This window comes from Microcoleus sp. ARI1-B5, assembly GCF_036705795.1.
Taxonomy (GTDB): Bacteria; Cyanobacteriota; Cyanobacteriia; order Cyanobacteriales; family Microcoleaceae; genus Microcoleus.
In genome coordinates this window covers 57672-107227 of sequence record NZ_JAUBVK010000024.1, presented here as the reverse complement: position 1 = coordinate 107227, position 49556 = coordinate 57672, and the positions used below count along the sequence as shown (strand labels likewise).

Annotated in this window: 34 protein-coding genes and 2 pseudogenes (1 of these 36 only partly in view); 14 read left to right on the top strand and 22 right to left on the bottom strand. The window is 46.6% G+C overall.

Annotated features, from left to right (window positions below; genetic code table 11):
- Nucleotides 1-68: 68 nt before the first annotated feature.
- From QUB63_RS26515 to QUB63_RS26505, 3 genes and pseudogenes are all read right to left on the bottom strand, one after another.
- Nucleotides 69-630, bottom strand: a pseudogene (locus QUB63_RS26515) (reverse transcriptase N-terminal domain-containing protein); the annotation flags it as partial.
- A 603-nt stretch (nt 631-1233) separates the two neighbouring features.
- Complete coding sequence (locus QUB63_RS26510) at nt 1234-1572, bottom strand: transposase (protein WP_332948348.1); 339 nt, start codon at nt 1570-1572, stop codon at nt 1234-1236.
- Nucleotides 1569-2675 (bottom strand): RNA-guided endonuclease InsQ/TnpB family protein, encoded by a 1107-nt coding sequence (locus QUB63_RS26505; RefSeq protein WP_332948347.1) that lies wholly within the window; start codon nt 2673-2675, stop codon nt 1569-1571. Before QUB63_RS26505 ends, QUB63_RS26510 begins: the two co-directional genes overlap by 4 nt.
- Before the next feature lie 75 nt (nt 2676-2750).
- Between QUB63_RS26505 and tnpA the strand changes: the two genes are divergently transcribed.
- Nucleotides 2751-3164: an IS200/IS605 family transposase gene (tnpA, locus tag QUB63_RS26500; RefSeq protein WP_332948346.1), complete on the top strand. Its 414-nt coding sequence runs from the start codon at nt 2751-2753 to the stop codon at nt 3162-3164.
- A gap of 808 nt (nt 3165-3972) precedes the next feature.
- Here the strand turns inward: tnpA and prfC are convergent.
- Nucleotides 3973-5601, bottom strand: a complete 1629-nt coding sequence (gene prfC / locus QUB63_RS26495; protein ID WP_332948345.1) for a peptide chain release factor 3 — start codon at nt 5599-5601, stop codon at nt 3973-3975.
- Nucleotides 5602-5703: 102 nt separating this feature from the next.
- Here prfC and QUB63_RS26490 point away from each other — a divergent pair, with 102 nt between their 5' ends.
- Complete coding sequence (locus QUB63_RS26490; RefSeq protein ID WP_332948344.1) at nt 5704-6048, top strand: DUF4870 domain-containing protein; 345 nt, start codon at nt 5704-5706, stop codon at nt 6046-6048.
- Nucleotides 6049-6202: 154 nt separating this feature from the next.
- Here QUB63_RS26490 and QUB63_RS26485 read toward each other — a convergent pair whose 3' ends face one another.
- From QUB63_RS26485 to infC, 5 genes are all read right to left on the bottom strand, one after another.
- A complete protein-coding gene (locus tag QUB63_RS26485) occupies nt 6203-6328 on the bottom strand; it encodes a hypothetical protein (protein WP_332948343.1) in 126 nt (41 codons plus the stop codon).
- The gene (locus QUB63_RS26480; RefSeq protein WP_332948342.1) at nt 6329-6805 is read right to left on the bottom strand and encodes a Crp/Fnr family transcriptional regulator; all 477 of its coding nucleotides are present in this window, start codon (nt 6803-6805) and stop codon (nt 6329-6331) included.
- 27 nt (nt 6806-6832) lie between these two features.
- Nucleotides 6833-7165, bottom strand: coding sequence for a hypothetical protein (locus QUB63_RS26475; RefSeq protein ID WP_332948341.1), 333 nt, complete (start codon nt 7163-7165; stop codon nt 6833-6835).
- Complete coding sequence (locus QUB63_RS26470) at nt 7146-10199, bottom strand: HEAT repeat domain-containing protein (RefSeq protein ID WP_332948340.1); 3054 nt, start codon at nt 10197-10199, stop codon at nt 7146-7148. Before QUB63_RS26470 ends, QUB63_RS26475 begins: the two co-directional genes overlap by 20 nt.
- A 225-nt stretch (nt 10200-10424) precedes the next feature.
- Nucleotides 10425-10958, bottom strand: coding sequence for a translation initiation factor IF-3 (gene infC, locus QUB63_RS26465; RefSeq protein ID WP_332948339.1), 534 nt, complete (start codon nt 10956-10958; stop codon nt 10425-10427).
- 419 nt (nt 10959-11377) lie between these two features.
- On the opposite strand from infC, the gene QUB63_RS26460 reads away from it, so the two are divergent.
- The 4 genes from QUB63_RS26460 to QUB63_RS26445 all read left to right on the top strand — a co-directional run bounded on the left by QUB63_RS26460 (nt 11378) and on the right by QUB63_RS26445 (nt 17355).
- Nucleotides 11378-12403 carry an alpha/beta fold hydrolase gene (locus QUB63_RS26460; protein WP_332948338.1) on the top strand — a complete coding sequence of 342 codons (1026 nt, stop codon included), beginning with the start codon at nt 11378-11380 and terminating at the stop codon, nt 12401-12403.
- A gap of 1301 nt (nt 12404-13704) precedes the next feature.
- Entirely contained in the window at nt 13705-15495 is a 1791-nt protein-coding gene (locus QUB63_RS26455; RefSeq protein ID WP_332948337.1) for an N-acetylmuramoyl-L-alanine amidase, read from the top strand.
- A gap of 73 nt (nt 15496-15568) precedes the next feature.
- Nucleotides 15569-16492, top strand: coding sequence for a glutamate racemase (gene murI / locus QUB63_RS26450; RefSeq protein ID WP_332948336.1), 924 nt, complete (start codon nt 15569-15571; stop codon nt 16490-16492).
- Nucleotides 16493-16800: 308 nt separating this feature from the next.
- A complete protein-coding gene (locus QUB63_RS26445; RefSeq protein WP_332948335.1) occupies nt 16801-17355 on the top strand; it encodes an NYN domain-containing protein in 555 nt (184 codons plus the stop codon).
- Nucleotides 17356-17933: 578 nt separating this feature from the next.
- Here QUB63_RS26445 and QUB63_RS26440 read toward each other — a convergent pair.
- From QUB63_RS26440 to QUB63_RS26430, 3 genes are all read right to left on the bottom strand, one after another.
- Complete coding sequence (locus tag QUB63_RS26440) at nt 17934-19640, bottom strand: NAD(P)/FAD-dependent oxidoreductase (RefSeq protein ID WP_332948334.1); 1707 nt, start codon at nt 19638-19640, stop codon at nt 17934-17936.
- Nucleotides 19641-19908: 268 nt separating this feature from the next.
- A complete protein-coding gene (locus QUB63_RS26435; protein ID WP_332948333.1) occupies nt 19909-20163 on the bottom strand; it encodes a hypothetical protein in 255 nt (84 codons plus the stop codon).
- A gap of 84 nt (nt 20164-20247) precedes the next feature.
- Nucleotides 20248-20991, bottom strand: a complete 744-nt coding sequence (locus QUB63_RS26430) for a hypothetical protein (protein WP_332948332.1) — start codon at nt 20989-20991, stop codon at nt 20248-20250.
- Nucleotides 20992-21734: 743 nt separating this feature from the next.
- Between QUB63_RS26430 and QUB63_RS26425 the strand changes: the two genes are divergently transcribed.
- Nucleotides 21735-27626, top strand: coding sequence for a trifunctional serine/threonine-protein kinase/ATP-binding protein/sensor histidine kinase (locus QUB63_RS26425; protein ID WP_332948331.1), 5892 nt, complete (start codon nt 21735-21737; stop codon nt 27624-27626).
- A 127-nt stretch (nt 27627-27753) separates the two neighbouring features.
- Here the strand turns inward: QUB63_RS26425 and QUB63_RS26420 are convergent, their stop codons facing one another.
- The 3 genes from QUB63_RS26420 to QUB63_RS26410 form a co-directional block, all read right to left on the bottom strand.
- Nucleotides 27754-28959, bottom strand: a complete 1206-nt coding sequence (locus QUB63_RS26420) for a glycosyltransferase family 2 protein (RefSeq protein ID WP_332948330.1) — start codon at nt 28957-28959, stop codon at nt 27754-27756.
- Between the two features lie 478 nt (nt 28960-29437).
- Nucleotides 29438-31069 (bottom strand): polysaccharide biosynthesis protein, encoded by a 1632-nt coding sequence (locus QUB63_RS26415; RefSeq protein ID WP_332948329.1) that lies wholly within the window; start codon nt 31067-31069, stop codon nt 29438-29440.
- Between the two features lie 933 nt (nt 31070-32002).
- Nucleotides 32003-33298, bottom strand: a complete 1296-nt coding sequence (locus QUB63_RS26410) for a type IV pilus twitching motility protein PilT (protein ID WP_332948328.1) — start codon at nt 33296-33298, stop codon at nt 32003-32005.
- A 284-nt stretch (nt 33299-33582) separates the two neighbouring features.
- Between QUB63_RS26410 and QUB63_RS26405 the strand changes: the two genes are divergently transcribed.
- The gene (locus tag QUB63_RS26405) at nt 33583-34752 is read left to right on the top strand and encodes a DUF58 domain-containing protein (protein ID WP_332948327.1); all 1170 of its coding nucleotides are present in this window, start codon (nt 33583-33585) and stop codon (nt 34750-34752) included.
- Nucleotides 34753-35160: 408 nt separating this feature from the next.
- Here the strand turns inward: QUB63_RS26405 and minE are convergent.
- The 3 genes and pseudogenes from minE to minC all read right to left on the bottom strand — a co-directional run.
- A pseudogene (gene minE, locus QUB63_RS26400) lies at nt 35161-35439 on the bottom strand (cell division topological specificity factor MinE); the annotation flags it as partial.
- A 213-nt stretch (nt 35440-35652) separates the two neighbouring features.
- Nucleotides 35653-36459, bottom strand: a complete 807-nt coding sequence (minD, locus tag QUB63_RS26395; RefSeq protein ID WP_332948326.1) for a septum site-determining protein MinD — start codon at nt 36457-36459, stop codon at nt 35653-35655.
- 451 nt (nt 36460-36910) lie between these two features.
- Nucleotides 36911-37714 carry a septum site-determining protein MinC gene (gene minC, locus QUB63_RS26390; protein ID WP_332948325.1) on the bottom strand — a complete coding sequence of 268 codons (804 nt, stop codon included), beginning with the start codon at nt 37712-37714 and terminating at the stop codon, nt 36911-36913.
- A gap of 283 nt (nt 37715-37997) precedes the next feature.
- On the opposite strand from minC, the gene QUB63_RS26385 reads away from it, so the two are divergent.
- Nucleotides 37998-38930 carry an ADP-ribosylglycohydrolase family protein gene (locus QUB63_RS26385; protein WP_332948324.1) on the top strand — a complete coding sequence of 311 codons (933 nt, stop codon included), beginning with the start codon at nt 37998-38000 and terminating at the stop codon, nt 38928-38930.
- Nucleotides 38931-39267: 337 nt separating this feature from the next.
- On the opposite strand, the gene QUB63_RS26380 is transcribed toward QUB63_RS26385, so the two are convergent.
- The 3 genes from QUB63_RS26380 to QUB63_RS26370 all read right to left on the bottom strand — a co-directional run bounded on the left by QUB63_RS26380 (nt 39268) and on the right by QUB63_RS26370 (nt 42225).
- Nucleotides 39268-39957, bottom strand: coding sequence for a response regulator transcription factor (locus QUB63_RS26380; RefSeq protein WP_332948323.1), 690 nt, complete (start codon nt 39955-39957; stop codon nt 39268-39270).
- On the bottom strand, nt 39954-41408 hold the full coding sequence (locus tag QUB63_RS26375; RefSeq protein WP_332948322.1) for a HAMP domain-containing sensor histidine kinase: 1455 nt from the start codon (nt 41406-41408) through the stop codon (nt 39954-39956). The genes QUB63_RS26380 and QUB63_RS26375 overlap by 4 nt, the downstream gene beginning before the upstream one ends.
- A 205-nt stretch (nt 41409-41613) precedes the next feature.
- Nucleotides 41614-42225: a cupin gene (locus QUB63_RS26370; RefSeq protein WP_332948321.1), complete on the bottom strand. Its 612-nt coding sequence runs from the start codon at nt 42223-42225 to the stop codon at nt 41614-41616.
- A 321-nt stretch (nt 42226-42546) separates the two neighbouring features.
- On the opposite strand from QUB63_RS26370, the gene QUB63_RS26365 reads away from it, so the two are divergent.
- From QUB63_RS26365 to QUB63_RS26350, 4 genes are all read left to right on the top strand, one after another.
- Nucleotides 42547-43215 carry a YHS domain-containing (seleno)protein gene (locus tag QUB63_RS26365; RefSeq protein WP_332948320.1) on the top strand — a complete coding sequence of 223 codons (669 nt, stop codon included), beginning with the start codon at nt 42547-42549 and terminating at the stop codon, nt 43213-43215.
- Nucleotides 43216-43509: 294 nt separating this feature from the next.
- Nucleotides 43510-43719 (top strand): hypothetical protein, encoded by a 210-nt coding sequence (locus QUB63_RS26360; RefSeq protein WP_332948319.1) that lies wholly within the window; start codon nt 43510-43512, stop codon nt 43717-43719.
- A gap of 32 nt (nt 43720-43751) precedes the next feature.
- Nucleotides 43752-44453 carry a DUF4079 domain-containing protein gene (locus tag QUB63_RS26355; RefSeq protein WP_332948318.1) on the top strand — a complete coding sequence of 234 codons (702 nt, stop codon included), beginning with the start codon at nt 43752-43754 and terminating at the stop codon, nt 44451-44453.
- A gap of 396 nt (nt 44454-44849) precedes the next feature.
- On the top strand, nt 44850-46580 hold the full coding sequence (locus QUB63_RS26350) for an NAD(P)H-quinone oxidoreductase subunit 4 (protein WP_332948317.1): 1731 nt from the start codon (nt 44850-44852) through the stop codon (nt 46578-46580).
- A 326-nt stretch (nt 46581-46906) separates the two neighbouring features.
- On the opposite strand, the gene QUB63_RS26345 is transcribed toward QUB63_RS26350, so the two are convergent.
- Complete coding sequence (locus QUB63_RS26345) at nt 46907-48592, bottom strand: NACHT domain-containing protein (RefSeq protein ID WP_332948316.1); 1686 nt, start codon at nt 48590-48592, stop codon at nt 46907-46909.
- Nucleotides 48593-48811: 219 nt separating this feature from the next.
- Between QUB63_RS26345 and tnpB the strand changes: the two genes are divergently transcribed.
- Nucleotides 48812-49556: the 5' portion of an IS200/IS605 family element RNA-guided endonuclease TnpB gene (gene tnpB, locus QUB63_RS26340; protein WP_332948315.1), read on the top strand. 521 nt of this gene lie beyond the right edge of the window; only the first 745 of its 1266 coding nucleotides appear in the window; the start codon lies at nt 48812-48814; its stop codon lies beyond the right edge, outside the window.

The window sequence follows — 49556 nt, the reverse complement described above, 5'->3', positions numbered from 1 at the left end:
AGTTGGTTGACTTAGAGACATTCTTCTTAGTCTCTCCCAATTAGATTGGGGATACCGTGTTGACTGCCACGGCGCACACACTTGGAGATGTCAGCATCCAGCACATATTTGGCTTTTTGATTGACGCTGACAAATATTGCCTGTATCGCATCGTGACAGGAACGCCCCGGTCTAAAACCGTATGAGTTAGGCTCGAATTTAGCCTCCCACTCCGGTTCTAACGCTAGTTTTACTAACGCTTGCAAGGCACGGTCGTTTATTGTGGGTATTCCTAATGGACGTTTTTCATTCGTACCATGCTTGGGAATCATCACCCTTCGAGTGGGTTTTGATTTTCCGGTAAGTTTCAAACGATTTACCAATTTTATACGATGCTTTGGGGTCAACGATTTAATCCCGTCAACTCCAGCCGTATTTTTTCCTTGGTTATCCTGTGTTACCCTACGAACCGCGATACACTTGGCAGACCAAGACCTAATCAGGGTCTTTTGTAGTTTGCTCCAGGGCTTTAACATCACCACGCTCACTCGCTTGATAGATTCGTTTTTGCAACTTGAAAGTTACCCGTTCTAGCTTGCGCCAATTCAGGTTTTTCCATTCCACCGTCAGATTGTTCTGCGTATTAGACATATATATTGCTACTAGGACTCCATCTTTGGAATTACCCTGTATCTGTCAGCATATCTTTGTCATTACAACATAGCATTCGCTTTTGATACAATCCCTCTCTCTTAAATCATTCGTTAGCTACTTACTGGTTATCGACCTTACCAGAGACTTAAGAGAGTTACTTCGTTCCGATTACACATTGTTAAAGTCTTTAGCGTGATGCTCTCCACCGGGTTTATTGGGCGGTGCTTATAAGTCGGCTGTAAAACCGCTTATGCCCCTATCCTTGCCTTTTGGCTTGGTGTTAATCGGTCTTTACCGTGTTTTTCAACGGGTTTATCCTGATTTCAGCCATTACACCATTGGTCTTCACGATGGTTCAAACACATCTTTGCTTTCGCTACACATGGACTTTTTACTCGACAGTTACCGGGTTGGCTTAAGCGTAGTTCTGCCTTTTACCCCCGCTTTAGCCTGCTAGTTGCTACCCAACAAACTAGGGGATATGTTTTCACCTCAGCACTTGAGGGGTAGGATTTGGGCTAAACCCGCACCTACAAATGTAATCAGCTATCACCAGTCTTATCAACTGGGTTAACCGTCCCGTAAGCCTTTCAACTTACTTTAGGTTAAACGAATCGCACGTACAGTTAGACCGCAGGCTTCTTTTTCCTTTTTTTCAAAGGCTTTTTTGAGTGACGGAGTTCCCCCGCCACTTTCGTAACTCAATCCAATCTTCTTTATAAGTTTGGCTGAATTTTCATCTCGATCCAAGGATTCTCCACACTGACAAGAATGCCACCGATCTGATAATTCTTTCGGAACTTTGTTGAGGCAATCCCAGCAATGTTGAGAAGTGCCTTTGGGGTCAACAAATAGAACAGTTTTACCTAACTTCCCAGCAACATATTTGAGAACGCTGGCGAATTGTCCGTGAGCAGCATCAAGCATGGATTTGTTCAAGCCACTTTTTGCTGACTGGCCGTTCGGCAAATAAACCAAATTGCCATTCTCAATGTCAGTTTTAGGCTGCGTCTAGTTAGATTTTTAACACTCAAGTCTTCAACAACTAAAACTTCACACTTGCTAAGTAACTCATGTGCAGTTTTGAATTGAAAATCTAATCGGGATCTAGCTACGAACTGATGGAGTTTGGAAATCTTGTCCTTGATAACTTTCCAAGGCTTAGAACCCTTAACTCTATTAGCTAACTTCGCTTGAAGTCTTGCTAATTTCTCAGCCGACTTCCTTAAAAACCTAGGATTCTCAACCCTTTCGCCATTGGATAGGTAAACGTAATTGGTTATTCCCAAATCAATACCAACAGTATTTTCGACCGTCGCTTGAATTTCTGCAACCGTTACGGGAACCGTTTTATCTTCTAGCGTCATGGAAATATACCACCCATCCGCTTCTCTGATAACTGTACCCGTCTTAACTTTGAACTTTGTTGGTATTGGACGGTGGAAAACCATAGGCACTTGACCTATTTTGGCGAGACTAATACAAATCCTATCTTGCTCGTCCTTGACAATATCTAAGTTATCTAGTTGAGGATAAGTGAAGGATTTGTAGTAGTGAAGCCCTTTGAATCTGGGCTGACCTCTACGATTGCCGTTTTTATCGGGCGTGGTGAAATTTGAAAAGGAAGTTTCAACTCTGTTGACGACATCTTGCAAAACCTGAGAATCCAACGCTTTGTAGTCAGGAAATAGTTTTTTGGTGTTTTTTAGCTCGGCAATTTGTATCGTTTGCCACTGTACATATCCGCCTTCAATGTTCGAGAAAACATCACCTTTCTTGGTCAAAGAATTGCCTGACTCATCCTTTTTTCTGCCGTCCCTAGTTTGCACCCTAGTTAAGGGAATATTTTGATAAATTTCCTCAATCGGGACTATCGAAACAATCAATGGGCAAGCATTTATGGGTGTTCTCGTTGCTTCCCACCACCTAAATCTTTCTCCAAGTCGGTAGTTGTACTGCCTGCGACAAAGTTCTAAGTGAGCCACAATCGTTGTTAGTTGGGCTTTTGTGGGTTTGAGGCGGTATTTGTAAGTGAGTTGCATTTTTAGCTTCTTTTTTTCGACCTTTGCACAGTATAGTCTGTGTATGTCCAAAATGCAACACCGAAAACAAAAAACATGAAGAACGACTTCGTGGCAAACGCCCGCTCGGTTTCAGACCTCAAGGCTCATTTAGTCCTGTGTACCAAATATAGGCGCAAGGTGTTCAATGCTCAAATGCTGGCTCGACTTAATGAAGTGTTTGCCGACCTCACTGAAAAATGGTCGTGTAAGCTCATAGAATTTAATGGTGAAGAGGATCATATCCACTTCTTATTTCAGTATTACCCGCAAATGGACTTGTCAAAATTCGTAAACAATATCAAGTCTGTAGCAAGCCGCCGACTTAGGAGTGAATTTCCTGAAAGGGTGAATGAGTTTTATCACAAAGATGTTCTATGGAGTAGTTCTTACTTTATTGCATCTTGTGGAGGTGTTACCGTTTCAACACTTAGGAAGTACATTGAGAATCAAGACACTCCCGAAGATTGATTCGTAGTAGGTAAGTCTAATTGTCGGCTTCCGTCCCTCCATCCGACGAGCCTTTCATCCCTGCGGTAATTCATTCGGGGTACGGGGCGCAGCGCTCAGATTCATCCCCTCTGAATATACGCCCGGGACTTCCCGGCTGGCAGTTAAAAGTCGCATATCTGGGTAGGGAGACGGCAATGCCCACAGGTGTCAACAACCAGTTCAAACCTACTATCAGTATACTGTCTGACGATTAATGCCCGATCGCGTGAGTGGCCCCCCTTGTGAAGCCTGCGGTGTACGCACAACTTCTAAAAACCTTACCTAGTAATAGTTAACCCAAAATCAAGGATTTAAAAAATAAATTTCCATGACTTTGGGTTTATTTGATTTCCAACTCGACTTGTGTGTACACCGTAGCTGAAGAAGGGGGGCAAGAAAGAGCATTCTTTCAGTTGAAGCTATTAGCCGACAGAGCATTTATGGAGACAGAAGTTAAATGCGATTCCTCCTAGATACAAACATTTGGTAGGGACACAACACTGTTCATTAGTGTCAACAAACACGTTAAATGTACTCAGAGACTGCTGTTTACCGCCGAGATCCGATCCCCCCTACTCGACCCCTACTCCCCTTCAAAAGGGGAGTAGGGGGTGGGACAAGATTCCGATCGACAGTCAACCCCTACTCCCCTACAACCAGGGGAGTAGGGGTCGAGTAGGGGGTATGCGAGGGGGATCTGGCAAGAGGCTACAAACGAGAGATAAAAAGTTTTCAGGCGATTGTTGACACATATGCGGCATCCCGCGTCGCTACAAACCAATCATCATCACTCCGCGCTAAGAGCCAAACCTGAAACCACAGGGGCGATCGCATTTAACCTCAAAACAGGATGATCCCCTTCCACCTGTCGGCAATTCCAGTCATTTCTAAACAGCAAAACAGGCCGGCCCCAACTATCTTTCACCGTCACCGTATTAAACAGCCGTCCAACTTTTGCCAGCGCATCCCAACCGCCGTCAACCCAGCGAGCTACACTGTAAGGCAACATATCGATCGTCGTTTCCACATTATATTCCGACTGCATTCTGAACTGTACCACCTCAAATTGCAACTGTCCCACAGCAGCCAAAATTGGCTCGCGTTTCGACTCATCAACCGAGTACATAATTTGCACAGCGCCTTCTTCCTGCAACTCCGAAACGCCCTTGCGGAACTGCTTAAACTTAGAAGGATTGGGATTTCTCAAAAAAGCAAAAAGTTCGGGAGAAAAACAGGGAATCCCTTCATATTCCAGTTTTTGCCCAGTATAAATAGTATCGCCGATCGCAAAAACCCCCGGATTGTTCAAACCGATCACGTCGCCCGGATACGCAACTTCGATCGACTCCCGATCCTGAGCAAATAACTTTTGAGGTCTTGACAAACGCACCGTTTTACCAGTTCGAGCGTGAGTCACGTTCATGTCCTTTTCAAACTTGCCCGTACAAACCCGAATAAACGCCACCCGATCGCGGTGTCTCGGGTCCATATTCGCTTGCAATTTAAACACAAACCCGGTAAAATCTTCATAAGTTGGCGGAAGTTCCCCGGCGCTGCTGTTGCGGGCGATCGGTTTCATAGCGTAATCTAAAAACGCATCTAAAAACAGTTCGACCCCAAAATTGCTCATCGCGCTGCCAAAGAAAACAGGCGTCATTTTCCCAGCCCGAACCGAGTCTAAATCGAGTTCAGTTCCCAACTCATCCAGCAGTTCCAACTCTTCTTTGAGCTGATAGTAAAGGTCTTGTTCCAACAAATCCTCAATGCGCGGATCGCCCAATTCAATTACAGTATCAACCGCCGCGCGAGAACCGTGTTTAGTCCGCTCGAACAAGTGAATTTTGCGCTTTCTGCGATCGAAAACACCTTTAAAGCGATCGCCCGTACCTATCGGCCAATTTACCGGATAAGTCTGCAACCCCAATTCCTTCTCAATTTCGTCCAACAAATCCAAAGGATCTCTGCTGGGGCGATCGAGCTTATTAAAGAAAGTAAAAATAGGCAAACGTCGCAATTTACAAACTTCAAATAACTTGCGAGTTTGCGGTTCCAAACCCTTAGCAGCATCCTCAAGCATCACCGCATTATCAGCAGCAGCCAGAGTACGATAAGTATCTTCACTAAAATCTTGGTGTCCCGGAGTATCGAGCAGATTAATGTGATAATTTTGATATTCAAACTGCAAAACAGTAGAAGTAATCGAAATTCCCCGCTGCTGTTCCATCGCCATCCAGTCAGAGGTAGCGTGTCGCTGAGCCCGCCGCGCTTTCACAGAACCTGCTTCGTGAATTGCACCTCCGTAAAGCAGCAGCTTTTCTGTCAAAGTAGTTTTACCCGCGTCGGGGTGCGAGATAATCGCAAAGTTGCGCCGGTGCTCAACAGCAGTTTGCAGTTCAGTTTCGAGTTCTGTTGTCATCACAAATTAGGTAGGGGAATCATCACCCGATCGCCATTATAGCCTGTGCTACAGTTGCTATTAAAGGTAAAATTATCACTAAAGTCAAGGAATCAAAGTAATATGTACGACTCCGACAAGCGGAAGCTGCTATCACTGGTGTGTCACGGGGCGATTTTTTTCAGCACGTTACTGTTCTCGATCGGAGCGCCGATCGCCGTATTGTTAGTATCAGATGACCCCGTTGTCAAAGAAAACGCCACAGAAGCCATCAATTTTCATCTGAATGTATGGGTGTACAGCGCTGTGATTGTGGCGCTAACTGTGGTGACTTTCGGGCTGGCCGGCTTTTTCCTAGTGCCCCTAGGTTATTTGCTGCACTGGGGACTGACAATCATGGCTATCCTCCACGTTTTGCAAGATCCCAATCAACCTTACCGCTACCCTTTTATTTTCCGAATTGTTTAGACAGCAAATCGCGCTTCACCATCGATAAAAATAACCCGGTTTCTTCTTGAAGAAACCGGGTTTTTAATTGTTTGATAGCAGAAGAAGGAAGAAGTCCGATGGAAGTCGGAAGAAAAGAAAGGGTTTTAGCAATTCGTAAGGCGCAGTAAGCACTTTACGGAAGAGAAATTGTGCCTAATTGCCAATCGAATAAAACACAATTACCAATTACCAATTCCCAATTACCAATGCCCAATTCCCAATTCCCAATTCCCAATTCCCAATTCCCAATTCCCAACATTCATCGCATTTCAGCAACTCTCACAGGATCTGTCGGCGGCATAACCGCCTCTTTAGCATTCAACTTTAGATTCAACTCGCGAATCCGGCGCGACAGCAAGCGAATAATATTCACAGCAATTCCCGGCGTTTCATCGATCGCATCATAGAGCTGCATTTGAGTCAGCATCAAACACTCCGATTGTTCCAGAGTGCTAATAGAAGCCGATCGAGGTTCCGCATCAAACAGCGACATTTCCCCGAAACAAGCCCCCGCCTTCAACTGTGCCAAATCCCGATCGCCTATATGCACCCGCACCGTACCCGATACCAAGATATAGAGCGATCGGCCTTCTTGTCCTTCCGTAAAAATCCTGTGCTTGGAAGGAAACGAAAGTTCATCCATTACCGATGCTAGACGCACAAGAAAATCATCCCGCAGTTCCTTAAAAATCGGAACTTCCCTGACAAACAATAGGCGTTCGACGCTGGTTAACATAATGCGATGCAGTGATTAATTTAGACTTTAACAGGGAATTGGGAATTGGGAATTGGGCAAACAGGGCATTGGGAATTGGGCAAACAGGGCATTGGGCATTGGGCAAACAGGGCATTGGGCATTAGGTATTGGCCAAACAGGGAATTGGGAATTGGGCATTAGGTATTGGGAATTGGGCATTAGGTATTGGAGATAGTTTCTGTTTGTTCCTTCTTGCTTCTTCCTTCTTGCTTCTTGCTTCTTCCTTCTTCCTTTTTCCTTCTTGCTTCTTCCTTCTTGCTTCTTCCTTCTTGCTTCTTCCTTCTTGCTTCTTCCTTCTTGCTTCTTCCTTCTTCCTTCTTTACCTTTTTCCCCCAGCACCCAACTCTGCCATCATCTCTTCAACTTGAGCTGATACCAAATTATCGGGGTCATTTTGCAGCCTCGGCAACAATTCGAGCAAAGCCCGCGGCGAAGCTATTTTCAAATAGGCTAACACTGCTTCGCGGACAAAACCCGTCGGGTGCTGCAGACAAACGAGAGTTTGTTGGGCGGTAAGGCTCCAGCGCGCTTCCCTCGCCAAGTGAAAACAGCAAGCTAAAGTCCAATCCGAAAGGAAGTGGCGCAATTCTAGCAAGCGGCGCAAACGATCGCTAGGAGCTAGAGGTTTGTAAACCATCAATTCAGAGAGATTGCTCAATTTTTCTCTTTCCGAGTGCTGATCCAACAAATTGATGAGCGATCGCTTCTTAGCGATATCCACAGTATTGTCGAGAATTTCCAATCCCCTAGCCACCAAAGAAGGTTGGCCGGAAGCAATGTTGAAAGCAGCGGCTTGTACGGTGTCGAGCGGATAAAGAAACTTCATCAGCAAAAAACACCGATCCTTAGCATCAGCTTCCAGCCCCGCCAGAGCCCGCTGCAACAATTGAGCCGTATCGTTCCCAGGTGCTCCGGCGCTGTTGGCATCTCGATCGGAAAAATTGCCGTAGGTTGTTACCCCAGACAAATCTACCAGAGCTGCATAAATTTGACCGATAAACATCAACTCCTGTTCGATGAGAGTTTCCAAGCCGCTGCGGCCGATGCGGTCTAGAACCCCTTCTATCCCCGCCTCCGAAGGCATTTTCAACAGGATGCGGAGGATGTTGCGCCTGGTAGTTCCCCAAGCCGTCATCAAATTGCTGACCAAAATGTCGATCGCCTCCACAGTCCCAATTTGACCCAGAGCCGTCCAAGCTTGCAACCTGACCAAATCCGACTTGTGGATATCCTCAGCCAAATAGACGAGCAAAGGAATGGCATCGTTGTGAAGTTTGACTATCGCCTGCAAAGCCGCTTCCCTAGTGGATTTGTAACCGAGTCCCCGCAGCAGCGAAGGATAATATTCTTCCGAATGAGTAGACGAAATCACGTCTAACAGAGCGCAGCGCACTCGCAGAGATTCATCTTGCAACAGATTGGGGATGTACAGCCGCAGTCCTTGCAAATAATCAGCCTCTCCCAGAGCCCGCGTCCCCATCACCCGTTCCCGCTCCAGCTTGTGGGTCAGCATTTGGCGCAGCGTGTTAGTAGCCTCTGCCTTTTGCTGGCGATCGCCCCTTCTCATAATTAAAGCAGCCGCCGTACCCCGCACCACCGGATCGACGCTCGGCTGCAAGTAAGGCCGCAAGCTGTCAATATTCGGTTCAGCCTCCGTCAGCCAGATGTAGCGCAAAGCCAAGGCCAGCACCTCCGGCGGCAAGGATTGCTGCGAGAGTGCGCGGACAGCTTCTAAATATTCCGGGTTCGGGTGTTGCAGCATAGTTTCCAAGCTCTGGCGCTGCAGGGGTGGAGACAGCGAATCCAGGATGGGAGCGAGAACTTCTCCAACATTTTTGGGGTCTATTTGCGTCAGCAGTTCTATGCAAGAGCGCTTTTCATCTTCGCCCCCCGGCTTTTCCAGAGTTTCCACCACTGCGCGCTTGAGAGCTTTAAGGTCAACGTCCGTGACGCCCAAGCGCCCCCGTTCCGCACTTTTGACCAACAAACCCACGTATTGAGAGCGGATCAGCCAGACTACAAACAGCCACAGCAAAGCCAAAAGTACGATCGCGCCAATAAATATCAAGCTTTGGTTGTCGTGAAATGTCTTTTCCTCTTGGTTGGGGAGTATCTTCTCTGTCACCCACAGCATAATCAGGATGCCGACTCCTGTAGCTCCGCAGGACAAAGGTTCGCCCACACCGTTGACCAGAGTTTGAATTCCCGATCGAATATTGTCGGGAATCGGTTGGAATAAAACCGGGCTAACGGTTTCCAACAGCGTGTAGTGCAGCAGTTCGTCTAAAAATCTCAGCAATATCAGTCCGATGAACACAGACACTAGCTGGCCGAGCGATGCTCCTACGGTCAGCACCCCGAGGATCGCGATACCCGCCGGCAAAATCATCGCCGTCACGAATACACCGATTCTTTCTACCAAGCGGCTGGAGGCGAACCACTGAGTCGCCACTTGAAACAAGCCTTGTATGCCTTCGTAAATGCCCAGGAAGCTAGCGATCCAGCTAGCTCCGCTAGCACCGTCTGCTGGGTTTTGGTATTCTAGCTGGCTGTAGAATTGGAAATCTACCAGGACGTAGAGGACTTCTGCGAGGACGAAGAAACTGACTAGAGGTACGGCGTATTTTTGCAGCGGGCCTGTAACTTTGCGGGCGGTAAATTCTTGTTGGTCGTCGTCTTCCTCGTCATCTGTCCAGTGAGCCGTTTCCGGGAATGCTTGGCGGTATTTTTCCGTCAGGTAGTACAGCAACACCGAGCCTGTCGCCACCATCAACCCCGATATCAGGGTAACGTTTTTGAGTCCGACTACGTACAGCAACACCGGCAGAGAAAACCCGCTGACTACTCCAGCCACTAGATAGCCGCTGCTGACTAGCGGATAGGTGCGCTTGATTTCTCTAATGTTAAAAAGTTGGTTGGAAGTGATGGAAGTATTCAGGTCGTTGAGGACATAGCAAGCTTCCACCCACAGCCACATCAAAAAAATAGTAATAAAAGCGATGCTGATGCCAGCTATCTGAGTATTTTCGTAGCCGATGCCGAATCTAAACAAAAATAGCGGTACCGACATCATTGCCAGAACAACTACGACGGTGCGCCTCAGCGGCAGGATTTTTTGCAGCCACGAGTAGACAAATCCCAAACCCGAACCGATAAAGGCGCTGGCTATGTAGATAAAGGGCATTTTGTCGGCACCGAATTCGTCTAGGAACAGACCTACCGTGCTCAGTTCCAGCCAGATCAGCCCGACGGATGTTAGAGTGTAGACCAGGAACATCAGTACGGTTCGCTCTACTTCTTCCGATCGCAGGTTGAGCGATCGCAGCACTCCTTTTCCTGCTCCCGCGATCGCGCCCATTTGAAAATTTTCCATGCTTCTGGTGCGTAGATATCCCGATTTTAGATTTTAGATTTTAGATTTTAGATTTGCTCCACAGATGCAATCTAGGAGCCCGAACTTGGGTCTAAAGTTTTTGTTTTGACCCTCCGCGACTATAGTCGGAAACCTATATCCGTTTTGGGGCGTGGCAATTAGTCTACCGTCACCAGTCTATTACTATTGACTGATGACTGATGACTGATGACTAATCACTCATAACTATTTTTTCGGCGACAGCAGCATCATCATACTGCGTCCTTCTTTTTTCGGGGCTTGCTGCACTTCTGCGATTTCCTGCAAATCTGTGGCCATGCGCTTGAGCAAGTCCTCTGCTAGATTGCTGTGTTGGATTTCCCGACCTCTGAACATGATCGTGGCTTTTACTTTGTCCCCAGATTTAATAAAGCGGTCTGCTAGCTTCAGGCGCACTTGGTAGTCGTGTTCTTCAATTTTGTAGCGCATCTTCACTTCCTTCACGTCAGCAGTGTGCTGCTTCCGCTTCGCTTCTCGCGCTTTCTTTTCCTGCTCGAATTTGTACTTCCCGTAGTCCATTACCCGGCATACGGGCGGGTCAGCTTTGTCGCTGACAAGTACGAGGTCGAGTTCTTTTTCTTCTGCCAGACGCAGCGCTTCACTAGGCGTCAATATCCCTAGTTGCGCGCCGTCGGTATCGATCACCCGGATTTTGGGGTATCGAATGTTTTCGTTGATCTGGGGTAGGTTGCGATTTTGTCTTCTTTCAATCACAGGCATGAATGGTTTTACAAGCAGTAGTTTAATATTGAAGCTTCTTGATAGTTACAGGTTCTCGCGGCCAATATTTCACTTGGGCGATGGAACTGTCTGTTTTGTCAGGTGTTACCCTTACCGGACGTACTACCGCGCCCTGTCTCCCCTCAGCTTCATCGTTGGGGAATATTTGGACGATCGTAAATGAATTCTTACAATACTTGCTATTCTACTCAGTCTGGCTGAGTTTCTGCGTAGTTTTATTTTAACTTCACACACGATCGCCCGAAACAGAGCCTGATTGATGACAAAACCGTCAGAACTTCCGGGTCAAGCCTTAAAAATGAGGTAAAACAGCTTTTCATACCCCGCCCTACCCAGTGCAGCCAGTCCCCAAGTCGCCTGAGTTGCCTTGTAGAATAGGTATAACCAAGTGTAAATTTATGTTGCGAGCTGAGGCAAAATTGACAAATTCTCTGCAATGGCACCAACGGGTGGGAACTCAACGAGACTGGGTGTGGCGGGGCTGGCAAACTCGGTACAGTTTTTTGCGGCCAGCTTTGGGGCAAGATCGAGGCGCGATCGCATTTCCAGATTCCCAGGCCGAACCAATCGCCTCCGCCACATCGAGAACACCGATTATTTTACTGCACGGGTTTGGAGCTTCGATCGGTCACTGGCGCCAAAATCTCGCCCCCCTCGCCGAAAATCACACGGTTTACGCCTTGGATTTGTTGGGTTTTGGCGCTTCCCAAAAAGCTCCGATCGACTACGGCGTGTCGGTGTGGGTCGCTCAAGTTTATGATTTTTGGCTGACTTTTATCCGAGAGCCGGTAGTATTGGCAGGAAATTCGATCGGCTCGTTGATTTGTCTGGCCGCCGCGGCAGCTCACCCGGACATGGTGGCCGGCACGGTGATGATTAGCCTCCCAGACCCCTCTGTGCGAGCCGAGGCGGTGCCCGGATGGCTGTTACCTGCGATCGAAGCGGTTGAAAGTTTGTTTGTTTCCCCGCTCATACTCAGGCCTCTGTTTTCTTTAGCCCGCAAGCCTTCATTTGTCCGCCGCTGGGTCAGCTTTGCCTACGCCAACCCGGAAGCTGTTACCGACGAATTAGTGGAAATTCTAGCAGGGCCTGCGGGCGATCGGGGAGCCGCCCGCGCCTTCTGCGCTTTATTTAAAGCTGTAGGCAGCTCACAATTCGGCCCCGGTGTCAAGACTGTACTGCGAAATTCAACAATCCCGATGCTGTTAATTTGGGGCAAACAAGACCGGATGATTCCCCCTCGCCTCGCCCGGCCCCACCAATTTGTCGAATGCAATCCCAAGTATGTAGAGCTAGTTGAATTAGACAATGCCGGTCACTGTCCCCAGGATGAATGCCCGGAACAAGTAAATCAAGCAATTTTGAACTGGATGAGCCGGAATTTTGCCGCTACGGGCGATCGCCGCCAATTGCAGCGCTGTTGATTAGACACGTGGCGTTGCTAATTGACCAAAATAACTTGCCGGTATCGCTCCGGCTCAAAAATAAAGTTGTTAGAAGTCGATCGCACCCGGTGGCATGGTATTACAAAGTTTCCCTCACTTGAGAGTCAGTCGATTTTCCGATTGAAGATTTGAGATTGACTGTAGGGTCACTCATGGGGGCCAGAACTAATCTCTAAACTTTTTTGCTCTCGGCGACTCTGGACAGAAAGCGAGTCTCCGTCTTTCTGTCAGGCCATTTATCTACTTTTATTTATCGTCGCTTTTTTCACAAACTCAGAGATTGACACAATCGCCAAGATAGTGTATCTTCTCTAACTGGTAGTATTATATACAAGTTATGGAGTTAGTCGAAAGGCAGGTCATCAAACCAAATCACAGGTTTTATCCAGAAGCCGATCGATTATTTTTGCTGTGCAAAAATCTTGACAACTGCGAGAGCTATATCTACCGTCAAAACTTTTTCCGTCAACCAATCCATGCTCTGGCTGTCGATCGTGCACGATCGACAGAGTGTTAATCACAAAGCATTGCCGGCCAAGGAAACACAAAACACTAAGAGGGTTAATGCAAAAAGCATGGACTAGCGATCGTAGTGTCACCGGGCGCGCTCATGCTCGCCTGGAGCCCAACTAAATTTCAAGCAGCACCGAAAATCCCTTCATCATAAAAATTAAAGAAAAAAAGATAGAAGGGGCGCTAGTAGTTGTATTTAGCTGTCAAGCGGTCAGCAAAAAGGCTTGGACAAAAGGATATGCCAGTTGGTTGGGGACTAACATTTAGTGGCCTTCAAAAGTTACCTCAATATAGGAAATCCGGATTGTTACCGAGGTAGGTTGTTAAGTTGTCAAAGTGGTGTAGGAAAAGTGAGAACAAAATGCAACTGTCAAGCCGATTATTACCCGGGCAGTAACGAGCTTAGCCAATATTAAAGAGCTATGCAACCCCTCCCTTGAAGAGCAGTAAAATTCTAGCTTCTAATTTGTACCTTCTACCTTCTAGCTTCAAGAAACACCTTGTTTCTTGCTCGTAAAAATAAATACCTTCCCTTGTACCAGCAATCTTTCAGTCAGCTTATAACCGATCGCCCCCAAATATACGGGAAAGTTCAAAAATGCCATAATCTGGGATTTTGGATGATTTTAACGCATAAAAAAGTCAATTGAGCCAACAACTGACGGCCCCCGTGCCCCCGGTCTGCTGGCGGCTAACTGCTGAAAGCCGATCGGGCAAGCAGCACCCTTCCAGCTTTGAGCAGTAACGCAAACAAGGAAAAAACTGTCGTGAAATTCCACTGGCTACTACCGAGTTTCTTAAGTGTATTTTTGCTCGCCGGAGCCGCCGAAGCCGCCCGACTGCAATCTTGGCGGTTTGAGGCTTCAGAGAACCGGCTTTACATTACAACAGACGGGGGAGTGCAACCCAAGGCTCAACTGATTTTTAACCCGACGCGGTTGGTAATCGACTTACCGGGGACAAGTCTGGGCCGTCCCTCGGTCAGCAAACCGCTCTCAGGGGCGATCGAATCTGTGCGAGTAGGGCAGTTTGACGACGATACAACCAGAATTGTAGTCGAGCTCAGAGACGGGTTTACACTAGACCCCCAGCAAGTAAAATTCCGGGGGATTTCTCCCAGCGAGTGGACAGTAGATTTGCCAACTCCGGTGCGCGCCGCAACTCAAAATCCGATTTCAGAACCCGGGGGAGAAAGGTTATCGGTTGAACCTTCAGCACAGGAAGCCCAGTCTGCCGAGGCGACTGTAGTTCAGAACGTTGAGGTGACGGCGGACGGTTTTTTAGTCCGCACAGCGGGCGGCAGCCCCCAAATTAATTTTCAACAAAGTCGGGCCGGGGACATCGCCACCCTCGATATTGAAGGAGCTACTTTAGCTCCCGGTGCGGGCGGCCAACAGCCTCAAACCAACGGCAAGCACGGGGTTGAGAAAATAGAAGTCCGGCAACTGCCAACAGAACCGCCCGTTACCCGCGTGACTTTGCGGATGAAGAGTTCTAATACTCAGTGGCGCGCGTCTGTGAGCAATTCCGGCTCCGTTGTGCTATCGCCCGGAGGCGCGAGTCCGCCAATTCTCACGCGCGAGCGGCCTATACCTGTTGGGAGACCAGCTCAGGGAAATTTAGCGAGAGTTCAGTCAATTGATTTAGCCAGTAACGGCACGCAACTGGTGGTGAGAACTGACCGCCAAGTCTCCTATACCAGCGGGTGGGACCAGGCGTCGAGAGCTTACTGGATCAGAATCGCTTCTAGTTCCCTGGCGGGGCAAATTCCTCAGCTCGATGGCAACAGTCCTGTATCGTTTACTGCTAGCCAGGAAGACGCGGAGACAGTGGTGATTTGGGTGCAGCCGCGATCGGGGGTACAGGTAGGCAGGGTGACGAGGCCGAACCCGCAGTTGCTGTCTTTGCAGTTGCGATCGTCCAATGCTAGCGCGCAGGCTCCTTTGATCCGTGCTGCCAATCCCCAGCCGTTGCCGACAAGGACTCTCGGCTCGGGCGATTTGCCCCAAGCTTCTAACCGCCGCGTCGTGATAGCGATCGATCCGGGCCACGGCGGCCGCGATCCGGGTGCAGTCGGGATTGGGGGCATTCAGGAGAAGGAGATTGTTTTAGATATCTCGTATCAGGTGGCGAGGCTGCTGGAACAGCAAGGCGTACAGGCCGTGATGACTCGGACTGACGACAGCGAAATTGACCTGGAACCGAGAGTTTCTTTGGCGGAACGGGTGAATGCTACTTTGTTTGTCAGCATTCACGCTAATGCGATTAATATGAGTCGGCCTGATATTAGCGGGATTGAGACTTATTATTTCGATAACGGGGAAGGTTTGGCCCGGGTGATTCACGCCAGTATTTTGGACGGGACGGGGGCGACTGACCGCCGGGTGCGGCAGGCGAGATTTTATGTTTTGAGGAAGAGTTCTATGCCTTCTGTTTTGGTGGAGGTGGGTTTTGTCACGGGTGCTGAGGATGCTGCTAAACTTTCTGACCCAGCTTACCGCAGTCAAATGGCCGCTTCGATCGCTCGCGGCATCTTAGTTTATCTTCAACAAAGATAATGGCCAAACAGGCCAAACAGGCCAAACAGACCAAACAGGGCATTGGTAATTGGTAATTGGGAATTGGTAACTAATGACAACAGACAACAGACAACAGAGAACAGACAACAGACAACAGTCAACAGTCAACAGTCAACAGACAACAGACAACAGTCAACAAAGAATCGGTATTTTTGACAGCGGTGTGGGCGGTTTGACTGTTTTGACACAGTTATACAAACAATTGCCCAACGAATCCATACTTTATTTTGGAGATACGGCAAGACTGCCTTACGGCACTCGGGCGGCGTCGGAAATTGTGCATTTTGTCCGCGAAATTATGGCCTGGCTCGTGGAACAGGATGTGAAAATGGTGATTATGGCCTGCAACACCAGCTCTGCTTTGGCGATGGAGATGGTGCAGGCTGAGTTTGATATTCCAGTGCTGGGAGTAATTCTGCCGGGGGCGCAGGCTGCGGTGCAGCAAGGCAAGCGGATCGGAGTCATTGCAACTCCTGCTACGGCTGCTAGCAATGCTTATCGAAATGCGATTTTGGAAATGGACGATTCTTGCCGGGTATGGCAGGTTAGCTGTCCGGCTTTTGTGCCGCTGGTGGAGCAAAACCGGATTCACGATCCTTATACTTCTGAGGTGGCGCGAGAATATTTGGCTCCTTTGATTCAGCAGCGGATTGATACCCTGATTTACGGCTGCACTCATTATCCGCTGTTGGCTCCCGTGCTGCGATCGCTTTTGCCTGCTGGGGTGAATTTAATCGATCCGGCAGTGCGGGTGGTGGCTGCTGCGGCGAGAGAATTGGAGGTTTTGGGGCTGCGGAATGCTGCGGAAGCGCTGCCGACTCGTTTTTGCGTGAGCGGGCTTCCGCAGCAGTTTGCGGACTTGTCGGTGCAGTGGCTGGGCTGTACTCCTGCGGTTGAGAAAATATCTCTGCCGACTGTTGTACGTAGCGAAGCGGGGCGTAAGCCATCGCCCGTATCCGTGGAATCTGTCGAATAAGCCGGAAAATTTATCGCTCGCGCGATCGCACAAATCTTCTTGCACCAGTTTCCCAAAGGAATGCAACTGTAGGCACACTCGAAACCCTTATGTGACAAGTCATTCCCCATTCTTTAATCCCCAATCGAAAATCCCCAATCGAAAATCGTATCACCCCCCACATCCCAGACGCGAGCGGGATTTGGGGGGTTTAATTATTGCGATCGAAGGTAGCAATGAGACATCATTTTGTAATAAGATTTAACAAAAGCTTTGATGAACAATGCAAATAACGTCCTATATGTGCTGGAGCTATTCAGCCTTGAACCATGTCAACCTATATATCGCAAGCAGTTTTACTTGTAGACGGCTATAACATAATTGGACTTTGGCCTCAACTCCGAGAGAAGCGCGATCGCGACGAACTCGAAACAGCTCGCCGCGAGTTGATTGAGGTTTTAGTTAACTACAGCGCTCTTCAAGATTTTGAGGCCAGACTGGTATTTGACGCTCACTATCGAGATACTCCCAGCGTCAAAGAGATTATTACTAAAAATTTATCAGTGCACTACACTGACTTCGGTCAGACGGCAGATACTTATATTGAAAAGTCTTGTGCTAGTTTGCGCTACGAGTTGCGATCGGTCAAAGGCAAAGGCCGCATGATTGTCGCCACCTCAGACCGAGCGCAGCAATTGACCGTAGTCGGCTACGGTGCCGAATGGATGTCCGCCGAACAACTAGCCGCTGATGTAGAATCCACCGCCCGCCGCAGCGAGCGCCAGCACAAATCCCGCAAACACAATTCCAGTCGCTTTCTGGCCAGTTCCCTCGATCCTGAATCGCAGCAGCGCCTCGCCAGAATGAGAATGGGGCTGCATTAGCGGCCCAAACCCGCTTGCTGTATGACAAAAAAAAACTTTGTCAAAGGCCTTGCCAAATCCTCTAAGTTCAGGTACTGTTAGTAAATGTGGGTTGCAAAAACCCCCAATCCTCGGTAGCTCAGTGGCAGAGCGGTCGGCTGTAATGAATGCAAGCCTTTGGCACCAACCAAAAGCCCTAGTGACATAGCAGCTTTATCCGGTAACGGGTACTGAAAAATCGGGTGAATTCAAGGAAACCGCATCACTTCGGGTGGCGGCAATCTTGAGCCAAGTCTGGCAAAAGGCAGCGGTTGCGATCGCAAGTAGCCGGAAAGGTGCAGAGACTAGAGATGAGGAGCCTAACCGATAAATCTCACAGCGCCCGACATCCCGCGACAGATGATAAGTCTGCGTTCTAGGGATGATGAAATAGTCCGCGCCCTTCGGAAACGTTGGGATAAGTGTAACCGATTGGTCGTAGGTTCAAATCCTACCCGGGGAGTTAGTAAAAGTCTGAAGTTGGAATTTTCCAGCTTCAGACTTTTTGTTTTTAAGATTTGAGATGCTTTGGGGTCAAGCTTTCTTGTAGCGCCTTAATTCTAATCCCTGTGAGTGTGAATTAATTCACCTTCAATAGGTATGGAAATATTCAACTTTGACAACTCCGGGTTCAACATCGCCTTGACAATACCAGAACTCACCATCACCTCCAAACAGCCAAGGGCTTGATGAAGTGCTACCTGAGCGTGTTGCACAGAGAAACGCTCCCTAAACATCAGCACCAACTGCCGATAAATTTGTTCAATGTAATCAGTGCGGCTCAAAATGTCAATCAGCAAACCATAGAAACCTGTAACAGGCAACCGCTGACCGTTCTTAACATAACACTTGATCCTGTTAATTTCACCAGCATTATAAACAGCTACAAACTCAACATCAGCCTCCACTAGGTCTAACTGAAACACATTGTACGCCGAAAGTAGCCAAGGAACCTCCTCCTTTGAAAAGCGCTGCATCACCTGTTTCATACAACCCAAATCAAATCCAGCAATCACCGCTTGACCCAAAATATCATTGGTAAATCCACCTTGAGCTAACCACCGGAAAGCTTGTTCCGGGCTTAAATTCAACCCAGCATCCCGCGCAATTTCCCTTGAATGTTCTTGTAAATCAGTGAATTGACCGTTAGCAGCGTACCAATAATCAGCGAAGCGAATATGCTGTTCAACTCGGCTCCGTTGATTGTGGTCGTATTGAGATTTCAGCCAGTTGCCGTCGTATTTCTGCTGCTCTTGCTCTAATGCCAAAATCGTGTAAGCCAATTCACGGGCACCGGTATGAGCTAAAGTCATGCCCGCCGATAAAATCGGGTCAGCAAAACCAGCAGTTTCACCTACCAAAAACCAATTTTCTCCTACTGTTTTATCAGCCAAAAAAGACCAATCTTTTGTAGTTTCAATCTTTCCCGTACTGGTAGCATTAGCGATTAACTTGTTGATGCGAGGTTCGCTATTGAGGGCTTCGGTATAGATATCCTCTGGTCGCTTTTTCAGTGACTTATAATGTTCCGCAGGGCAAACGAAGCCGATACTGGTGCGAGTTGGGCCCAAGGGAATGAACCAAAGCCACCCGTGACTCAAACTCATTACCTGTATCCGGGTGCCGCCAACGCCAATTTTATCGCCCCATTCAGCGTTTGTCCAGTAGTCCCAGATAGCTATATTTTGCAGCCGCGTCGGGCTGTGTGTCTCGATGCCCAAAGCTCGCCGCAGCACGCCAATGTGGCCGGAGGCGTCGATGTAGTAGCGGGCGGTTATTTGTTCTTGCGATCGCACGTGCAAAGCCGTAATCCGATCGCCCGCTACATCTACCTTAACAACCGGCGTTTCTTCTCTGACTAAACATCCCATCTCTTCCGCGTGGCGCAGCAAAATTTCATCATATTTTGAGCGATCGACTTGGAAAGCAGTTTGCCGTCTCTGTCCCTCAAATTTAGCAGGCCGCTGTTCATCTTTAAACAATTCCGGCTTAATGAAATTAAAATCCCAAGGCTGTGGATCGGTTCCCCAGCGATAGATTCCACCAATTTTAATCGGGAAGTTGGCAGCTTCTACTTTGTCCCAACATCCCATTTCCTGAAGCACATCACTAATTTGAGGCAATTGACTTTCCCCAACGTGATCGCGAGGGAATTTTTCTTTCTCTAAAATTAGCACGCTTAGATGGGGATTGTACTTCTTGAGCAGAGTACCAGCAGTGCTCCCAGCGGGGCCGCCGCCGACAATAACAACGTCGTAATGGCTCATATCAAATAAAGGTAGTAGATGCTGAATTTGGACACTGACGAAACATCGCGCGATCGCGGCAAACCATATTTCCCGAAAGTTGCGATCGCAACTCGAACCGTAGAAAGACTTGGAATGTACCTAACCTAAATTAAAGATGCACAGTCAAAGCTTAATCCCGAAAGCCCGATCGCAACATGAAGCGAGGTCCGATGAAAGGAACTCTCCCACGATCGACTAATTATTCAGCCTCGTAATGAGCGAGGCTGAATTTCGACTGTCAAACGTTTTATCCGACTGTTAGTTTATCCTCTTCCGGTATGTGAGAACTTTGGGAAATCTCCAAATTCTCAGTCCAAGTATGAGCAATATCCAAATTCTCAGTCCAAGTATGAGCAATATCCAGATTCTCAGTCCAAGTATGAGCAATATCCAGATTCTCAGTCCAAGTATGAGCAATATCCAGATTCTCAGTCCAAGTGTGAATAAGAGTCGGTTCTAGCTCATTGATTGCAGTTGAAGAATTGCTGTTAACTGCTGACATGATGCCTCTCCTTCTAAGTAATAAATTTTGTCTGATTCTAAGATTGATTGGGTTCTAAAAGTTGAAAAGTTTACATCTCGTAAGCTACGCAGCTTTTACAGGTTGCAAAATCTCGCAGGGTTTGGCAAAAGGTTGCTCAAAGCTATGGGTTTTTGCATAAACCAGAAGCTCAGCCGTCAGTTCCGTGAAAACTTCAAACAAGTTCTCAACTACCTCACAAGTCTCTTGATAAGTCTCCTCTGTCAGTTGTATGTTTTGAATCAATTGCTGCACTTCTGGCGTCCATATAGTATGAGCTATGTCCACTTCCCAATGAAACCTGCCAAAATAAAGAAACTCCTTTTGGGTAATTGTTCGTAACTCTTGAGCAATAGGTGCCGCCGTTGAGAAGAACACATTACCCGTTGCTTCTATCACTTCCAGGATGACCAACTTAGCGAGCGGACTAGCTCCAAAAGCGGAGCGAAAAATTTGATGTGATACCCAACGCGATGCCTTTGTGTCTTCATTCCAGAGAAAATTCAAAGCCTCACTGAACTTGAGCAATCTATCAATACCCAGTGTTTCCAAATCTTCCAGAAACCACAACCAGTGATGATCGTCTTCATAAGTATGATTGTTAACTATTACCTGAAGAGGATCGTTGGTTGGTTCTTCTCGGAAGACATACTTGTTAAATTCACCAAAACTCATTGCGAAAGGAGCAATGCAGGGAGCGAAAGCTAGGCGTTGTCTTGGGTCTATACTTTTGTCTCGCATAAACTCGAATAGCCCAGATTTAGCAAATTCTTGCTTCTTCTTTTCAATCAATGCTAGGACTTTTTCCATTGTGATGCACCTGATTCTGTCAATAGGCTAGTAACTGTATCACCCTGCGTGTGTGCTGCGAATCACAAAGTTTTGTGTTCTAGATCACGTTTAATTGTGTCTCGATCGTGGAGGCCTGTGCTTTAGAGCGTGCGGTTTGCGGAGCTGAATTATTATAGACAGCTTTTTTCTCCCCAGGGCAAACGCATTTAGCTACGAGAGAATATTCCAGGGCTGGAAGCCTAGATTTGTCGTTATAAGATCGGAGAACATCTGCCTGAATAATTCTCAAGAAATATTACGTATTGAGAAATTACTGGGAGATAAAACGCATTCTTAACCGCAATCTGTCATTCCAAATATTCTCGCTCGGACAGTCATACGTTTGCCCTTTCTTTCCCCTCATTGCCTGGGAAGGTAAAAATACTCAAAGCTAGAGCAAAACCTTGAAGTTATGTGGATGCGTCAGTCATTTGTGCGATCGACCTCACAGAGTTTGTTACAATATGGCAATCTACTCGGTGAGGTGTCAGACCGTACATGATTAAGCCGGAGTTCAAACCAGATGTTCTGTTGTCCGCCCCTCCAGAGGCTCTAAACCTTTAGGCATCCCGCATCTAAAAAATATCCGAGTAATTAATTATACCTATATGTATAAAAAAATTATAATTATTACCTAAAGGTACTTACGTACAGCCCGATCGCGCCCTTGTCAACATCAAGCGCGATTTTAGCCACCTAACACTTAGTCAGAAAATAAAGCAATGAATGTACTTCCCGGTTACAAAATCACAGAAGTTCTTCAACTTGGTGTGAAGTCCATTATTTATCGTGGTGTCAGAGAGTCAGATCGAGCCTCCGTCATCATTAAAACACTCCATACCGAGTATCCCACAATAGAAGAAATTACCCGCTTGAGACATGAATACAAAATTAGCTCTAATCTCAAACTCGAAGGGATTGTCAAACCCTCTAGTATAGAAAAATATAAAAACAGTTTCGCTCTCATATTAGAAGATTGCGGGGGTCAATCTCTCAGACACCATCTCGCAGGTAAAGCAATTAAAATTACGGAGTTTTTGAGCCTTGCCATTCAAATCGTTCAAACTCTCGGAGAAGTGCATCAAAACCTGATTATTCACAAAGATATTAAACCCTCAAATATTATCATAACCCCGGATTTTAAACAAGTAAAAATCACAGACTTTAGCATGGCGACGCGCCTATCCAGAGAGGTTCACCAAAATAGCAATACTACTGTGCTAGAAGGCACTCTAGCCTACATATCCCCAGAGCAAACTGGCCGGATGAACCGCGACCTTGACTACCGAACAGACTTGTACTCTCTCGGCATCACGTTTTATGAAATGCTAATAGGAGAGTTGCCCTTCAATTCAACCGATCCCCTAGAATTAATTCACAGCCACATTGCGGTGACACCAGTTTCTCCCCATCAGCTAAACAATCAAGTCCCGCAGATGGTTTCAACCATTGTCATGAAACTACTAGCTAAAAACGCAGAAGACCGATATCAAAGTGCCTTTGGAGTAAAAGCCGACCTAGAAAATTGTCTGACTCAGCTTCAAACTACGGGCACAATAGAAAAATTTATTCCGGGGACGCTTGACAAATCAGGTCAATTTTTGATTCCCCAAAAACTCTACGGCCGCACACAAGAAGTCGCTGATTTGATGGCATCATTCGAGCGAGTCAGCTTTGGTAAAACAGAGATGGTGTTGGTAAGCGGTTACTCAGGCATCGGTAAAACATCAGTTGTCAGCGAAATTCACAAACCAATTGTCAGGCAGCGGGGTTATTTTATTGCTGGCAAGTTTGACCAATTTAAACGAGATATTCCTTATGCTGCAATGACTCAAGCGTTTGAGTCATTAATGCAGCAGTTATTAACAAAAAGTTCAGAAGAGTTGGCAATTTGGAAAGAAAAGCTCTTGTCGCGGCTAGGTCAAAACGGTGAAATTATTATTGATGTCGTTCCTTCTGTCGAACTAATAATTGGTTCTCAGCCTGCTGTTCCACAATTGGGGCCGACAGAATCTCAAAATCGACTTTTTCGGGTGTTTAAAGAATTCCTGAAGGTGTTTGCCCAAGCCGAACACCCCTTAGTTTTATTTCTGGATGATTTGCAGTGGGCAGATTTAGCTTCCTTAAAATTGATTCAGGAACTCGTTACTGACCCGGATAGCCGATATTTGTTACTGATAGGAGCCTATCGAGATAACGAAGTCAATTCAACTCATCCGTTGGTGCAAACTGTAGAAAAAATTCAACAGACGGGTGCAGCGGTGCATCACATTATCCTCCCATGTTTAGAGTTTACCAATGTCATGCAGCTAGTGCGCGATACCTTGGGCAATGAAACCGAAAATTTCAAGTCTCTGGCAGAGTTGATTTTTAGTAAGACGGGCGGAAATCCATTTTTTATAACTCAACTGCTCTCAACCATGCACTCTGAAAAGCTGCTAGCATTTGATTTCAATATTGGTGCGTGGCAGTGGGACATCAGGGAAATTGAAACCGCTGGCATTGCAGATTACAGTGTCGTTGAATTAGTTGCTCGGAATCTTCAACAACTGCCGGAGGAGACGCAGCAAGTATTAAAATTAGCTGCTTGTACGGGCAACCGTTTTCGCTTAGAAAATTTGGCAATTGTCAGGGGAAAATCGGCATCAGAAACGGCTGCTGATTTATGGGATGCGCTTCAAGCTGGTTTAATTCTGCCAATGAGCGATGCTTACAAAATCCCGTTGGTTGAGGAAAGCGACTCCGGGCGGCAATCCGATGGGGGTGGAGTTGCCAGTCGCGCTCAATCCTCAATATCTTACAGGTTTTTGCACGATCGCGTACAGCAAGCGGCCTACTCTCTCATCCCCGAGTCCCAGAAAAAACAAACCCACTTAAAAATCGGCTCCCTGCTGCTGAATTCAACCCCGAAGAAGGAGATAACAGAAAACATCTTTGATATTGTCAATCAACTCAATATCGGGGTGGAATTCATCACCACTCAGTCAAAGCGAGATGAATTAGCTAACTTTAATCTCATAGCTGGCAAGAAAGCTAAGAGTTCTGCCGCCTATGAAGCGGCACTCAAGTATTTTAATGCAGGTCTAGGACTTTTACCTGAAGAAGCTTGGCAGAGTCACTACGATTTAATCATGGAACTCCATATCGAAGCGCTGGAATTGTCCTACATAAATACCGATTTTGAGCGAGCGTTCCAGCTATCAGAGCTGATTATATTCCGCGCCCAAAACTTGCTAGAAAAAATCAAGGTTTATGAGCTAAAAATAGTTTTTTATTTTAATCAAAATCAAGCTCAAGCTTCGATAGATATAGCTCTCGAAGCTTTGAAAATGCTGGGAATTTCCATCCCTAAAACCCCACACAAACTGAATATTCTCATGGAGCTATTTCAGACCAAACTAGCTTTAAAAAACAAGCAAATTGAGGATTTATTGGAGCTGCCGCCAATGACTGACCCTAATAAAATTGCGGCTATACGGATTTTAACGAATATGTGTCCCGCTGCTTCTGTAACAGCACCCGATATCTTCCCACTCATCTCCTTTAAAATAGTTATTCTTTCTCTTAAGTACGGGAATGCGCCGCTGTCTAGTCACGGGTATGGAAGTTACGGGCTGATTCACTGTGCAGTATTAGGTGATATGGATTCTGGATACCGATACGGTCAACTAGCTCAGGCACTTTTAGAACGATTCCACACCAACTTGCACAACTCTCAAATCTCGCTAAGTTTTAATGGTTTTATCCGTCACTGGTCTGAGCAGGTCAGGGAAAGTCTTATCGGCTTACTTGAGGGTATTCAGAGTGGACTAGAAACGGGAGATGTCAACAATGCTTGTTATTGTGCTAGTTTTTACAGCAATTATATATTTTTGAGTGGCGAACCTCTGGATTCTGTGGAGACTAAGCAGAATCAATATATTCAAATGTTGGTGAATTATCAGAATGAAATTATGATTTATAAAGCCAGAGTTGGGGCGCAAGTTGTCTTAAATTTGCAAGGTAAAACAACCAATCCTCGTCTGTTAGTTGGCGAAAAGTTTAATGAACAAACTATGCTGCCAGCTTTAAGGGAGAGTCAAAATAATCTGGTAGTATTTGTAGTATATTTGTATAAATCATGGCTAAATTATCTATTTAAAGATTATGCTCACTCTGCTGAAAATGCCGTGACAGCATCAAATTATTCTGAGGGTGCGATGTCCACGATGTATGTTCCTATCCACAATTTTTACTATTCCCTAGCACTCTTAGCTTTATACCCCACAGCTTCAAAAAGCGAACAGAAACAATATCTCAAAAAAGTTGCTTCGCTTCAGAAAAAAATGAAGCATTGGGCTTTTCACTGTGCGGAAAATTATCAACACAAATATGACTTAGTAGAGGCCGAGAAAGCGCGAGTATTGGGAGAATATGAAAAAGCAGCTCAGTATTATGACCGAGCGGTGAAAGGAGCATCGAAGAATGAATACATCCACGAAGAAGCGCTAGCAAATGAACTAGCGGCAGAATTTTATCTAGCTAACGGTAGAAAAAAAGTGGCTCAGACTTATCTGATAGATGCTTACTACGGCTATATTCACTGGGGAGCAACCGCCAAGGTTAAACATTTGGAGTCAGAGTATCCCCTGTTTTTACCGGCTGCATCGGCTGCGAAATCGAGAGGGGATGAGATAATTGTTAGCACTCATTCTAGCACGACAAGCAGCAGTCACAGCAGTTTATTAGACTTGACAACTGTTGTGAAAGCGTCTCAAACGCTAGCTAGCGAAATTGTGCTGGACAAGTTGTTAGAAAAGTTAATGAAAATGGTGATTGAGAATGCTGGGGCGCAAAAAGGTTTTCTCCTGATGCCCGAGGCAGGAAAATTGCTGATTCAAGCAGCGGCATCGGTGGAGTCTTCGGACGTTGCAGTTGAGCAATGCCCAAGAGTAGATCCGGCAGAGGTTTTGCCAATAACGGTGATTAATTATGTTGAAAGGACGCGCTCTGATGTGGTTTTAAGCGATGCCGCTAAGGAAGGTCTATTTACACTTGACTATTATATTAAAAAGCATCAAGTGAAATCGGCGCTTTGTACTCCTATTCTGAATCAAAGCAAACTCGTAGGCATCCTTTATCTGGAAAATAATTTAACTGCTGAAGCGTTTTCTCCTACTAGATTGGAGGTTTTGAAAATCCTTTCTTCCCAAGCGGCTATCTCTCTAGAAAATGCGGTACTTGTTGCTAATTTGTCGGCGGCTAAGGAACAGTTGGAGGATTATTCGCGGACGCTGGAGGTGAGAGTTGAAGAGCGGACGCAGGAATTAAAGACTAAAGAAGCTAAGCTGCAAGAAGCTCAAAAACTGGCGCACCTCGGCAACTGGGAATTTGATTTGAAGACGGATCGACTCACTTGGTCTGAGGAAGTATTCCGAATTTTTGGTCTTGACCCTGAACTACCAGAACCGACTATTTTAGAACACCGGAACCAAATTCATCCAGATGACCTAGAGTTGTGGTTAGAGCAAGTAGAAGAAATTATTCAGTTCGGAAAACCTTGTGAGTTTGAATTGAGAATTTTGCGTTCTGATGGAGCGATAAGATATATTTTTGTTAAGGCGCAAGCTATTTATAATGCTGGTACTGTTATTAAGTTATTTGGGACTTTCCAGGAGATTACGGAGCGCAAGTTAGCGGAGGATGCTTTGCGACAGTCGGAGGGGCAATTGAGAGAGAAAGCGGCGCAGTTGGAGGTTACTTTGGGCGAGCTGCGTTCTACGCAGACTCAACTGATTCAAACAGAAAAAATGTCTTCTTTGGGGCAGTTGGTGGCGGGGGTTGCACACGAAATTAATAATCCGATTAATTTCATCTACGGCAATGTCCTCCACGCTAGCGAATATAGCTCGGCTCTGCTGCGGTTGATCGAGCTTTACCAGCAGTCTTACCCGAATCCCACTCCTGAGATTGTGGCTGAAACTGAAGATATTGACCTCGGTTTTCTTCAAGAAGATTTGCCGAAAACCCTGCAATCTATGCAGGTTGGGGTCGATCGCGTTCGCAATATTGTGCTGTCGCTGCGGAATTTCTCAAGGCTTGATGAAGCCGAGATGAAACCAGTGGATATTCACTCCGGGATTGATTCGACTCTGCTAATTTTGCAGCACAGGTTGAAAAAGGATGCACTCGGACATGGCATTGAGGTGGTTAAAGAGTACGGTCAACTGCCGAAGGTAAGTTGTTATGCTTCTGGGTTAAATCAGGTGTTTATGAATGTTTTGAGCAATGCGATCGATGCAGTGGAGTTAGGGGTTGGGCTGCAGGAGGCAACTGCTAGACTCGAAAATCCTTTATCTCAAAGATTTGAGCGAAAGATTAAAATTCGGACTGAGGTATGCGATCGCAATTTTGTGAGAATTTCTATTGCTAACAACGGCGCCGGTATGACTGAGGAAGTGCGATCGAGAGTATTTGACCCTTTCTTTACTACAAAAGCTGTGGGTAAAGGCACGGGTTTGGGGTTGAGTATCAGTTATCAGATTGTAGTCGAGAAACACGGCGGGAAGCTCATGTGCATTTCGGCACCGAATCAAGGGGCGGAGTTTGTGATTGAAATTCCGGTGCAGCGGTGATCCGAACAAAGAAACCGGGTTTTTAACCGGGATTGAGGGTTTTAAGCAAATATTTTGGCTAAAAAACCCGGTTTCTGGCTACCCATAAAAACCCGGTTGTTTGGGTTTTTGTGCGTCTAGGAATCTTCTAAACATCCCGTTCTGTGCGCACCCATTTGGTTTGCCGCTTCAGTATAAAACCCAGATACAAAGGGATTTTCCAAAGGATGTAAAAAGGTACGGATAAAAGGGTTGAACCGGAAATATCGGCACGCCCGAATTTTGCCCAAGCGCTGACAATTGAAACTAAAATTAGCAGTCCTTGTACAGCTAACAAGATCGCAGGAATCGGGGATGCTCCGATAATTGTTGCTAGTATGGAGGTGGCAAAAGCGGCTAGCCAAATAGCGACTAAAAGCGATAGGGGAGGGACGGATAAGTCAAGGGCGATCGCCATTAAGTCAAAACGCTGTTGCTCCACAGAAGCTGTAGCCAGCCTGGGAGTTTGAGTTAGCAACGTCTGCAAGTGTCCGTGTTCCCATCTGGTTCTTTGACTTTTTGCGGCTTGCTGCTGCTGCGGCAAACACCCGGTGACTCTGGCTTCGGGGCAGAATACGGTTGGATGTCCGGCGATCGCCAAATCCAAACTCATTTGCATATCTTCGACGATATTGCTGCTGGCTAAGGGAACATCTCGAACGATTAACCAGGGAAAAGCCATGCCCGTACCTGTTAGCAACGATGGGAATCCTAACTGTTTTAATCCGCTGGGCCGGACTAAGTTTTTAACTAGAAATGCTAAGGCAGAAATGGAATCTTTGGGGGTAGGATTGGGCGGCTGTTCCATTAAATAAGTTGCTTGCACCGGTCTTTGTTCGGCCATTGCAACGCGCGCTAATTTTTCTATGGAGTCTGGCCCGCAGATGCAGTCTGCGTCAACCATGATGATTACTTCTGGGGGGTCTGATGCGATCGACTGCAAGCCGAAATCCAGCGCGTAGCCTTTGCCTTTGCGTTCTGTGTCTTGGCGCTCGATCGCCGTTGCACCGCAGTTGCGGGCGATTTCTGCTGTGGCGTCGGTGCAGTTGTCAGCAATCACTAACAGGCGGTCTTGAGGTGTTAGCTGCGGCAATATGGTGGAGATGGTGGCGGCAATTCCTGCGGCTTCGTTGTAGGCGGGAATTAAGACTGCTACTTTGGGGCGGGGTTCTTGAGTTTTTGCTGTGTCGCCGAAGCTGGACAGGAAAGCTGCACTGCATTCTAGAAATAGAACTGCAACGGGAATTAGAACGATCAGGGCGATCGCCAATACTACAACATCAACAAATAGGAACGGTAGCTGATTTATTTGCACAATTCTAGTACCTTAATTTAATTTAATTTGCTGCGACCCTTGAGTTAATTCAATACAATTGCACCTTGGTCAACTCAGCGAGCAATGCTATCTAAGCTATCCGATCGTGTCTGTTCAAATAACCGTTATCCGGTTCGCAGCATCGGAATGCAAGTCCTCTGATATGAGGACTTTAGTCCTCACTATCTAAACTATCCGATCGTGTCGGTTCAAATAACCGTTATCAGGTTCCCAGCATCGGAATGCAAGTCCTCTGATATGAGGACTTTAGTCCTCACTACAAACCTATTTGATTGCAGTCGTTCGCTCGAACATGATATCATATCATGTCGATTCTTACAATCTTAAGTAAATCACTTAATTAAACCTCAAATACGCTCAGACTTGAGAAACCCGGTATCTCAAAGAAACCGGGTTTCGGGGTGTTCTGTTTTTAATCCACTAAAAACAACGAAGCAATCTCTCAACTATTTTTCAATTACGCTGCATCGCGGACAGGAACAGGTTCAGATTTTTTTTGAGTGTACTGTGCGGGGGGTGCAACTTCTCTGAGATATCTCGACACCGATCGCAAATATCCCACTTCTGCGTGAATAGAATCCAGCGTAGAAAGACTCTCAACTAAGTCATCAAATTCATCAGCAGTAACTCCCGCACAGTTCAAGACTTCTTGATTGAGCCGCCCGTACATTCCTTGCACGAGAAGTTCGATAATTTCCCTGTAGTCAGCGATTTGGGTTCCGTAACCTTGCAATTTCTTCGGATTGACTCCCCACTGCAAAATCTTCAACAACTCTTGGGCGGAACTCCACGCAAAAGAGGAAGCAATCACTTCTTTTTCTGCTGCGACAAGAGCGTGCTTGATTTGCACTTCCGGGAAATCTGGATCGCCGATTAAGCTTTCCAGGTGCGACACTTGTCGATCTAACACGCGCAAAGAAAAAGGAGCTAATTCTACAGTCACCATGTCGCCAGCATTGTCAACTATTCTAAAAGGATCTTCTAGAACATTAATTAGGAGGTGAATGTCTGTAGGTTTGCTCCAGTCAAACTGTCCGAGGAAAAAGGGTTCTTCGTATCCCGGCAAAAGTCCTTGAAAATAAATCGGCAGATTTTTGCCTGATTCAAGAATTTTATAAAGTGCTACTTCCAAGGTTTCTGTCGGCCATCCGAGATTGCTCACTGCGACAAATTTCAGTTTTCCGGGGACGGAGACAATCAGAGAGTTCAGCAATAAATGTACGGCTTCGACAAGATTTTGAGCGGTTACGTAGCGGTGGGGAGCGTGAACGTTGACAGTTTTACCTTGCTCTACTTTTTTGGACATTTGCTCGCAGAACAAGCTATTTTCCAACATATGAGTAAAGCGAACCATCCCGTAAGTGACCTCTCCTTCTTGAGCTGCTTTGGCAAATTGCCATTCGGCAAACTTCTTCGAGGCGGCGTAAACTTCGGTTGTAAAGTATCGAGATGTTTTGCCTGTGGAAGAGAAGATGCAGTCTGCTACGCCGTATTCTTCGCACAGTTGGATGACGTGTTTGCATCCTAACAGGCTGGTTGTAACTGTTTCTCTGATTTTGATTTCAGCTAGTCCGGGTTGGCGTTGGGCTGCTAGGTGAAAAACGATCTCTGGTTTTTCTACCTCAAATATGTGTTTCAGCGCCTCGAAGTTGCGAATGTCGGCGGCATAGAAAGTTACTGCACCTTCTTTGTTAAAGTGGGGGAGAGTTTCTTCGGGGTTTTGACATCGGGCGTTGTCTGCGGAAATGATTTTAGTTGCGCCTAATTCGAGGAGTTTTTCGATTAAGAAAGCGCCGACGCATCCTTCTCCGCCGGTTACGAGAATGGTTTTTCCTTTGATTTTGCTGCTGCAGGCCGATGCGTACAGGTGAATGGTGCGATCGCGCACGTCGGTAAAAGGTTCGGTTTCTAATTGTCCGTCGGCTTGATAGGCCCTGATTAGCTGTGCGGTGAGATTTTGTAATGCTGCTAGGATTTGAGGATCTTGCGGTTCGGGGGAACCGGGGGGAACTAGCTGCTGGATGCGATCGATTATTTCGGCTTTGCTGGCACCTTCAAACACTTCTGAGGGGTTAAATGCACTCTTCACTTTCTTTGCTCCTTTAAATTCTCGAAACACCGTTGCTGATTCAGAGTTGTTAAACTGATTTTCCAGGGACAGAATCTTTAAAAGTCTGCTTTGTTTGAGGATTTTTTAGACTGAAAGCTACTTAATCGGAAAGACACGCGAGCTGCTCTCCTAGTAATTACTTGTATTAAGCCTACTTGTAGTTTTATTAAGCGCTTTTTTAACCTGCTGGCTTTTGCGATGGGTAAAGTCGGAACGTTATCCGTCCAACATTTGTCTCTACAACTATAAACTTAAGTTGCTGGCTGTTGGCAATACGGAAAACATATCTTTATTATTTCTTTGCAATCACCTGCGAGTTTTCACGCAATTTTAAATTTAATGTAAAGTAGCGTCGGCGTAAAAAAGCTTAACATTGTACTTGATAGTGACTCCACAGCATTTTACTGGTCAAGTAAGATGTATTGCACGCTACTAAATATAGTGAAATTTAAGTAAATATACGCACAACAGCGCCAAATATTGCGGTAGGCCGAAAATATTGCTACATATACCAGTTTCAAACGCCTACACAATAAGTCATACTAAATCCGGGTTTGGGGTGCCTTGATTTTTTAGTCGGCCCAGGACACGAAAGTTTGACTCGCGACAGCGGTTTCAACCGCCGCGATCGTAAAGGGTATGAGTAACCCGGATTTAGTATCATTCCTAATTTTTAAATCTAAAATCTCAAATCTCAAATGGTATTAAGTTGTACTCCATTGAAATTTTATATTTCGATGACTTTAGCAAAAATCGTCAAATCCTCTCCCCCGAGCCCCATCGGACTCTCGGACTCTCGGACTCTCTCCCCCGAGCCCCATCGGACCCTCTAATACCACAGACAATCTAGATGCTGTACAGCTTAATTGGTGGGGTAGGGCTGCTGTGCCTACCCCTGTATGTGTGCTGCTACTAGGCGCGAACAATGCGTTCTTTTTTGCTGCCTTCAAAGCCACGAGCGTCCCCAACATCGTAGCCTCCTGTTCGCAAGCGACGGTCTAAATCGCTGGCTTCAGGAGAAGTTTTGGCCGCTTCTTCGATCGTCACTCTGCCTTCAAGCACCAGTTTGTAAAGACCCTGGTTGATAATCTGCATTCCTTCGTAAGTATCATGTTCCATTAATCGGAAAGCTTCATCATCAGCACCTTTCATCAAGTAATCGTGCATGGCCGGCGTATTCACCAAAATATCGTGAACTGCGACGCGGCGGTTGTCAACAGTTGGCAACAAAAGTTGGGCAATTACCGCTACTAAAGAATCGCAAATTTGAATCCGCATCGCCTGCTGTTCCTCGGGCGGGTAGAGGTTCAACAACCGGTTAATAGCGTTAATTGCGCTGCGAGTGTGGAGAGTTCCCAATACTAAGTGACCAGTTTGAGCTGCTTGCAAGGCTGTATTGATGGTAACGCGATCGCGCATTTCCCCGATCAGAATTACATCGGGATCTTCCCGCAAAACTGCCCGCAAAGCCTGCTGAAACTCGTGGGTGTGCAAGCCGACTTCCCGCTGGCTGACCAAGCATTTTTTAGAAGGGTGAATGAATTCGATCGGGTCTTCAATTGTAACTACGTGCTTCTGCTCCATCTGGTTGAGGTGGTCGATCATGGCGGCTACTGTTGTCGATTTCCCCGAACCGGTAGGCCCCGTAACCAATATTAATCCCTGCGATCGCAAAATGATACTTTTGAAAACTTCTGGCAACCTCAAGGAATCGATAGTCGGTATTTCCAAACTAATCAACCGCAATACTAGGGCGCCGCCGCTGAGGGAATCAAAACAGTTTAGCCGACACCGCACGAAGCCGGGGTAAAAAATTGCTGAATCTAATTCCTTGGTAGTTGCAAACTGTTTTCGCTGTTCGGGGGTGAGAATTTCGGCTAAGTAATGTTCAAAAATTTCTGGCGTTACTTTGGGGTGGGTAGTTGCTACTTGCATCACGCCCCGAATCCGAAATCGAGGTACTTGGCCTACTCGAATGTGAATGTCGGAAGCTCCTGCGCTATGGGCATCTCTGACCATTTGTTCGATCGTGCTGGCGGGAGTCTCAACAGCCCGCTGCTGCTGCTGCTGCTGCTGCTGCGCAGGGGGGGGCGCGGGAGGCGCGGGTGCAGGAGGCGCGGGAGTTGCAGCCAAGGGCGGCGGCGGCGGCGGTGTGCGGCGGGCTTGAGCGTCTGGTCGAACGGGTGTAGGATTGTTTAATGGGTTCATTTTTTTGTCTCCAGTCAGTCGATTTTAGATTTGAGATTTTAGATTTTAGATTGACTCGCAGCGCCGTGAATCTGGGAGTTTCAACTCGGGTCTAAAATTTGGGGATTGACCGTGCGCGATCGAGTGTCGGGCTCTTGTATCCGTTATTGGGCGGGGTCAAGGTATGAGTGAAAAAATTCCCGGTTTCTAATCTAATCGCTCGCTTGCTAATTCGGTGCTAAATGCTGAGAATATTTTACAATTAGGCTGGATGGGCGATCGAGCAATTAACAGTTTTAACTCCTATGAACATCGGTCACAAAATTGCCGACTGGCTCGAAAATCGCGCTGTTACTCCCGCCTACGCGGGTTGGCTGCTCTCGGGGATGACGGTGTTCTTTTTTGGGTCTGCTACTAATACAATGTCTGGGTGGCTGTACGCGCTCAGCGGTGGGAGTTTGGCGCTGCTGGGAGTAGCGGCGGTTTTACCTGCAAAATCGCTCCGTTCCTTGGAAGTCCGCCGCCACCCGATCGAACCGGTGAGTGCGGGCGATAAAATCACGATCGAACTTGAAATCGAAAATCGCGCCCGCCAACCTAAAACTTTGTTGCAAGTGGTAGACATCTTACCGTTTGTATTGGGAAAAGAGCTCGTCCGCCCGATCGAGCTGATACAGCCGTCTAGTATATACAGGGATACATACTACGTGGAAGTCCGGCAGCGCGGCGTCTATCGCTGGCAAGAGGTGCACTTGAGGACGGCCGCGCCTTTAGGGTTGTTTTGGTGCCGCCGCAGCCGCCCGGTGAAAGCGGTGGCGGTTGTCTACCCGCAGGTTTTGCCGTTGAGCGCTTGTCCTTTGATCGATCGCATCGGTATAGAAGACAGTCCGCAATTGTACGATCGCAGCCGATCGCAAACCGCAACCGTTGGCCTCACCCGCAACCTGAGACCTTACCGTCACGGAGACCCCACCCGCCTGATTCACTGGCGCACCAGCGCCCGCTACGGAGAACTCCGGGTGAGAGAGTTAGAAGTTGCAGCCGGCGGTCAAGAAATTATTATTGCTCTCGACAGCGCTGCTTTGTGGCAACCAGAGGAATTTGAACGAGCCGTGACAGTAGCTGCGTCTCTTTACTTCTATGCTAGCAAGCGCCTGTTAAACGTCAAACTTTGGACGGCCCGAAGCGGACTCGTCTCGGGAAACCGGGTTGTTTTGGAAACTTTAGCGGCGGTTAATGCTGGGGAAGATGCGATCGATTCTCGATCGCAACTGCCGATAATTTGGCTGACTCAAAACTCTGCAAGTTTAAGCACTCTTACCCAAGGTAGTCGTTGGGTGCTCTGGCCGAGCGCCACTGCGGAAACAGGCGAAAAACTGTTAGTAAAACACGATTTACCGGGTTTGCAAATTCGCTCGGATAGACCTTTAGAACTTCAGTTACAAGATGCTTTAGAAAGAGCAATTAGTTATTAAGATTGAGTGGATAAGTTTTCCGGTATCATATCAAGTCCGCTGACAGCAGAATTGTGCCAGTGCGAGCTGTCGCGAGATCGCGAGTTATGTCCTCTCGCGAACTCGCGACAGCTCGCACTGGTAAAATGATGATTCTGATGCAAACGGAAACGAGAGTACAAGCTTTTCCCAATTTAAATAACATATTTGGGGCGGACAATCTTAGCCCACCCCACAAAATTTTTAATGGTTGAGAGATAATTTTATTTAAATGTCGATCGCGCCGATCGCACTCGTTTGCTGACAAGAAAATATCAATCCCTCTCACTCTTTAGTGTCGGGGAGAGTTTCGACTACATACTCCGGTACATACTCAGCAACCTTCTCAGGTCGATTCTCTGGCAATTTCTCGGGCAATTTATAGGGCAAATTTTCCGGCGGATGCTCGAGCCTGACTCGCCGGATCGGGAGATTTGCAATCAGTGCTGTAGCCCGCTGGTCGCTTTCTAGGCCGAACTCTGACTCCGTAGTATCGATTTCCACGTAGCGAGACACCACCTCTAGAATTTCTCGGCGCATCGACTCAACCATTTCAGGGCTGAGCTCTGAGCGATCGTGGGCTAGAACCAGTTTGAGGCGGCGTTTTACATCGTCGCGGCTGTTGTCAGGCGTGCGCGGGAAAAGTCGTTCGAGAAGTGTATATATCATGGCTCTGGCGGTTTTGTCAAGGGTTGGGCATAGAAAAAATCAGTCGATTTGAGATTTGAGATTTGAGATTGCGGAATCACTCATTCCTTAAGGGTTTAGAAGCTCTCCTACAGTTTCATTCTTTTCGGGAACTGATATCACTGGGGAAAATTTCGGCTAGTTTTTGTGATGCAGTCGCTGCTGTTAAAGATCGATCGCCAATATGGCAGCACATCACATAATTTTAGTGTTTAAGAACTTGCGGAGGCGAGTGAAGAAGTTTTCCCGACGGGGATTGAGATCTAGAAATTCAACTTTTTCGCCTTCTAAGCGGCGGGCAATATTGTCGAAGGCAGTTCCAGCTAAAGAGGCCATTTCCGACAATACTAATGGTTCGCCTCGGTTGGTGGAAACAATGACGCGCTCGTCGTCGGGAACAACGCCTAACAGCCCAATGGCGAGGATTTCCCGCACGTCTTGCACCGACATCATATCATTTGCCAGCACCATTGCGGGCCTGATCCGGTTGACGATTAGCTGGATTTTCTTGACGTTGTTGGCTTCCAGCAGCCCGATGACTCGATCGGCATCGCGGACAGCAGCGATTTCTGGAGTCGTGACAATGACACCTTCAGAGGCCGGGGCGATCGCATTTTGAAAACCCTGTTCAATTCCAGCCGGAGAGTCGATCAAAATATAGTCATATTTTGGTACCAACATCCCGACAAGCTGCTTCATTTGCTCGGCGCTGATGGCATCTTTCATTCGAGTTTGAGCAGCCGGCAACAGCACCAAACGCGGCTGCCGCTTGTCTTTCACCAAAGCTTGCTCTAACCGGCACTCTCCGGCGAGAACTTCTAATGCCGTGTAAACAATGCGGTTTTCTAAGCCCAGCAGCAAGTCTAAATTTCTGAGGCCGAAATCGGCATCAATTACGGCAACGTTGCGCCCCCGCTTAGCTAAAGCCATGCCGAGATTGGCTGTGGAGGTGGTTTTTCCCACTCCGCCTTTCCCTGATGTAACAACAATAATGCGAGCCATAAGCGATTTTAGATTTATTGGGAATTGCGAATTGGTAATTGCGAATTGGTAATTGCGAATTGGTAATTGCGAATTGGTAATTGCGAATTGGTAATTGCGAATTGGTAATTGTGAATTGGTAATTGCGAATTGGTAATTGCGAATTGGTAATTAATACTTGCGAATTATTCTGATGATTGTCGATTATTCGCCCTTAGTCTTTGGTAATTTTGCCAGCATCTTTTATTCCTTGAATCAACTCAACGCTCACAACTAATAAGTCTGATTGTTAGACAAATTTTAGAGAAAGTTGCATTGATATTTTCCCTCGTCCTTTAATGACTGATTTAGCCAAGACAAAAATTATCAAATGCAGGTTGAAACAGCATTACCCATTACCAATTACCCATTACCCATTACCAATTACCCATTACCAATTACCCATTACCCATTACCGATGACCGATGACCAATTACCCATTACCGCCGATTAACTGCGATTTGTCAAAATCAGAGGCTCTACCGATCCGAATCCCCTGAGGCGTCACATAGGCGACTTCCGGGAAAAACTGAGCGGGTGAGGTTTCTGGGCCTCTGGCAACATACTTAGCAATCCTAATCACCATCGGTTCCATCTGCAAGGTCATAATCACGCTTTTGGTGTTGCCGCCGACACCGGCGTGCACTACGCCCCGCAAACGGCCCCAAACTAGGATATCGCCTCCGGCGATGACTGAGCCGCCGGGATTTACGTCTCCCAAAAGTACGATCGTCCCTGGGTGACGAATTTCTACGCCCGATCGCACTGTCATCTGCAAATATAAAGGTTCCGCCAGCGATTGCGGTTTTTCGGCAGAGGCTTTACTCAGCGAAGAAACCGGAGGCTGCTGTTCTACACAATAGCCTGCCGTTGCCGCAGCAACAGCGGTTTGGCGGCGGCTGGTGTGGACTCGTTTGAGTTGCAGATCCACTTCCAAGAGGGCATCGGCGATGGATTGCAGTTGGCGGATATCTAAAAGTCGATCGCTCCCCATCAATTGTACTTCTGCATTTGGCTGCCAAAAGCGTTCTCCTGCATTCAGCCTGACTTTTAGCTGCTGCCAAAGTTCAGTCCAAGTCGATGCCGCACCAGTAGCGGGTTCGCTGTTGGTTTCTGGAGGAAGTAGCAGGAGTAGCCGTCCATCTTCAGTCTTGAGTCGGACTTGCAGCTCTAAGCTGACTTCGGGTGTTGATTGAGGGGCACTGGTAGCAGCGGCTGCGGAGGCATCGGGTGTCATGGGACAGTTTGATCTCGGGTAGGGACAGGTTAACATCAATATTAGCTTGAGTCGTCTTTTGCCTCAGCATTTGGGGGGAAAAGTCTGGTTTTTTTATTTTTAACCGCAGGTATGGCAATTCTATTTCGTTTTTGAACAAGATTTTTTTGGATTCACCGCCCCGATCGCTCTTGACACGGAGAAATAGAATAAAGTAGGGTGCGCCACAAGCACCGAGAGCGCGATAACTAGCGCGTCAAACCACTTTTTTGCCGGACTGTAATTATTAATTTTCAATGACCCCATGCAGCAAATAGAACTTTATCGCGGCAGTCTGCTCGGCTTAGCAGTTGGCGACGCTCTCGGAACAACTTTAGAGTTTTGTCGCCCCGGAACCTTTGAGCCGATTAAAGATCTGGTTGGTGGCGGCCCGTTTCTACTGCAACCGGGAGAGTGGACGGATGATACTTCGATGGCACTTTGTTTAGCTGAAAGTTTGATAGAAAAAAAAGGTTTCGATCCAGTCCATCAATTAGAAACTTATGTGCGGTGGTGCCAAAACGGACATTTGAGCAGTACGGGCGAGTGTTTTGATATTGGCAATACGGTTCAACAAGCACTTTGGCAGTTTGAAGATACAAAAAAGCCTTACTGCGGTGCTACCGAATCTTGGACTGCTGGCAATGGTTCGATTATGCGCTTGGCTCCCGTGCCTTTGTTTTATGCGAACAATCCTTTAGAAGTAATAGACAAATCTGGAGCAAGTTCTAGAACCACTCACGCCGCTGCTACTTGCGTGGATGCTTGCCGCTATTTCGGTACTTTAATTGCGGGGGCTGTGAATGGAATTAGCAAAGAAGTTTTGCTTTCGGACAGATATTGTCCGATTTCTGGATATTGGGCTGCGCACCCGCTGGCGGCAGAAATTGATGAGATTGCGGCGGGTTCTTTTAAATTGCGACAACCTCCTGAAATTAAAGGTACTGGTTATGTTGTCAAGTCTTTGGAGGCGGCACTTTGGGCGTTTTACAACAGTTCTTCTTTTGCTGAAGGCTGTTTGTTGGCTGTGAATTTGGGTGACGACGCGGATACCACTGGTGCGGTTTACGGACAGTTGGCTGGGGCTTTTTACGGAGAATCTGGTATACCGGAAAAATGGCTCTCGCAATTGACAGATTTCAATCTAATCGCATCTTTCGCCGAACAACTCTTGACTGTAGGAATTACACAGGGGTGACGAGAAACCGATTTTTTTTTGAACAGTTCGCGAGCGCAAGTGTCACAATACTTAAATATTTTTTAGGTACGTTGTTGCGCCAATAGCGCTCGGTCGCAACAACGTACCTTTTTTAATGTGCCAGTTGCCTAATTTTAGTATAAAAATCTTTTGTTACACCCGGTTGTTATACCAAATCCGAGTTTGCCACCCCTTTTATCTTCTGACTCTTCTCTTTGCGTTCTAGCGCCGCTTCGCTAACGCCTCGAAAGCGGTTCCATCATAAAGGGGGTAAGTAAACCGGATTTGGTATTACACCCGGTTGAGGATAGTTTTTGTGCGTAATTCCTCACTAAAATTAGGAGACGGCGCGATGCTCTCGCAACACGTATCCAACTCCCCGAACAGTATGCAGCAAGCGTTTTGAGTTACTTGCTTCTAACTTGATCCGTAACGCACGAATATACACTTCAATAATATTTGACTCGCCCATGAAATCGTAACCCCAGACTTTTTCTAAAATGCGATCGCGCGTAATGACTTGACGGGGATTCCGCAACAGAAATTCCAACAAATCAAACTCTTTAGCAGTGAGATCGATCGGTTGATTTCCTCGATAAACTTCGCGGGTTAAACAATTTAAGATTAAGTCTTCAAATTCTAAGCTATCCGGGTCATTTGCTTGAGTTCGGCGCAGGCGTGCTTTGACTCTCGCCAGGAGCTCTTCCATGCTGAAAGGCTTCGTCACATAATCATCAGCGCCAGCATTTAATCCAGTTACGCGATCGGGTACTTCATCTTTTGCTGTTAACATAATTATTGGTACTTGCACGCCAGTCGATCGCAATCTTAAACAAATATCCAATCCAGAGATGCCCGGAAGCATCCAATCTAAAATTAATAAATCCGGTTCAGCCGTGCGGGCCATCATCAATCCATCCAATCCATTAGGGGCGACAGTGACGTGATATCCTTCGAGACTGAGCTCTAATTCGATGAACTTTGCCAGTTTAGGGTCATCTTCCACAAGGAGAATGCGATCGCTCATAGCTGCGGATTCCAGACAGGTAAGGTGATAGTAAAAATACTACCCTCTCCCGGTTTAGATCGGATCGCGATACGTCCTTCCATCCCTTCAATCAGGCTTTTGGCGATCGCCAATCCCAACCCTGTACCATCTCTAGAGCGCGTCATAGACTCATCCACCCGGTAAAACCGCTCAAAAATCCGGTTTTGATGGGGGAGAGAAATACCAATTCCGCGATCGGCCACATGAACCATCACCTGCTGTTCCCTCTTTTCTAAGATTAACTCAACAGGTTGTTCCGGAGCAGAATACTTAATTGCATTATCGACTAAATTAATTAAAACTTGTTGTAAGCGATCCTGATCCGCACAGGCGACAACATCCTCATCACTTGACACCAAAATAATTTTCCGATTGCTAACCTTTTCACTCATCTCGGCAACCTCAGCCACCAGAGTATTCAGTATCACCGGATTCAAACGAAAGTGCAAATTGCCGCTATCAGCCCGCGCCAAATCGAGCAAATCTTCTAACATCCGAATCGTGCGTTCAGTTTCACCAACCGCCGTTTCCAGTGCTTGCTGCTGATAGTCGCTTAAATTAGTGCTGCGCCGCAGCAAACTTTGTAAATAACCAACTACCACCGTCAGGGGAGTGCGTAATTCGTGGGAAACATTACCGACAAATTGGCGCTGTTGCTCCCAAGAACCCGATAATCGAAACAACATTTCATTAAAGGTTTGCGCTAGTCCTAAAATCTCATCAGGAGCCTGATGCAGTTGGAGTTTTGCCGCCTGCAAATTATCAGCAGACAAAGTGCTAGCTACCTGACTCATATGTTCCAAAGGGCCCAGAGCGTGACGAATGCGACTGGCGATCGCCACCATCAACACTAAGATTACCACAATACTGACAATAATTAGACTGCGAATCGCATCATTTAATTCACGTTGCTCATCAGTGATATCTTGAGAGAAATATACCGTACCCAGCAATTCATTTTTGATCCTCAGAGTCGTGCTACAAATCACCAAATAGCGATCGCCCACCTGAACAAAAGTCGGCTCAGCCGGTACTTCCGTCAAAGAGATCATCTTCGTAATCTTAGAAGATTGCATATCCATATCAGGTGAATTCACCAAAAGCATCCCATCATTTCGCTTCACCCAGACCATGATTCCTCCTGTAGAAGCTTTTTGGACGCTGCGGGTCAAGCCAATTTCTAGTGAACCCATTTCACTATAAAGCTCTACCTGTTCGGGAAAACGCATTCCAATATATTCCAGCGTTTGTTTGTGGGCGCCGACTAGATTTTGCGACCTTTGCCAGCCGGCCCAAAATGCCACACTGCTAAGTCCTAAAATCGACAGCACCAGCAATTCCCCAGTCAATCGAAACTGAAGCGAAGAAGTGGAAATTCGCTTGCCCGTGAGATGGTTAATAGTGGCTCTAAATTGGCGAATGTGCTTCATTTTTTAGTCAGTTGTTGTGAGGTAAATCAAGCCTAATAATTAGATGATTGTCAACTAAATTATGACTTCACGAAAGGTCAGAAACCGGGTTTTTTGCGAAAATCATTAATCATTCGTTGTAGACCGGATATTCGCTAAAAAACCCGGTTTCTTTAGTATAAGTGCGTGCAGAAATGTAGATAAAAAGAGCCATCAGAATGCTCGCTTAAAAGTTTTCCGCAGTGCCTTTAATCTGGTTAAACTCAAAGCGTCGAGCATAATCTGCTTCACCATAAAGATTAAAACTAATTGTTGGTTCATCTCCGAGCGCTTCCACATGATGAATCGCATCGGGCATCAAGCACAAAATGTCACCAGGGGCAAGCAAAATATCGCCCACTGTTTGAATTTTATCGGGAAACTTGGGAATTGGCGATCGCCTCCAAAAAGTATTTTTCTCCTGTCCGCCCAGTAGCGCCACCAGTCCCCAACTAGCATGATTGTGAATCGGAGAAACCGCACCCGGAGTCCAAGCCACCAACTGCACCGTCAGAGGAAAAAACGGTTCATCATAAAGTGTTTGTACCGCCCAGCCAGTCTCAGAGTCAGGCTCAAGCACAGCCATTTCTAACCAGGAAGAACTCTCTAACAACCTGCGGACAAGGGGACAAATTGCTTCGAGTCGCAAAGAATCATCACTAATTTGCTCTAATACATCTTCTAAGTCAGTTAAAAATCGGTAAAGTCGGTAAGGATGACTCAAATCTTCAATTTGATTGGTAGCTCCACAAACATGGTACTGTCCATCATCCGTCACTAACAAGTCTTTTCCTGTCATAATTTCTCAACTCGCGGTTAAATTACTGCACTACTAAAAGATAGTCAGGGTTAATGTCCACTCTATAAGACATTCCTGGCAACTAGATGATGCGTTCCTAATTCCCAGATGAATTTTTGCTGAAGAAACTGACATATAAAGCATTCAGAGTTTTATCTCCCATCCATCTCTTCCTCATCTAGCACTCATTTTCTTGAGTGTTAATGTAAACAACCTCAAGTCTTGAGGACAACAAAAAGCCAGAAAAATTGCCAGAGAGCAAGAAGTCTCAAGCAAATATCTGGCCTGGAACAACTAACAATTTATCGGGAAATTAGACACATGAAAGTAAAATACATTACCACGATCGCCATTGTCACCATTCTCGGTTTGGCAACAGCTAATGTTAGCTACGCCAACTTCAAGGCTGCCACAAACTTAAACTCTACAACCGTTTCATTCAAGATTGCAGAATCCAATCCTTGTGCGGGTAAAGAAAATCCTTGTGCTGGTAAAGCCAATCCTTGTGCTGGTAAAGCCAATCCTTGTGCTGGTAAAGCCAATCCTTGTGCTGGTAAAGCCAATCCTTGCGCTGGTAAAAGCAGCACAGCAACCCTTCATCCTCAATTCTACACCGAAAAAGGTGTGGCTCTTGATGGTCAGGATGTCGTAGCCTATTTCACCCAAAGCAAATTAGTTATGGGAGTTAGCCAATTTAAACATAATTGGGGTGGAACAACTTGGATGTTTGCTAGTGCAGCAAACCGCGATATGTTTGCCAAAAATCCTGAAAAGTATGCTCCTCAATACGGTGGATATTGCGCCCAAGCTGCCAGTGAAGGGAATCTTGTTGTCACTCAGCCTGATGCCTGGAAAATTGTTGATGGGAAGCTTTATCTCAACTATGATAAGAAAGTACAGGCACAGTGGATGGGTGATATCCCCGGTCACATTGCTTTAGCAAACAAGAATTGGCCTGCTATTCTGAATAACAAAGAACTGTTCCGCTAAGCTAAAATAGGACTTATGCACGGGTACTCATGAACCGTTTGGTTGAACCATCATACTTGGCTCAAACTCACATCAGGCACCATTGCTAATAAGTTTTTGAAGGGCGGGAGAACCCGCCCACCCCACAAGAAATCTGATGTCTGGTGGCACAGGCCGGAAAGCCTTTGGTTGACAATGGCTTTCCCGCCCACTCCACAAGAAAGTTGAGCTAACGCGGTGAGTTAAATAAGTATTATTTGAGTGGGAAGAAAGTAAATGATTCGATCGCCAATTCATAAAATTTCCTGAAAAAATATGAGTTCACGGCTTAATTATTTGGGCTTGCACCGTCGAGACAGTGCCTCCAGCCACCGGATACCGATCGCCAATACCGTCATGTTCGGTTCGGTTATTTTAGCGGGTGAGTTAAAGTCTCTCTTCCTGCTATTTGGGATTTTATTGAAGCCTCGGGTTTTGTTCGATCGCGATCGGGCGATCGATTTCGTTAAAATCTCAAAAGTTTAGTTTTATCAACTTTAAGAACGAAAAGGTGCTGTATGGAATTTAAAGATTTTCTGGCTTTGGTTCATCCTATTTTAGCTGTAGCGATCGTTTTTCCGATGCTGGGTGTTGTGCTGAATATGGCTTGGCAAACTATGCAGCGCCGCAAGCAAATTGCATCCGGGGATAAGAGCAAAATTCCCCATGCAGTCGGTCAAGAACACGTCAAAGCAGGTAAAATTCTGTCTGGATCTGTGGTAGGAGTGACGTTGTTGGGTCTAGGCTACCCGATTTTTGAGCATATTTTGAGCAAAGATGTTTGGAGCAAAAACTCGTTTCAGGTAATTTTTATTATTCTGATGTTTGTGGCTACTATTGCCTCTTTGGTCATGCTCTATCGATCGACACCTGCTATGTGGCGCGGCATATTTGCGACATTGACGGGTGCTGGTTTGGTGATTCTTGGCGCTCAAGATGGCGTTTATCGGCGAACCGATGAATGGTATTGGTCTCACTACTACATTGGCATCGCCGCTGCGCTGCTTATGGTTTTCTCCCTTGCCATTATTCAAGATATTTACAAAGATCGATCGAATCGCTGGCGCACGATCCATGTTATCTTGAACTCGATCGCTGTGCTGCTGTTTCTGGGACAGGGAATGACCGGAACCAGGGATTTGTTGGAAATTCCTCTGAGCTGGCAGAAACCTTATATTTATAGCTGTGATTTCGCCAATAAGACTTGCCCAAAGCCTTGAGCGATGGTATTACTGTCAGATTCAAGTCTAAAATTGGTAGCGGGACTTAAATAATATCTGAGACTAAAAAGGCTTCAAACCAATACAGAGAAATTGTTTTAGCTCGAATTTGCCTGAATCCAGTATTCACTCATGTTTCAGGCATTTTTCGGTCAGCGACCTCGCGCTCCTTGTCCGCAGAGGTTTTCAGCCATTTTAAAGGCTATAAAATGTTTAAGTCCCGCTAATGACTGCTGACTAAAATTAACTGCAAAAATCCTTGACATTTGCCGCAATCTATGATGGGACTAGCCGCGCCGGTATTTCGAGAAAAAAAATATTTACAAATATTAAGTTTTTATTAAATTAAGTATTATAATTGTGGTAACTTCCAACTAAGTATTTATTCTCACTATCATGATAGCGGATCAATTTCCTTGGCTGACCGCAATTGTCATCCTACCCCTCGTAGCTTCCCTCGCCATCCCTTTTATACCCGATACAGGTGGCAAAACCGTGCGCTGGTATGCCCTAGGCGTAGGCATTGCAGATTTTGTATTAATGTGCTGGGTGTTTTGGACTCATTACGATCCAAGCATCTCTACTTTCCAAATCGTCGAGCAATATCCCTGGATACCTTCTTTAGGCCTCAACTGGTCTGTTTCCGTTGACGGACTGTCTGTTCCGCTGGTACTGTTGGCGGGATTGGTGACGACTCTATCTATTTTTGCTGCATGGGAGGTCGATCGCAAGCCGCGGCTCTTCTACTTCCTGATGCTGGTGATGTACTCGGCACAAATAGGAGTATTCGTTGCCCAAGACATCATGCTGCTGTTCATTGTCTGGGAACTAGAACTAATTCCCGTGTACTTGCTAATCTCGATTTGGGGCGGACAAAACCGCCGCTACGCAGCTACCAAATTCTTGATTTACACCGCCGGCGCTTCTATCTTTATTCTCATCGCTGCCTTAGCAATGGCATTCTACGGCGGAGGAAACGTCACCTTCGACATGGTAGAACTAGGACTGAAAGACTACCCGCTAGGTTTAGAAATCCTACTTTATGCGGGATTGTTGATTGCCTTCGGCGTGAAACTCGCGATTTTCCCCTTTCACACATGGCTGCCTGATGCCCACGGCGAAGCATCTTCTCCCGTGTCGATGATTCTGGCCGGCGTATTGCTGAAAATGGGCGGCTACGGACTGATTCGCTTGAATTTGGAACTTCTTCCGAAAGCACACGTTTACTTTGCGCCGATTCTGGCGGTGCTCGGCGTGGTTAACATTATCTACGGCGCGCTGAATTCCTTCGGCCAATCGAATATGAAGCGCCGCCTTGCGAATTCGTCGATTTCTCACATGGGATTCGTGTTGTTGGGTATTGCTTCCTTCACGGATTTGGGAATCAACGGGGCGCTGCTGCAAATGATTTCCCACGGTTTGATCGCCTCAGTATTGTTTTTCCTGGCTGGCGTTACCTACGATCGCACCCATACCATGATCATGGACGAGATGGGCGAGATTGGGAAAGTGATGCCGAAAGTGTTTGCCTTGTTTACCGCAGGCGCGATGGCATCCTTGGCACTCCCGGGAATGAGCGGTTTTGCTAGCGAATTGTCAGTGTTTGTGGGCGTCGCAACTAGCGATATGTACAGCGGTTCTTTCCGGGCGGTGACAGTGTTCCTGGCGGCGGTGGGACTGATTTTGACGCCGATTTATTTGCTCTCGATGCTGCGGCAGTTATTTTACAACTGCGGGAGACTAGCGGCTTGTGACCTTGAGGATCTAAATTTGCAGAATCAGCGAAAGAATCTGGATGAAGCGGTTTGTTTCGGTAATAGTTGCGTTTTGCCTGGTGATGCACCGTTTATTGATGCTAAACCTCGGGAAGTGGCGATCGCATTTTGCTTCTTGATACCGATTGTTGGCATTGGTTTTTATCCCAACATGGCGATGCAGGTTTACGACGCGAAGACTGTGGCGGTGAACGCCGAAGTCCGCCAATCTTACACCCTAATCGTTCAAGAAAATCCTCAGATTTATGCGAAGGGATTTTTGACTCCCAAAATTGCACAGGCTCAAACAGCGCCTGCTTTGGGCAAAATTACCGGGTCTGAATCTGCATCGGTTTTCGGTATTGTCAAGTAATTTTATCGAATTCTGTTTTTGCTGAAAATTGGGCGATCGCTTTTGTTAAAGGGCGATCGCTTTTTTTGTAGAAGGAATTCGTCAAGCGTGAAGTCGTCAAGCGTGAAGTCGTCAAGCGTGAAGTCGTCAAGCGTGAAGTCGTCCGAGGGTATAAGGGAATACGCGATTGTTAAGGCAGTCCCGTCGGCTTTCACCATGTGAAAAATAGATACGGAGATTGCTTTCCCGAAGCGCAATGACAAAAAAACGTTAACAATCGCGTATTGGGGTATAAGGAAGAGGGAATAAGCAATGCGAGAACGTCCTCACCGTCGGGCGCGGTTTCCTTAGCGCTGAAGTTCTGCAATAATCAGGGCCAGATTTTCCCTAGCATATCCCACCTCAAGCATCGATTTATCCTCCAGCCCAGAGGCAATTTTCGTCAGGATATTTAGCGGTTCTTCAAAGCCTGTAGTTTTCAGAAACAACACTTGCAGCCGATTTTTAACTAATTCTAAAATAGAGCGACTTCGAGCCTCTTTACCCCCTTTTTCTTGAGCAATACTCGTGCTAAGATTGTGAGTTTTCAACAGCCGCATTCTTTCTATTCCTTGCGTCTTAACAGTTTCCAAAACCTCCGCTCGAATCTGCTCGACCAATCTTTCGCTCACATATTTCACAATTAAAGGCTGAAGCATAAAAACAGTTTCCCCGCCCTCACTGATTTTTTCTATCAGCGAGCGACGGCCCAGAGAATCGAGATTTTTCACCAAATCGGAAAGCGACGAATTGACAAACATCTTCTCTCGCAAAGTCGCCAGGGAAATCGGACTTTGAGCCACAGCCAGCCAGTAGGAAATCTCTTGTTCTGAACTTGACATTCGATCGAACTGCTGCGCGAGCAAATTGCTGATGTGTTCTTCGATAAACAACGCCGTCGCTTCCAAAAATTTGACAACATTTCCCTCAAAAAACTCGTGAATCGTTGTCGCCACAATCTTCAAGGCTAACAGATTGCCTCCGTACCGGCCTAACAAGATTTCCCATTCTCTATTTCGAGCGGACAAACCTTTTTCTTGGAAAATCTCGCGGGCAATTTCCTCGGAAATAGCAGGTTTTAAAGACCGCACTTTGTCTCCCGCCAGCAAACTCAGTTCCGTAGGTTCTTCGGAACTAACTAGCACCAAACAGCTATTGTGATTGACCTCACAGAGCCGCACAATTAAATTTCGATATCCTTCGCAGCCTTCGCGGTAGTGTCCGGATAGTTCTTCGGGTCTGAGAATTGCTTCAAAATCGTCTAAAATTAGCAGACAGCGCTGCTTGCGCAGGTGCTCGACTAAGCGCGAAATTTTGCCGTTAAGGTCGATCCTCTGCGAGGGCTCCGCTAACGGCACATCGGGCTTTTGTTGGTTAGAAAAAAGCTGAATTAAGCCGGCTAGGAAGTCGGATGGTGCTGGTGCCGATCGCAGCGATCGCCAAATCACAAAATCAAACTCATTCTGTACCTGTGAGGCCAACTGCACCGACAGAGTTGTTTTGCCGCTACCAGCCAAACCCAGCAGCGCTACCAGGCGACAATTATCCGATACGATCCACTGCTTTAAAGTAGTTAATTCTTCAGTCCGCCCGTAAAAAACCGCAACATCCGGTGCTTGGCCCCAATCTTCCTGTCGGCGCGCGTAAGTGTTGCCCGCCCCTACGGGAGGCTCATCAACGGAGAGGAGCGGCATCTTGAATAGAGATCCTTTACCTCGACTAAAATCGATCGATCCCTGCTCGGTGTGGTATGAAAACAGCAACTGATGCCTCAATTCCGACAGCTTTCCAGGGCCGTTCCCCGCGATTTGAAACTTTTTGTAAACTTCGCCTAGTCTTTTGCGAACGGCGATGTCGCTAATGCCAAGCTTGCTTGCGATGGTAGCCGTAGATTGACCGTCGAGAGCCATAAACACAGTTTCTAACTCGGCATCTGTAACGCCGCGCTCTTTGGCGATCGTCTGCACAAAGTTTTGAGGAATCGGAGTAGTCAAGGTAGGAATCTCGCCTGTACTAAAAATCTATCTTCTATTATATTCTCTGAGTTCTCGCGGGCGAACAATTGAATCTCTCAATCTTCAGCTTGCTTGTCGGTTTTTCGGGCAGTTTGAGATATTTATCAGAAAAATTGGGTCTAAAACCCCGTTTTTCTAGGACGGCTTTACTTTTCTCAGCTTTTAGTTTACCATAATAGAGGTAGTTTGGTAAGTGCAATGTTAAAAGCCTATAAGTACAGAATCTATCCGACTCAGGAGCAATCTATATTGCTTGCCAAGTCGTTTGGGTGTGTACGTTGGTTTTACAACTATGCACTTAACTTAAAGGGCGAAACTTACCAGAAGACGGGTAAGGGATTAAGTCGCAATGACATGATTAACTTGCTGCCCTCCTTAAAAAAAGAATTTGAATGGTTGACCGAACCACCCTCTCAATGTTTGCAGCAAGTAGCTTTGGATTTGTCGAGTGCTTTTCTGAACTTTTTTGAGCAGCGGGCTAAATACCCGAACTTCAAAAAGAAGGGACAAAAGCAATCTATTCGCTTTCCTCAGCAGGTAAAACTAGATGGTGACTATCTCACATTGCCAAAACTGGGCAAGGTTTACTGCAAAGTATCTCGCGCTCCTGAAGGAAAGCTCAAATCGGTCACAGTATCTCTGAATCCATCAGGTGAATATTACGCCGCTTGCCTGTACGAGCGTGGCAAAGAGCAGCCTGTTGCATCTTCAGAGGGGAAAGCTATTGGCATAGATATGGGGCTCGAACACTATGCTATTACCTCCGAGGGTACTAAACACGGCAATCCTAAATATTACCGCAAGTATGAAATAAGATTGTCTAGCAGACAAAAGCAACTCAGTCGCAAGCAAAAAGGGTCAAATAACCGCAATAAAGCTAGGATTAAAGTGGCCAAAGTTCACGCCAAAATTACTAGATGTCGTGAAGATTTTCTGCACAAAC

What these genes read in the sequence shown, in the direction of transcription:
- QUB63_RS26460 (WP_332948338.1), top strand. Translation starts at nt 11,378, where the DNA reads ATGTTGCGAGCTGAGGCAAAATTGACAAATTCTCTGCAATGGCACCAA.
- QUB63_RS26380 (WP_332948323.1), bottom strand. Translation starts at nt 39,957, where the DNA reads ATGAGCGATCGCATTCTCCTTGTGGAAGATGACCCTAAACTGGCAAAG.
- QUB63_RS26405 (WP_332948327.1), top strand. Translation starts at nt 33,583, where the DNA reads ATGAACATCGGTCACAAAATTGCCGACTGGCTCGAAAATCGCGCTGTT.
- QUB63_RS26470 (WP_332948340.1), bottom strand. Translation starts at nt 10,199, where the DNA reads ATGGAAAATTTTCAAATGGGCGCGATCGCGGGAGCAGGAAAAGGAGTG.
- minD (WP_332948326.1), bottom strand. Translation starts at nt 36,459, where the DNA reads ATGGCTCGCATTATTGTTGTTACATCAGGGAAAGGCGGAGTGGGAAAA.
- QUB63_RS26490 (WP_332948344.1), top strand. Translation starts at nt 5,704, where the DNA reads ATGTACGACTCCGACAAGCGGAAGCTGCTATCACTGGTGTGTCACGGG.
- QUB63_RS26480 (WP_332948342.1), bottom strand. Translation starts at nt 6,805, where the DNA reads ATGTTAACCAGCGTCGAACGCCTATTGTTTGTCAGGGAAGTTCCGATT.
- minC (WP_332948325.1), bottom strand. Translation starts at nt 37,714, where the DNA reads ATGACACCCGATGCCTCCGCAGCCGCTGCTACCAGTGCCCCTCAATCA.
- QUB63_RS26485 (WP_332948343.1), bottom strand. Translation starts at nt 6,328, where the DNA reads ATGTTGGGAATTGGGAATTGGGAATTGGGAATTGGGAATTGGGAATTG.
- QUB63_RS26505 (WP_332948347.1), bottom strand. Translation starts at nt 2,675, where the DNA reads ATGCAACTCACTTACAAATACCGCCTCAAACCCACAAAAGCCCAACTA.
- prfC (WP_332948345.1), bottom strand. Translation starts at nt 5,601, where the DNA reads ATGACAACAGAACTCGAAACTGAACTGCAAACTGCTGTTGAGCACCGG.
- murI (WP_332948336.1), top strand. Translation starts at nt 15,569, where the DNA reads ATGACAACAGACAACAGACAACAGAGAACAGACAACAGACAACAGTCA.
- QUB63_RS26350 (WP_332948317.1), top strand. Translation starts at nt 44,850, where the DNA reads ATGATAGCGGATCAATTTCCTTGGCTGACCGCAATTGTCATCCTACCC.
- QUB63_RS26355 (WP_332948318.1), top strand. Translation starts at nt 43,752, where the DNA reads ATGGAATTTAAAGATTTTCTGGCTTTGGTTCATCCTATTTTAGCTGTA.
- QUB63_RS26370 (WP_332948321.1), bottom strand. Translation starts at nt 42,225, where the DNA reads ATGACAGGAAAAGACTTGTTAGTGACGGATGATGGACAGTACCATGTT.
- QUB63_RS26445 (WP_332948335.1), top strand. Translation starts at nt 16,801, where the DNA reads ATGTCAACCTATATATCGCAAGCAGTTTTACTTGTAGACGGCTATAAC.
- QUB63_RS26360 (WP_332948319.1), top strand. Translation starts at nt 43,510, where the DNA reads ATGAGTTCACGGCTTAATTATTTGGGCTTGCACCGTCGAGACAGTGCC.
- QUB63_RS26425 (WP_332948331.1), top strand. Translation starts at nt 21,735, where the DNA reads ATGAATGTACTTCCCGGTTACAAAATCACAGAAGTTCTTCAACTTGGT.
- QUB63_RS26440 (WP_332948334.1), bottom strand. Translation starts at nt 19,640, where the DNA reads ATGAGCCATTACGACGTTGTTATTGTCGGCGGCGGCCCCGCTGGGAGC.
- QUB63_RS26385 (WP_332948324.1), top strand. Translation starts at nt 37,998, where the DNA reads ATGCAGCAAATAGAACTTTATCGCGGCAGTCTGCTCGGCTTAGCAGTT.
- infC (WP_332948339.1), bottom strand. Translation starts at nt 10,958, where the DNA reads ATGCCTGTGATTGAAAGAAGACAAAATCGCAACCTACCCCAGATCAAC.
- tnpA (WP_332948346.1), top strand. Translation starts at nt 2,751, where the DNA reads ATGAAGAACGACTTCGTGGCAAACGCCCGCTCGGTTTCAGACCTCAAG.
- QUB63_RS26375 (WP_332948322.1), bottom strand. Translation starts at nt 41,408, where the DNA reads ATGAAGCACATTCGCCAATTTAGAGCCACTATTAACCATCTCACGGGC.
- QUB63_RS26435 (WP_332948333.1), bottom strand. Translation starts at nt 20,163, where the DNA reads ATGTCAGCAGTTAACAGCAATTCTTCAACTGCAATCAATGAGCTAGAA.
- QUB63_RS26365 (WP_332948320.1), top strand. Translation starts at nt 42,547, where the DNA reads ATGAAAGTAAAATACATTACCACGATCGCCATTGTCACCATTCTCGGT.
- QUB63_RS26430 (WP_332948332.1), bottom strand. Translation starts at nt 20,991, where the DNA reads ATGGAAAAAGTCCTAGCATTGATTGAAAAGAAGAAGCAAGAATTTGCT.
- QUB63_RS26410 (WP_332948328.1), bottom strand. Translation starts at nt 33,298, where the DNA reads ATGAACCCATTAAACAATCCTACACCCGTTCGACCAGACGCTCAAGCC.